General features: G+C 60.1%; 51 protein-coding genes (1 of these 51 only partly in view). 20 read left to right on the top strand and 31 right to left on the bottom strand.

Translation table 11 applies throughout. The annotated features are described in order from the left end of the window. The first annotated feature begins 78 nt into the window (after window positions 1–78). On the top strand, window positions 79–1,086 hold the full coding sequence (yejK, locus tag EGY12_RS22905; RefSeq protein ID WP_123895488.1) for a nucleoid-associated protein YejK: 1,008 nt from the start codon (window positions 79–81) through the stop codon (window positions 1,084–1,086). A gap of 84 nt (window positions 1,087–1,170) precedes the next feature. Here yejK and rplY read toward each other — a convergent pair whose 3' ends face one another. Both rplY and EGY12_RS22895 read right to left on the bottom strand, forming a co-directional pair. Beyond that, window positions 1,171–1,455 (bottom strand): 50S ribosomal protein L25, encoded by a 285-nt coding sequence (gene rplY, locus EGY12_RS22900; protein ID WP_004935776.1) that lies wholly within the window; start codon window positions 1,453–1,455, stop codon window positions 1,171–1,173. A gap of 162 nt (window positions 1,456–1,617) precedes the next feature. After that, the gene (locus EGY12_RS22895) at window positions 1,618–3,375 is read right to left on the bottom strand and encodes a DEAD/DEAH box helicase (RefSeq protein ID WP_123895669.1); all 1,758 of its coding nucleotides are present in this window, start codon (window positions 3,373–3,375) and stop codon (window positions 1,618–1,620) included. 316 nt (window positions 3,376–3,691) lie between these two features. On the opposite strand from EGY12_RS22895, the gene rsuA reads away from it, so the two are divergent. From rsuA to EGY12_RS22880, 3 genes are all read left to right on the top strand, one after another. Beyond that, window positions 3,692–4,405: a 16S rRNA pseudouridine(516) synthase RsuA gene (gene rsuA, locus EGY12_RS22890; protein WP_033648013.1), complete on the top strand. Its 714-nt coding sequence runs from the start codon at window positions 3,692–3,694 to the stop codon at window positions 4,403–4,405. A 41-nt stretch (window positions 4,406–4,446) separates the two neighbouring features. After that, window positions 4,447–5,643 (top strand): Bcr/CflA family multidrug efflux MFS transporter, encoded by a 1,197-nt coding sequence (locus EGY12_RS22885; RefSeq protein WP_123895487.1) that lies wholly within the window; start codon window positions 4,447–4,449, stop codon window positions 5,641–5,643. 593 nt (window positions 5,644–6,236) lie between these two features. Continuing rightward, window positions 6,237–6,581 (top strand): YejG family protein, encoded by a 345-nt coding sequence (locus EGY12_RS22880; RefSeq protein ID WP_123895486.1) that lies wholly within the window; start codon window positions 6,237–6,239, stop codon window positions 6,579–6,581. A gap of 8 nt (window positions 6,582–6,589) precedes the next feature. On the opposite strand, the gene yejF is transcribed toward EGY12_RS22880, so the two are convergent. The 9 genes from yejF to EGY12_RS22835 all read right to left on the bottom strand — a co-directional run bounded on the left by yejF (window position 6,590) and on the right by EGY12_RS22835 (window position 16,976). After that, complete coding sequence (yejF, locus tag EGY12_RS22875; protein ID WP_123895485.1) at window positions 6,590–8,200, bottom strand: microcin C ABC transporter ATP-binding protein YejF; 1,611 nt, start codon at window positions 8,198–8,200, stop codon at window positions 6,590–6,592. A 1-nt stretch (window position 8,201) separates the two neighbouring features. After that, window positions 8,202–9,227: an ABC transporter permease gene (locus EGY12_RS22870; RefSeq protein WP_123895484.1), complete on the bottom strand. Its 1,026-nt coding sequence runs from the start codon at window positions 9,225–9,227 to the stop codon at window positions 8,202–8,204. Next, on the bottom strand, window positions 9,224–10,318 hold the full coding sequence (locus tag EGY12_RS22865) for a microcin C ABC transporter permease YejB (protein ID WP_049199348.1): 1,095 nt from the start codon (window positions 10,316–10,318) through the stop codon (window positions 9,224–9,226). The genes EGY12_RS22870 and EGY12_RS22865 overlap by 4 nt, the downstream gene beginning before the upstream one ends. Before the next feature lie 9 nt (window positions 10,319–10,327). Further along, entirely contained in the window at window positions 10,328–12,139 is a 1,812-nt protein-coding gene (locus tag EGY12_RS22860) for an extracellular solute-binding protein (protein WP_123895483.1), read from the bottom strand. A 92-nt stretch (window positions 12,140–12,231) separates the two neighbouring features. Next, entirely contained in the window at window positions 12,232–13,815 is a 1,584-nt protein-coding gene (locus EGY12_RS22855; RefSeq protein ID WP_123895482.1) for a cyclic di-GMP phosphodiesterase, read from the bottom strand. A gap of 73 nt (window positions 13,816–13,888) precedes the next feature. Then, window positions 13,889–14,065 (bottom strand): hypothetical protein, encoded by a 177-nt coding sequence (locus EGY12_RS23420; protein ID WP_172962950.1) that lies wholly within the window; start codon window positions 14,063–14,065, stop codon window positions 13,889–13,891. A 161-nt stretch (window positions 14,066–14,226) separates the two neighbouring features. Further along, the gene (mepS, locus tag EGY12_RS22850; RefSeq protein WP_038876300.1) at window positions 14,227–14,802 is read right to left on the bottom strand and encodes a bifunctional murein DD-endopeptidase/murein LD-carboxypeptidase; all 576 of its coding nucleotides are present in this window, start codon (window positions 14,800–14,802) and stop codon (window positions 14,227–14,229) included. 410 nt (window positions 14,803–15,212) lie between these two features. Continuing rightward, window positions 15,213–15,923: a phosphatase PAP2 family protein gene (locus EGY12_RS22840; protein WP_123895481.1), complete on the bottom strand. Its 711-nt coding sequence runs from the start codon at window positions 15,921–15,923 to the stop codon at window positions 15,213–15,215. Between the two features lie 78 nt (window positions 15,924–16,001). Continuing rightward, the gene (locus tag EGY12_RS22835; protein WP_123895480.1) at window positions 16,002–16,976 is read right to left on the bottom strand and encodes a GTP-binding protein; all 975 of its coding nucleotides are present in this window, start codon (window positions 16,974–16,976) and stop codon (window positions 16,002–16,004) included. A gap of 318 nt (window positions 16,977–17,294) precedes the next feature. On the opposite strand from EGY12_RS22835, the gene EGY12_RS22830 reads away from it, so the two are divergent. Next, the gene (locus EGY12_RS22830) at window positions 17,295–17,603 is read left to right on the top strand and encodes a type 1 fimbrial protein (RefSeq protein ID WP_033639838.1); all 309 of its coding nucleotides are present in this window, start codon (window positions 17,295–17,297) and stop codon (window positions 17,601–17,603) included. Between the two features lie 62 nt (window positions 17,604–17,665). Here the strand turns inward: EGY12_RS22830 and EGY12_RS22825 are convergent, their stop codons facing one another. Beyond that, window positions 17,666–19,138 carry a mannitol dehydrogenase family protein gene (locus EGY12_RS22825; RefSeq protein WP_123895479.1) on the bottom strand — a complete coding sequence of 491 codons (1,473 nt, stop codon included), beginning with the start codon at window positions 19,136–19,138 and terminating at the stop codon, window positions 17,666–17,668. 293 nt (window positions 19,139–19,431) lie between these two features. On the opposite strand from EGY12_RS22825, the gene uxuA reads away from it, so the two are divergent. Further along, window positions 19,432–20,622: a mannonate dehydratase gene (uxuA, locus tag EGY12_RS22820; RefSeq protein WP_123895478.1), complete on the top strand. Its 1,191-nt coding sequence runs from the start codon at window positions 19,432–19,434 to the stop codon at window positions 20,620–20,622. A 43-nt stretch (window positions 20,623–20,665) separates the two neighbouring features. Here uxuA and yeiP read toward each other — a convergent pair whose 3' ends face one another. Further along, complete coding sequence (gene yeiP / locus EGY12_RS22815; protein WP_004935725.1) at window positions 20,666–21,238, bottom strand: elongation factor P-like protein YeiP; 573 nt, start codon at window positions 21,236–21,238, stop codon at window positions 20,666–20,668. Between the two features lie 126 nt (window positions 21,239–21,364). After that, complete coding sequence (gene mtr / locus EGY12_RS22810; RefSeq protein ID WP_123895477.1) at window positions 21,365–22,609, bottom strand: tryptophan permease; 1,245 nt, start codon at window positions 22,607–22,609, stop codon at window positions 21,365–21,367. 259 nt (window positions 22,610–22,868) lie between these two features. Between mtr and EGY12_RS22805 the strand changes: the two genes are divergently transcribed. Next, window positions 22,869–23,123: a YkgJ family cysteine cluster protein gene (locus EGY12_RS22805; protein WP_015378527.1), complete on the top strand. Its 255-nt coding sequence runs from the start codon at window positions 22,869–22,871 to the stop codon at window positions 23,121–23,123. Here the strand turns inward: EGY12_RS22805 and EGY12_RS22800 are convergent. From EGY12_RS22800 to EGY12_RS22785, 4 genes are all read right to left on the bottom strand, one after another. Further along, complete coding sequence (locus tag EGY12_RS22800) at window positions 23,120–24,295, bottom strand: sugar efflux transporter (RefSeq protein WP_123895476.1); 1,176 nt, start codon at window positions 24,293–24,295, stop codon at window positions 23,120–23,122. The two genes, EGY12_RS22805 and EGY12_RS22800, sit on opposite strands and share 4 nt — an antisense overlap. Before the next feature lie 155 nt (window positions 24,296–24,450). Next, entirely contained in the window at window positions 24,451–26,925 is a 2,475-nt protein-coding gene (gene torA, locus EGY12_RS22795; protein WP_123895475.1) for a trimethylamine-N-oxide reductase TorA, read from the bottom strand. 13 nt (window positions 26,926–26,938) lie between these two features. Next, on the bottom strand, window positions 26,939–28,099 hold the full coding sequence (locus EGY12_RS22790) for a NapC/NirT family cytochrome c (protein ID WP_123895474.1): 1,161 nt from the start codon (window positions 28,097–28,099) through the stop codon (window positions 26,939–26,941). 233 nt (window positions 28,100–28,332) lie between these two features. Next, the gene (locus EGY12_RS22785; RefSeq protein WP_123895473.1) at window positions 28,333–28,755 is read right to left on the bottom strand and encodes an NUDIX hydrolase; all 423 of its coding nucleotides are present in this window, start codon (window positions 28,753–28,755) and stop codon (window positions 28,333–28,335) included. Window positions 28,756–29,002: 247 nt separating this feature from the next. Here EGY12_RS22785 and fruB point away from each other — a divergent pair, with 247 nt between their 5' ends. From fruB to fruA, 3 genes are read left to right on the top strand one after another with little or no spacing between them, the layout of a single operon-like run. Next, window positions 29,003–30,136, top strand: coding sequence for a fused PTS fructose transporter subunit IIA/HPr protein (gene fruB, locus EGY12_RS22775; RefSeq protein WP_123895471.1), 1,134 nt, complete (start codon window positions 29,003–29,005; stop codon window positions 30,134–30,136). Beyond that, the gene (fruK, locus tag EGY12_RS22770) at window positions 30,133–31,074 is read left to right on the top strand and encodes a 1-phosphofructokinase (protein WP_015378523.1); all 942 of its coding nucleotides are present in this window, start codon (window positions 30,133–30,135) and stop codon (window positions 31,072–31,074) included. The genes fruB and fruK overlap by 4 nt, the downstream gene beginning before the upstream one ends. Window positions 31,075–31,085: 11 nt before the next feature. Then, the gene (gene fruA / locus EGY12_RS22765; protein ID WP_123895470.1) at window positions 31,086–32,768 is read left to right on the top strand and encodes a PTS fructose transporter subunit IIBC; all 1,683 of its coding nucleotides are present in this window, start codon (window positions 31,086–31,088) and stop codon (window positions 32,766–32,768) included. A gap of 61 nt (window positions 32,769–32,829) precedes the next feature. Here the strand turns inward: fruA and nfo are convergent, their stop codons facing one another. After that, window positions 32,830–33,669, bottom strand: a complete 840-nt coding sequence (nfo, locus tag EGY12_RS22760; RefSeq protein WP_123895469.1) for a deoxyribonuclease IV — start codon at window positions 33,667–33,669, stop codon at window positions 32,830–32,832. 90 nt (window positions 33,670–33,759) lie between these two features. After that, the gene (locus EGY12_RS22755; protein WP_123895468.1) at window positions 33,760–34,833 is read right to left on the bottom strand and encodes a YeiH family putative sulfate export transporter; all 1,074 of its coding nucleotides are present in this window, start codon (window positions 34,831–34,833) and stop codon (window positions 33,760–33,762) included. 193 nt (window positions 34,834–35,026) lie between these two features. On the opposite strand from EGY12_RS22755, the gene EGY12_RS22750 reads away from it, so the two are divergent. From EGY12_RS22750 to EGY12_RS22740, 3 genes are all read left to right on the top strand, one after another. Next, the gene (locus tag EGY12_RS22750; RefSeq protein ID WP_123895467.1) at window positions 35,027–35,224 is read left to right on the top strand and encodes a hypothetical protein; all 198 of its coding nucleotides are present in this window, start codon (window positions 35,027–35,029) and stop codon (window positions 35,222–35,224) included. 93 nt (window positions 35,225–35,317) lie between these two features. Then, the gene (yieE, locus tag EGY12_RS22745) at window positions 35,318–36,184 is read left to right on the top strand and encodes a DNA-binding transcriptional regulator YeiE (protein WP_123895466.1); all 867 of its coding nucleotides are present in this window, start codon (window positions 35,318–35,320) and stop codon (window positions 36,182–36,184) included. Window positions 36,185–36,401: 217 nt separating this feature from the next. Continuing rightward, a complete protein-coding gene (locus EGY12_RS22740) occupies window positions 36,402–37,880 on the top strand; it encodes an amino acid permease (protein WP_025160186.1) in 1,479 nt (492 codons plus the stop codon). Between the two features lie 44 nt (window positions 37,881–37,924). Here the strand turns inward: EGY12_RS22740 and EGY12_RS22735 are convergent, their stop codons facing one another. Then, window positions 37,925–39,025: a GGDEF domain-containing protein gene (locus tag EGY12_RS22735; RefSeq protein WP_123895465.1), complete on the bottom strand. Its 1,101-nt coding sequence runs from the start codon at window positions 39,023–39,025 to the stop codon at window positions 37,925–37,927. A gap of 362 nt (window positions 39,026–39,387) precedes the next feature. Here EGY12_RS22735 and EGY12_RS22730 point away from each other — a divergent pair, with 362 nt between their 5' ends. Beyond that, window positions 39,388–40,470, top strand: coding sequence for an iron ABC transporter permease (locus EGY12_RS22730; protein ID WP_123895464.1), 1,083 nt, complete (start codon window positions 39,388–39,390; stop codon window positions 40,468–40,470). Continuing rightward, on the top strand, window positions 40,467–41,255 hold the full coding sequence (locus tag EGY12_RS22725; protein ID WP_123895463.1) for an ABC transporter ATP-binding protein: 789 nt from the start codon (window positions 40,467–40,469) through the stop codon (window positions 41,253–41,255). The genes EGY12_RS22730 and EGY12_RS22725 overlap by 4 nt, the downstream gene beginning before the upstream one ends. Window positions 41,256–41,288: 33 nt before the next feature. Here the strand turns inward: EGY12_RS22725 and EGY12_RS22720 are convergent, their stop codons facing one another. The 6 genes from EGY12_RS22720 to EGY12_RS23415 all read right to left on the bottom strand — a co-directional run bounded on the left by EGY12_RS22720 (window position 41,289) and on the right by EGY12_RS23415 (window position 48,224). After that, on the bottom strand, window positions 41,289–42,236 hold the full coding sequence (locus tag EGY12_RS22720) for a siderophore ABC transporter substrate-binding protein (RefSeq protein ID WP_123895462.1): 948 nt from the start codon (window positions 42,234–42,236) through the stop codon (window positions 41,289–41,291). Between the two features lie 54 nt (window positions 42,237–42,290). Next, window positions 42,291–44,279 carry a ligand-gated channel protein gene (locus EGY12_RS22715; RefSeq protein ID WP_123895461.1) on the bottom strand — a complete coding sequence of 663 codons (1,989 nt, stop codon included), beginning with the start codon at window positions 44,277–44,279 and terminating at the stop codon, window positions 42,291–42,293. Between the two features lie 244 nt (window positions 44,280–44,523). Next, entirely contained in the window at window positions 44,524–45,519 is a 996-nt protein-coding gene (locus EGY12_RS22710; RefSeq protein ID WP_033648150.1) for an ABC transporter permease, read from the bottom strand. Beyond that, window positions 45,516–47,027 carry a sugar ABC transporter ATP-binding protein gene (locus EGY12_RS22705; protein WP_123895460.1) on the bottom strand — a complete coding sequence of 504 codons (1,512 nt, stop codon included), beginning with the start codon at window positions 47,025–47,027 and terminating at the stop codon, window positions 45,516–45,518. The genes EGY12_RS22710 and EGY12_RS22705 overlap by 4 nt, the downstream gene beginning before the upstream one ends. A 157-nt stretch (window positions 47,028–47,184) precedes the next feature. Further along, window positions 47,185–47,742, bottom strand: a complete 558-nt coding sequence (gene puuR, locus EGY12_RS22700) for an HTH-type transcriptional regulator PuuR (RefSeq protein WP_038877865.1) — start codon at window positions 47,740–47,742, stop codon at window positions 47,185–47,187. A gap of 197 nt (window positions 47,743–47,939) precedes the next feature. Next, entirely contained in the window at window positions 47,940–48,224 is a 285-nt protein-coding gene (locus EGY12_RS23415) for a hypothetical protein (protein WP_172962887.1), read from the bottom strand. On the opposite strand from EGY12_RS23415, the gene EGY12_RS22695 reads away from it, so the two are divergent. Both EGY12_RS22695 and EGY12_RS22685 read left to right on the top strand, forming a co-directional pair. Beyond that, a complete protein-coding gene (locus EGY12_RS22695; protein ID WP_123895459.1) occupies window positions 48,138–49,556 on the top strand; it encodes a glutamine synthetase family protein in 1,419 nt (472 codons plus the stop codon). The genes EGY12_RS23415 and EGY12_RS22695 overlap by 87 nt on opposite strands. Before the next feature lie 535 nt (window positions 49,557–50,091). After that, the gene (locus tag EGY12_RS22685) at window positions 50,092–51,459 is read left to right on the top strand and encodes an APC family permease (protein WP_049200519.1); all 1,368 of its coding nucleotides are present in this window, start codon (window positions 50,092–50,094) and stop codon (window positions 51,457–51,459) included. Window positions 51,460–51,527: 68 nt separating this feature from the next. Here the strand turns inward: EGY12_RS22685 and sbcB are convergent, their stop codons facing one another. The 3 genes from sbcB to EGY12_RS22670 form a co-directional block, all read right to left on the bottom strand. After that, on the bottom strand, window positions 51,528–52,955 hold the full coding sequence (sbcB, locus tag EGY12_RS22680; RefSeq protein ID WP_033635248.1) for an exodeoxyribonuclease I: 1,428 nt from the start codon (window positions 52,953–52,955) through the stop codon (window positions 51,528–51,530). Between the two features lie 90 nt (window positions 52,956–53,045). After that, window positions 53,046–53,234, bottom strand: a complete 189-nt coding sequence (locus tag EGY12_RS22675) for a DNA polymerase III subunit theta (RefSeq protein ID WP_049200522.1) — start codon at window positions 53,232–53,234, stop codon at window positions 53,046–53,048. A gap of 54 nt (window positions 53,235–53,288) precedes the next feature. After that, on the bottom strand, window positions 53,289–53,495 hold the full coding sequence (locus EGY12_RS22670) for a hypothetical protein (RefSeq protein WP_123895458.1): 207 nt from the start codon (window positions 53,493–53,495) through the stop codon (window positions 53,289–53,291). 258 nt (window positions 53,496–53,753) lie between these two features. Between EGY12_RS22670 and EGY12_RS22665 the strand changes: the two genes are divergently transcribed. Then, entirely contained in the window at window positions 53,754–54,863 is a 1,110-nt protein-coding gene (locus EGY12_RS22665; RefSeq protein ID WP_123895457.1) for an SDR family oxidoreductase, read from the top strand. Window positions 54,864–54,899: 36 nt separating this feature from the next. On the opposite strand, the gene EGY12_RS22660 is transcribed toward EGY12_RS22665, so the two are convergent. Next, on the bottom strand, window positions 54,900–55,646 hold the full coding sequence (locus tag EGY12_RS22660; protein WP_019453597.1) for a helix-turn-helix transcriptional regulator: 747 nt from the start codon (window positions 55,644–55,646) through the stop codon (window positions 54,900–54,902). A 176-nt stretch (window positions 55,647–55,822) separates the two neighbouring features. On the opposite strand from EGY12_RS22660, the gene EGY12_RS22655 reads away from it, so the two are divergent. After that, entirely contained in the window at window positions 55,823–56,590 is a 768-nt protein-coding gene (locus EGY12_RS22655) for an N-acetylmuramoyl-L-alanine amidase (protein WP_123895456.1), read from the top strand. A gap of 93 nt (window positions 56,591–56,683) precedes the next feature. Further along, window positions 56,684–57,440: the 5' portion of an FUSC family protein gene (locus EGY12_RS22650; protein ID WP_123895667.1), read on the top strand. It continues 311 nt past the right edge of the window; the window shows 757 of its 1,068 coding nt (coding positions 1–757); it begins with the start codon at window positions 56,684–56,686; its stop codon lies off the right edge, out of view.

Raw genomic sequence — 57,440 nt, 5'->3', positions numbered from 1 at the left:
GTTTGCCGCGGTTTTTTAGTATTGCAGGGCGGGGCCTTCAGTGTTTGAATACGCGCCTAAAGAACAGGAGGATTTACCATGAGTCTGGATATCGACCAGATCGCTCTGCATCAGTTGGTGAAACGCGACGAGCAAACGCTGGACGTGGTGCTGCGCGATTCCTTGCTTCCCACCAACGCGGCGGTGGAAGAAATGATGGCGGAACTGCATCGCGTCTACAGCGCCAAGAGCAAGGCTTTAGGCCTGTTCAACGAAGGCAGCGAACTGGCGGAAGCGCTGCGCACTTGCCGCAAGGACGATAAAGACTTTCTGGCCTTCAGCCGCGCGGCGACCGGCCGCCTGCGCGACGAACTGGCGAAGTATCCGTTCGCCGAGGGCGGCGTGGTGCTGTTCGGCCAATACCGTTATCTGGCGGTGGAATACCTGCTGATCGCGGTGTTGAACAGCCGTAACAGCATGCGCGTCAACGAAGAGCTGGATATCAACACCACGCACTATCTGGACATCAACAACGCCGATATCGTTGCGCGTATCGATCTGACCGAATGGGAAACCAACCCGGAATCGACCCGTTACCTGACTTTCCTGCGCGGGCGTGTGGGCCGCAAGGTCGCCGACTTCTTCATGGACTTCCTGGCGGCGTCCGAAGGGTTGGACACCAAGGCGCAAAACCGCGGGTTGCTGCAGGCGGTAGATGACTATTGCGCCGATGCGCAGCTGGACAAGAACGAGCGCCAGTCGGTGCGCCAGCAGGTGTACAGCTACTGCAACGAACAGCTGCAGGCGGGCGAAGAGATTGAACTGCAGGCGCTGTCGCAGGAGCTGTCGCCGGTTGGCGAGAAAAACTTCATGCAGTTCTCCAGCGAGCAAGGGTATGAGCTGGAAGAGAGTTTCCCGGCGGATCGCGGCACGCTGCGTCAGCTGACCAAATTCGCCGGCAGCGGTGGCGGCATCAGCCTGAACTTCGATGCCATGCTGCTTGGCGAGCGCATTTTCTGGGATGCGGCCACCGACACGCTGACTATCAAAGGCACGCCGCCCAACCTGCGCGATCAGCTGCAGCGCCGGACCGGCAGCGGCAAGTAAGCTTGCCGAATCGCAGACAATAAAAAACGCCGCAATTGCGGCGTTCTTTATTTCGGCGTCCCGAAAGGTTCGAAAACGTAGCGATTAAACGCGAACGAAGTCGATGTGAGCCAGTTTTGGCTTGAACGGGTGACGCTGTACAGCCTGAACCTTAACTTTGGTTTCTTTACCGTCGATAACCAGAGTTACTGCTTCGCTGTAGAATTCTGGTTTAGCTTCCATGTTCTTGACAGAATCATGATCCAATTCGATGGAAACTGCAGCTTCTTTGCCACCGTAAACGATAGCTGGGAATTTGTTTGCTGCACGCAGGCGGCGGCTCGCACCTTTACCCTGGTCTTTACGTACTTCTGCATTGATAGTGAACATTGTTTTTTCTCTTAAAAGAAAATTTACCCTGCTACAGGCGACCCAAGTAGCAAGTTCGGAATTCCGCTTTAACGCTGGGCAGGCCCAGGTAAAGCGCGCGGCATTTTAACGGAAAGCCGCCCGCAGGGCAACGAAAACCTGCCTAGATTGAGGGCCGTTCGCTCAGGCCAACTGATTGGCACGGCGGAAACGGCCTTGATAATCGAACACTTTCTCACGCACCTGCCAAAACTGCCCGCGTTTGCGCGCCACCACGAAATCCGGATGGCGCAGCGCCTGCTGTTGCGCCAGCACGTCGGCGGCGGTGTGCCAGGTGAAAGGTACACCCGGCGCGCGCTGATGCGGACGCAGGAACAGCATCTCGAACGCTTTGCGCTGCGCCGGCGTCTGCAGGCGGAAGCGCTCGCTGGTGCTGGTGCCGTCCTCGTCGTAATAGGTGGCCTTCAGCCATTCGCCCTTGTCGTCGCGGCCGCTTTGCAGCTCCATGCCGCCGCAGCGCAGCACCAGCGCGTCTTTCAGCTTCAGCGCCGCCTTCAGCATGTCGTCGGGATCAACCAGCACTTCCTGGCACTGGTGGCAGCGGCGCGCGGCGATGTCGTTCTCCGCGCCGCAGTGCGGGCAGCTCTTGAACCGAAAGCGGTAATCGCACTGCTCGCGGTGGCCGTCGTCGTCCTCCAACCAGCCCTGACAGCGGCGGCCGTAGTGCTCGATGATGTCGCCGTTTTCGGTGCACTTGCCCCAGAACAGGTTGGCGAAGCCGCAGGCCGGGCAGAATACCTGTACCGGTTGGCTGTCGCCGTGCGGCTTGCTGACGCCGACCTCCGGCGTGAACAAGTCGTGCGGGTTGCCGGCGTAGTCGAGGATCAGGCAGTCCTCCTTGCCGGGTGCCAGCCGCAGCCCGCGGCCGACGATCTGCTGATACAGGCTGACGGACTCGGTCGGGCGCAGGATAGCGATCAGATCGACGTGTGGCGCGTCGAAGCCGGTGGTCAACACCGCCACGTTGACCAGATAGCGCAGTCGCTGCTGTTTGAACGCCTCGATCAGCGCATCGCGCTCGGCAGGTGGCGTCTCGGCGCTGACCAGCGCGGCCTCGCCGTTCGGCAGCAGGCCGTGGATCTCGCGGGCGTGCTCGACGGTAGCGGCGAAGATCATCACACCCTTGCGATCCTCGGCGTACTCCACGATCTGGCTGATGATGTGCGGCGTGACGCGGTTTTGCCGCTTCAGCTCGCGGTTCAGATCCGCTTCGCTGAACAGGCCGTTGCTTCTGGCCTCCAGTCGGCTGAAATCGTACTGCACGATCGGCATGTCCAGCCGCTCAGGCGGCACCAGGAAGCCGTTCTTAATCATATAGCGCAGCGGCAGCTCGTAGATGCAGTCGCGAAACAGGCTGGCGCCGTCGCCGCGGGTGAAACCGTGGTAATGGTACTGGTAGATCCAGCCCTTGCCCAGGCGATAAGGTGTGGCGGTCAGCCCCAGCAGCCGCAGCTGCGGGTTGGTTTTCTGCAAATGCTGGATGATTTGCTGGTACTGGCTGTCGTCGTCGTCGCTGATGCGGTGGCATTCATCGACGATCAGCAGAGAAAAGGCGCCGTCGAACAGCGGCAGGTTGCGCGCCACCGACTGCACGCTGCCGAACACCACCTTGCCGGCGCTCTCTTTTTGCTGCAGACCGGCGGCGAAGATGTCCGCCTCCAGGCCGTAGGCGCAGTATTTGGCGTGGTTTTGTGCCACCAGTTCCTTGACGTGCGCCAACACCAGCACCCGCCCGCGGGCGCGCTTCGCCAGCTCGGCGATCACCAGGCTTTTGCCGGCGCCGGTCGGCAGCACGATCAGCGCCGGTTCGGGATGCCGACGGAAATGATTGATGGTGGCTTCGACCGCTTCCAGTTGGTAAGGGCGTAGGGTAAAGGCCATAAATGAACGCCGTGGGTTGAGATGGCCGTCGGGAGGCGGTTTTGTCACCGTTGTTTCCACAGAAACCGTGACGTTTTACTCCCCGGCAGCCGAAAAATTTCTATTATTATGCCTTCTGAGCGCGTGCGGTGCGAGGAGCGTGAAAATTACCTCTGTCGGGCAACGCGTTGTGCCGCTATACTCGTGTGACAGCAATCGCTGTTCCCCCACGCGATTTCCCCCCTGAACCTGCCATTTGCACCCGGTGCAACGGCGGGCGTCATATTTTGGCAATACGATCAATGCGATCATAACAACGACAGGCAAAGCAGATCCCATGCGATTGGACAAGTTTTTATCTCAGCAGTTAGGCATTAGCCGTGCGCTGGTGGCGCGCGAACTTCGGGCAAAACGCGTCACCGTGGACGGTGAGGTGGTGAAGAGCGGGGCGATCAAACTGACCCCGGAGCAGGAAGTGGCGTTCGACGGCAATCCGCTGCAGCAGCAGAACGGCCCGCGCTATTTCATGCTCAACAAACCGCAGGGTTACGTCTGCTCCACCGACGATCCCGATCATCCCACGGTGCTGTATTTCCTCGATGAGCCGGTTGCGTACAAACTGCACGCCGCCGGGCGGCTGGATATCGACACCACCGGGCTGGTGTTGATGACCGACGACGGCCAGTGGTCGCACCGCGTCACGTCACCGCGCCACCACTGCGAAAAAACCTATCTGGTGACGCTGGAGCACCCGCTGGCGGAAGACACCGCGCAGCGTTTCGCCGAAGGGGTGCAACTGCACAACGAGAAAGATCTGACGCGGCCGGCGACGCTGGAGCAGGTTGACGAGCGCGTGGTACGCCTGACCATCAGCGAAGGGCGCTACCACCAGGTGAAGCGGATGTTCGCTGCCGTCGGCAACCGGGTGATCGAGTTGCACCGTGAGCGCATCGGCGCCATCGTGCTGGATGACGATCTGGCGCCGGGCGAATACCGCCCACTGACCGAAGAAGAGATCGCCAGCGTGGGCGCGCCGCACCTGCAGGACTGAAAACCTATCATCGATTGCGGCCGATTAAGGAGTCGTGGAACGTGCAACAGAACCGAACCTCTCATCTCGGTTTGATTTTCATTTTGGGCCTGTTGTCCATGTTGATGCCGTTGGCCATCGACATGTACCTGCCCAGTATGCCGGTGATCGCCGCCCAGTTTGGCGTCGAGTCTGGCAGCGTGCAGATGACGCTCAGCGCCTATATGCTCGGCTTTGCCTTCGGGCAGCTGTTTTATGGGCCGATGTCGGACAGCCTCGGCCGCAAGCCGGTGATCCTGTGGGGAACGCTGATCTTCGCCATTGCCGGCTGTGCCTGCGCCATGGCGCAGTCGATCGACCAACTGATCGGACTGCGTTTCCTGCACGGCCTGGCTGCCGCCGCCGCCAGCGTGGTGATCAACGCCCTGATGCGCGACATGTTCACCAAGGACGAGTTCTCGCGCATGATGTCGTTCGTCATTCTGGTGATGACCATTGCGCCGCTGCTGGCACCGATGATCGGCGGCGCGCTGCTGCTGTGGTTCAGCTGGCACGCCATCTTCTGGACCATGGGCGCCGCGGCGCTGATCGGTTCACTGCTGGTGGCCTTGTATATCAAGGAGACGCTACCGAAAGAGCGGCGACAGCGGTTCCACCTGCGCACCACGCTGGGCAACTTCGGTTCGCTGTTCCGCCACAAGCGAGTGCTGAGCTACATGTTGGCCAGCGCCTTCTCGTTTGCGGGTATGTTTTCTTTCCTCAGCGCCGGGCCGTTCGTCTACATCGAGCTGAACCACGTTTCGCCGCAGCACTTCGGCTATTATTTTGCGTTGAACATCGTCTTCCTGTTCCTGACAACGTTGATCAATAGCCGCAACGTGCGGCGGTTCGGCGCGGTCAAAATGTTCAAACTGGGGCTGCTGGTGCAGTTGGCGATGGGGCTGTGGCTGGTGGCGGTGAGCGCCGTCGGCCTCGGCTTCTGGGCGCTGGTGATCGGCGTTGCGGTCTATCTGGGGTGCATCGCGATGATCTCTTCCAACGCCATGGCGGTGATCCTGGATGATTTCCCCCATATGGCGGGCACCGCCTCTTCCCTGGCCGGCACGCTGCGTTTCAGCATCGGCGCGCTGGTGGGGGCGGTGCTGTCGATGGCGCCGGGCAAGAGCGCCTGGCCCATGGTCACCTCGATGGCGCTGTGCAGCATCGTGGCGGTGCTGTTCTATCTTTACGCCAGCCGGCCGCGCGATCGCGCGGCCTGAGGTTCTCCCGATTCGGGGCGTATTGCCCTGAATCGTCACGGGTTGCGCCCTGCCATTTCAGGGGGCAACTGGCAATGAAAAATTTGTTGCTAAATATATGCCTGCTAATTAATTGGTCGTTTTCTCACCTGTGTGCTTTTTGTTAAAAAATCCCACTCTCACACCGCCCAATATTTCTCGCGAGGCGAAGCGTTATGCCGGCTGAGCGGTACGGGGGGTTTGTATTAGGATTGATGTAAATCAAGGTATTAGCTGGTGATGCTGCGCTAACGCGGTGGGGCAAATGTTTCTTCATTGTAAAAATATGGCGACGGAAAAGTAGTCGCATTGCAAGAAAAAAGAGTTGAGATCGCTGCGGGAAAGGGTTACATATAACGCAAAAATGCGAGCTGAGTCGCAAAATGCCGTGAAATAACACCGCACGGCGCGCCAAAAAATGGCACGACATCGGCAAGCACGGGGTCTGGTTAATGGCTTGCGGCAAAATTTACATTTAAATAACATTTGTGCGCGGCAGAGTCGGGAGTCAACGGCTATAACTTAGTAACCCTGTCAGGTAAAAGTGTTTCACCTTTTCAATCTAGGGATTTCATGTGGAGAGTATCCAACTTTCGGTAGTGCATCGCTTGCCGCAAAGTTATCGTTGGCTATCCGGTTTTACCGGCGTGAAGGTAGAACCGCTTCCGTTTAACGGAGTAGACGAGGATAACAACCTGATTGGGCTGAAGTTACTCAGCCATGAAGGGGCCGAGGCCTGGCAGGTTATGCAACAGCTCAATCTGTCGCTGCAGGAGATTCAGGTCGACTGCGCGATCGTCGAATGGGAAGGGGAGCCTTGCCTGTTCGTGCAGCGCAGCGACGAGAGCGCCACCATGTGCCGCCTGAAAAACGTCGGCGCCGCGATTGCTGAACCGCTCAGCGCGCAATACCCTTTCTGAATTCGCCGCTAATCCGCCAACTTCAGCAGTTGACGGGTATAGTCGGCGGCGGGCGCCGCGAAAATCGCCCGGCAGTCTCCTTGTTCAACCACTTCCCCCTGTCGCAGCACGATAACCTGGTGACATAGCGAACGCACCACCTGTAAGTCATGGCTGATGAACAGATAAGCCAGCCGGTGGCGTTGCTGCAGCGATTTCAGCAGCGTCAGGATCTGCGCCTGCACCGATTTATCCAGCGAAGAGGTCGGTTCGTCGAGGATCAGCAGCTGTGGTTGCAGGATCAGCGCGCGCGCGATGGCGATACGCTGACGCTGGCCGCCGGAAAACTCGGTGGGATAGCGATGGCGCAGCTGCGGATCCAGGCCGACCTCCTGCAATACCTCGATCACGCGCTGTTCCCGCTGCTCGGCGCTAAGCCGCTGGTGCACTTCCAGCCCTTCGGCGATGATTTGCTGCACGTTCAGGCGTGGGTTCAGGGCGGAGTAGGGATCTTGGAAGACGATTTGCATCCGGCTGCGGTAGGGCAGCATCTGCTTCATCGTGAGCGGGTGCAGCGGTTCGCCGTCGAACCAGATGGCGCCCCGGGAGGCCAACAGGCGCAGCAGCGCCAGCCCGGTGGTGCTTTTACCCGAGCCGGATTCCCCCACCAGCCCCACGCTTTCCCCGGCGTGCAGCTCGAAACTCAATGATTTCAATGCATAGTGATAATCCACCGTGCGGCGCAGCAGGCCGCGTCGGATGGGGAAGCGCACCTGCAGATCTTCCACCTTGAGCAGCGGCCGCTCGTCGCCGGCGCGCCCGTTGGCTGCGGCAGGCAGCGGCAGCGGCTCACCGACGTCCTCGGCGGCCAGCAGCTGCTGCGTGTAGGGATGCTGCGGCCGGCTGAACAGCTGCGCACGGCCGTTTTGCTCCACGCAGCGGCCCTGGCGCATCACCGCCACGTTGTCCGCCAGGCGGCGCACGATATTCAGGTTGTGGGTGATGAACAGCAGCCCCATGCCCATCTCCTGCTTAAGCTCTTGCAGCAGTGTCAGGATCTGCGCCTGGATAGTGACGTCGAGCGCAGTAGTGGGTTCGTCGGCGATCAGCAGTTTCGGGCGGGTCAACACCGCCATAGCGATCATTACCCGCTGGCGTTCACCGCCGGAGAGCTGATGCGGATAGTCCTGCAGCCGGCTTTTGGCCTGGCGGATGCCAACGCGCTCCAGGCATTCGACGATCTCTGCGCGCGCGGCTTCGCGCCGCAGGCCGCGGTGCAGCATCAGCACTTCCGCCAGCTGTTTCTCGACGGTGTGCAGTGGGTTAAGCGACACCATCGGTTCCTGAAAGATCATCGCGATCTGATTGCCGCGCACCTTGCGCAGCGCCGCTTCCGGCGCATTCAGCAACGAGTCGCCGTTGAACAGGATATCGCCGGTAGGGTAAACCACCGGCGGCGCGGGCAGCAGGCGCAGTATAGACAGAGCGGTGACGCTTTTGCCGGAGCCGGATTCCCCCACCAGCGCCAGCGTTTCCGCCGGCGCTATTTGCAGCGAGAGTTCGTTGACCACCGGCGTGACGGTGTCGCCCTGGCGAAAGGCGATGCTGAGATCCTGAATAGCGAGCAAAGGAGTGGCCATATCAATGCGCCTTGCTGGGGTCAAAGGCGTCGCGCACCGCTTCGCCGATAAAGATTAATAACGACAGCAGCACCGCCAATACCAGGAAGGCGGTGATGCCAAGCCACGGCGCCTGCAGATTGTTTTTGCCTTGCAGCAACAATTCACCGAGCGACGGCGAACCGATCGGCAGACCGAAACCGAGGAAGTCGAGCGACGTCAGGGTAGTGATTGAGCCGCAGAGGATAAACGGCAGGAAGGTCAGCGTCGCCACCATGGCGTTGGGCAGCATATGGCGGGACATGATCACCCGATCCGGCACGCCCATGGCGCGCGCGGCGCGGATGTAATCAAAATTGCGCGTGCGCAGGAATTCGGCGCGCACCACGCCCACCAGGCTCATCCAGCCGAACAGGATGGTGATGCCGAGCAGCCACCAGAAATTGGGCTGGACGATGCTCGACAGCAGAATGATCAGAAACAGCGTCGGCATGCCCGACCATACTTCGATAAAGCGTTGCCCCCACAGATCGAAACGCCCGCCGTAATAGCCCTGAGTGGCGCCGACGCACACGCCGATCAGGCTGGAAAACAGCGTCAGCGCCAGGCCGAACAGCATTGAGATGCGAAAGCCGTACAGCACTCGGGCCAGCACGTCGCTGCCGTTGCTGTCGGTGCCCAGCAGGTTGTGGCGCGAAGGTGGTGAGGGGAAGGGCACCTCGGTAGCGAAGTTGATGGTGTCGTAACTGAAGCGGATTGGTGCCCAGACCGCCCAACCGTGGCGTTCAATCTGCCGCTGAACGAACGGATCCTGATAGTCGGCTTCGGTGTTCAGTTCGCCGCCGAAGGCGGTTTCGCTGTAGTTAATCATAAACGGCAGGTACAACCGGCCTTCATAACGCACCAACAGCGGTTTGTCGTTGGCGATCAGATCGGCGGCCAGGCTCAGGGTGAACAGCACCAAGAAGATCCACAGCGACCAGTAGCCGCGGCGGTTGCGGCGAAAACGCGCCCAGCGCGCCTGGTTGCTCGGGCTAAGGTGGCTCATTGGCGGGCCTCGAAATCAATGCGCGGATCGACCAGGGTGTAGGTGATATCGCTGAGGATATTCAACAGCAGGCCGATCAGGGTGAAGATATACAGCGTGCCGAACATCACCGGGTAGTCGCGCTGCAGCGTGGCGTCGTAGCCCAGCAGCCCCAGGCCGTTGAGCGAGAACATGACTTCTATCAGCAGCGAGCCGGTGAAGAACATGCTGATAAAGGTGGCCGGAAAACCGGCGATCACCAGCAGCATGGCGTTGCGGAACACGTGGCGGTACAGGATCTTTTTCTCATCCAGTCCTTTGGCGCGGGCGGTGGTGACGTACTGCTTGCGGATCTCGTCGAGGAACGCGTTTTTGGTCAGTATGGTCAGGGTGGCGAAGCCGCCGATCACCGTCGCCAGCACCGGCAGGGTGATGTGCCACAGGTAGTCGGCGATCTTTGCCGGCCACGAGAGGGTATCGAAGTTGCTGGAGACCAGACCGCGCAGCGGGAACCAGTCCAGGTAGCTGCCGCCGGCGAACAGCACAATCATCAGGATGGCGAACAGGAAAGCCGGAATGGCGTAGCCGATGATGATCAGCGTGCTGCTCCAGGTGTCGAACGCGCTGCCGTTGTGGACGGCTTTGCGGATGCCGAGCGGGATCGACACCAGGTAGATGATCAGCGTGCTCCAAAGGCCCAGCGTGATGGAGACCGGCAGGCTCTGGCCGATCAGCTGCATCACCGAGGCGCCGCGAAACAGGCTGTCGCCGAAGTCGAAGCGCATATAGTTCCACAGCATGGTGAAGTAGCGTTCGTGCAGCGGTTTGTCGAAGCCGTAGCGTTTTGTGATCTCGGCGATCACCTCCGGATCCAGGCCGCGCGAACCGCGATACTGTCCTTCGGTTGCGGCGGGAACGCCGGCTCGAACATGGCCCAGGCCTTCGCCGACACCGCCGCTGCCAAAACCGCTGCCATGCCCCAGCTCAATGGCGGCGATGGCCTGATCGACCGGGCCGCCGGGTGCAATTTGCACGATAAAGAAGTTGATGGTGATGATCGCCCATAGGGTGGGGATCACCAGCAACAGTCTGCGTATCAGATAGGCCGCCATTCCGACTCCTTATTGCCGTTGAGCCGGTAAACGCGCCGCCTTGTTGACGTCGTACCACCAGTTGTCGAAGCCGATCGCATAGGCCGGACGGATCGGCGGCGTGGAGAACTTGTCCCAATAGGCATAGCGATCGTGGTTGGAGTACCACATCGGCAGCATGTAGTTGTTCCAGGTCAGCACCCGGTCCAGCGCGCGGCCGAGCGGCAGCAGGGCTTTTTCGTCGCCCTGATGGGCGGCGATTTGGTTGACCAGGCTATCGACCGCCGGATCTTTGACGCCGGGGGTGTTGTAACTGGAGTTGACGTACTCCGAACCCCAAATGATTTGCAAGTTGGTGGTGGGGAACGCCATCGCTTGATAGACCGTCGGCATCATGTCGAAATCGCGTTCGCGCAGACGGCGCGTGTACTGTGAGGCGTCGACCTCGCGAATTTGCATATCGATGCCCAGCCGCTGCAGGTTATGGCGGAATGGCAATACGTACTGAAAGTTGCTGCCGCTCAGCAGCATCAGCTCGAAGGTGAACGGCTGGCCGGTTTTGGCGTTGACCAGCTTTTGATTTTTGACCACCCAACCGGCTTCTTTCAGTAGTTGGGTCGCCTTCAGCAGGTTTTGCCGATCGCTGCCGCTGCCGTCGGAAGCGGGTGGCTGGTAGATGCTGGTAAACACCTCAGGCGGCACCTGGCCTTTGAGCGGCGCCAGCAAGGCCAGCTCGGCGGCGTCCGGGTAGCCGCGGGCGGCGTAGGCGGTGTTTTGGAAATAGCTGTCGGCGCGCTGATAGGCGTTGTAATACAGCGCCTTGTTCATCCAGTTGAAGTCGAAAGCCAGGCCGATCGCTTCCCGCACCCGCCGATCGGCGAACTGCGGTTTTTGGATGTTGAATGCCAACCAGCGGGTATTCTGGGCAGCCTGATTGATCTCGTCTTGCTTGATGATGTAGTTACGCGCGAAGTTGCCGCCCTGGTACTGGGTGGCCCAGCTTTTGGGCGACGGCTCGATGCGGAAATCGTAAGCGCCGGCCTTGAAGGCTTCCAGCGCTACTTTATCGTCCAGGTAATAATCGTAGCGAATGCTGTCGAAGTTATAGCGGCCGCGGTTTACCGGCAGGTTGGCGGCCCAGTAATCGCGCACTCGCTGGTAGGTGATGTACTGGCCGAGACGGTAATCGCCGATTTTATACGGGCCGCTGGCGAGCGGCGGGATGTTGAGCGGCTCATTGAGCTTATGCCCTTGCCAAAAAGCAGCCGGGAGGATCGGCAGACTGCCGAATAGCGACAGCATCGCCTCTTTGTTCGGCTGTGGAAACTCCATACGCACCGTCAAACGCGAGATAGCCTTGACCGTGACGCCTTTGTAATAAGAGCGAAACTGCGGCACGCCTTCGGTCATGAACTTGTTGAAGGTAAAGGCCACGTCGGCGGCGGTGATCGGGGTGCCGTCCTGGAAGCGGGCGCGGGCGTTGATGTCCACTTCGACCCAGCGCAGATCGCTGGGGTAACGGGCCGATTCGGCAATCAGCGGATAAAAGCTGCCGGGTTCGTCGTCGGACGTCGCGAACAGGGTATCGTAAAGTTGGTCGGTACGGGCACCGGGCACGCCGCGGGTGGCGAAGCGGTTGAAGTTGTCGTAGGTGCCGATGGCCGCCAGCCGCACGTCGCCGCCTTTGGGCGCCGCCGGATTGACGTAGTCGAAATGGCTGAAGTCGGTGGCGTATTTCGGTTCACCGAGAAGGGCGAAAGCGTAGCTTTCGTTGAGGGCTTCGGCCTGCAGACCGAAGCTCAGTGCCGAGAGCACCAGAGCAGCGAAAATGCGCACGGACATCGGACGGTAAGCTCCTGCTGTGGAATAAAGTACAACTGCGCCCAGCATAACATTCTTCGGGCAGGCACAGGGTAAAGATGCTTAAAGATTAACTATTTTTTTGCCTGATAATCAAAGACCTGATGAGCATTGCAGTAAGCAACGAAATTGTCGATGCTTAACGGTTTGCTAAAATAGTAGCCCTGCATAAAGTTGACGCCGTGCTCCTGCAGGAACTGCATCTGCTCGGCAGTTTCCACGCCCTCGGCCACCGTCAGCATTTTCAGCTTTTTCGCCAGGGAGATCACCGCATCCAGCACCGGCGCGGTGACCGTGTCCTGGCCGATGGTGTTGACGAAGCCACGGTCGATCTTCAGGTAATCCATAGTGAAACGTTCAAGGTAGATCAACGCGCTGTGGCCGGTGCCAAAATCGTCCACCGCGATCTCAATGCCCTGTTTGTGCAGCCAGTCGAACTCTGCCAGCGCGCTTGCTTCTTCCACCATGCCGCGCTCGGTGATTTCAAACACCAGCGTAAAATAATTGCCCGGCAGCTGCGCCAACAGTTCATACACGTCCTGGTGGAACGACGGTGCGCTGAGGTGGGTAGGGGAGATGTTGAGGCCGACTTTGCCTCCCTGTGGCAACGCTTTAGCGAGCTGCGGCGCATCTTCGGCGATTAGCCGGAACAGGTGGCGGGTAAGCGGCACGATCAACCCGTTATTTTCGGCGTAGGGGATAAAGACATCGGGTGGGATACGGCCCTCGATCGGATGCTGCCAGCGGATCAACGCTTCCAGCCCGCCGATGCTGTTGCTGCTGGTATGGAACACCGGCTGGTATTCGATAAAGAACTCGTTGCGCTTGATGCCGCGCAGCAGCGCGCGTTCGGGGCTTTGCCGCAGCAGCAGCATATAGTAGCAGAGTACGCCGATCATTAATGACAGCACCAGGCTGCCCAGCAGCGTCAGGCGAATGTCGTTGGGTGTCAGCTTCTCGTTGTAGAACATGATGGTCAACGGAAGATTGGGCAGCGTCAGGTTATCGGCTTTACCTTTCGGCAGCTGATCGACCGGCATCAGATTCGGGCTGAAGGTGGTCAGCGCGCGGTTGCCCATCACTATGGCGATGCCCGGCGCCTGTTCATCGTGTGAGGTGAACAGCAGATAGGGCATCAGATCGATGTCCAGCGTAGCGAGGATGCCGGTCGCCCGCTCGCCGGGATGCCGCAGCCAAACCGCAACCGCTGGCTTATTTGGCACGATCGGCGTGCCCTGCTGCAGCTTCAGATCCAGGGGCAGATCCCAGTCGATGTCCTGATAGAGGTTTTTCATCGGCAACATCATGTCGCCGGTAGCGGAGGAGCAATAGGCGTAACCGTCCTTCACCAACAGGAAAGTGCGCACGCCGCTGGTAAAGGCCGCCTGGTAGGTAATGTCTGATTGGCTGGAGAGGCAAGGCTTGTCCAGCAGCGGCATCATTTGCTGCATCACGGCCATCAGGTGCGAGATATAGCCCTGCGTGAATTTTTGCGTACGCGCTTCGACCTTGTGTTGATATTGCGTACGCTGGTGGTTGATCAAAGAAAGCGTGACCGCGGTGAATAGCGTAAAAAATACCAGGGCGGCGACACAGCTTTTAGCCAGGCTGCGCTGTCGGTGCGACACGCTGCGGGCGAAAGCTCTTTTCAACCCCATAGTCGAGCCCTCTGCAACTGGGCATCAGGAGTGTCGCTCAGCCATTTAATGGATTGTGCCAACGGCTTTTTTTTCATTTTTGCTGTTTATCCCGTACCCAACCGGCGGCGCTGTTTAAATACGCGGCGTCACCGATAAAAATATAATGCGCATATTTTAAGCGGAAACGTTTTAAATAACGCCGGGGCGCCGTTGCCGTCATCTGACGATAATAGGCGAGTTTTGCTTCGGCGGCGCGATTTCCAGCCAACAGTTTATCAAAATAATGGTGTGCGGTGACGTTAAGCGGGGAAAGGTGACGATAAGGCAGGAATCAATTTCGATGATACCTGTTCGACAGCCAAAAAAACGCCGCCCGTAGGCGGCGCTTATCGCTCGTTTGGTCTTCAGGATCTTCAGGGCATTACACCGTCAGCCGCTGGTCAGCACCCGACGCGCTTCTCGATAACGTTTATCCCAGTAGTTATCGGTCAGCTTGGAAATCATGACGCCACTGCTGGTGGAAGCGTGAACGAATTGATCGTTGCCTAAATAGATGCCGACATGGCGCCCGGTAGAACCGGCGCGGAACAGCACTAAATCACCGGCGCGCAGCTTGGTGCGCTGGATTTTCTTGCCGAGATCTTCCTGTTCATAGGTAGAACGCGGTAAATCCATACCGAACTGTTCGCGGAAGGTGCGCTGGACAAACGCCGAGCAATCGATGCCGCGCTTGGTGTCACCGCCTAAGCGGTAGCGAACGCCTTTCCAGTCCGCGTACTGATCCATAATCTTTGACTTGACGTCAACGTTGCGGACCATCGCTTCGAATTCATCCTGAGAGGCTTGCAGTAAAAGACCGTCTTTGTCATTAACTGCACGCATCTCAGTTTGTGCGTTATTCAAGTTCGAAGTGTGAGTCGAGCTGCACGCTGACAGCATAACCGCAGCGGCAATTGCAGGGACTACCCGCAAAAAATATCTCAGAAACGGTTGAGATTTGACCATTGTTGTTGTTTTCCCTTGAAGTCCTTAACGACGAAAGTCGCTACCTGAAAAATGCCAAACGGAACGAGCCTAGTCCGCACCTGTTGCATCGACAACCAGTTACCGCTGAAAACGTGCGAGAACGCACATTTTTATCGGATTCCATACTGATTCGACTTAAACCAGGCACAAACGCATCTGAGATTACCGGAACAAATAGGGGATTGCGAGTCTTTTTCCCGTCTTTTTTATATGAATTTGTGATGTAACATAATGTAAAACTTCATATAAAAAACGCCAATTGTCCGATGTATGAATTTGGCGTGAAATCAGGTTGCAAAAGCGTTAACGGTCGGCGGCGAAATTCTGCGTTCAGCGAAGGGATAAAGGGCGGGAGGCGGGCGCCTCCCGGTATGAGTCATAGCCGCACGTTATGGCTGGCCGGGGCGGTGGCTACCGGGCAACAGGCGGTTTAAACGCTCGACAATCCAATCGCTGCAAGGTGTCATCAGCACCCAACTGGCGCCAACCAGCACTACGGACAGCGAGCCGACGGCGATATCGGTAAACCAGTGAGCGCCAATCATCACGCGTGGCAATGAAAAGACCAGCGTAATCAGGAGGGCGACGGCGAAGGCGCCGCGGCCGAAATAGCGCAGCATAAAGCAGGAAAAAATAATCAGCATCATGCCGTGGTCGCCGGGGAAGCTGTCGCCGGAAGCGTCCTTGGTGGGAATGCCGGTCAGCTCGCTGACGCGATTGATATTGTCGAAGGTCAGGGTGGGGCTCGGATGTTTCACCGGCAGCAGGTGACCAAGCTGATTCAGCACCACGGCGGTCAGCAGCATCACCACGCCGGTGATCACCAGGCGGCGGCGGCCGGCCGCGTCCTGCTTCAGGTAGAAGAACAGATACAGCAAACCCATGGCGAGCAGCGAGATAACGTCGAACGCGCGGTTGTTGGTGATGGCGACCAGGTGCAAAAATGCCGGGTCGGTGGCCAGATGGCGGTTAAAGAAGAAGAAAATCGCCGAATCCAGGGTAAACCAGCCGCCGTGATTGGCCGGCAGGAACCAGGACAGAAACAGCGCAATGCCCAGTAAGTTGAAGAAGAGAATGAAGGGTAAATTGCGGCGTGTCATGACATAACCTGTTGAAAAAATGAAAACGAAACAAAACCCGGCCGCCCTGCGACAACCGGGGGGGCAACGGTACGGGGTTTAACTTAAACGAATCTTAAACAAGGCGGATTGCAGGGCGTTCCAGTCGGCATTTTCGCTGTGGATCAGTTCAATCCGGCTGTCGAGCGGCGCGATCGGGCGGGTTTCGATGCTGAGATCCTGTCCCTGGCGATTGATCAGCAACGTACCTTCGGGGATGCGCACCACGCCTTTGGCGCGTTCGACCGGGGCCAGTCGCACCCACTCCATAAAGCTGACGGTGTCGAACTGGGTGTCGCCGTCAAAAATCCAGCCACAGCTGGTGAAGCCTTGCCCCTCGTTCAGCGCTCGACGCCAGCGGGCGTGCTCCGGCAACCGCAACGCCGCCAGCCCCTGCGTTTTCGCCTGACCATGATGATGCTGCGCGTCCGGTAATTCTGTACGATTCGTGCGCGGAAGTGACAACAGCGCGGTATCCGCCTCGCCTTGCGCGATGGTATAGCAGGGCCGCTGCAGCGGATCTTGCGCCCTCCAGGTTTCCAGCGCCAGCCGATCTTCCGGCTGATAGGTATCGCTTTTGCTGGCCAAAATGATGTCGGCCGCGGCTAACTGATCGCGGAAATTTTCGTTATCGCGATAGCGGGGCTGGCTGAGGTGACGGGCATCCAGCAGGCACAGCGTGGCCTGCAGATCGATCCAGCCGGCATAGCTCTCTTGGGTCAGCAGCGACAGGATTTGTTTCGGATGTCCAAGTCCGGTCGGCTCGATCAGCAGCCGGTCCGGTTTGGCCTGCTGCAACAGCATATTCAAGCCCACCTGCATCGGCAGGCCGTTGACGCAGCACATGCAGCCGCCGGGGATCTCTTTGAGCACCGCGCCGGTGTCCGCCAGCAGCGCGCCGTCGATGCCGATCTCGCCGAATTCATTGACCAATACCGCCCAGCGTTCATGTTCGGGCTTATGAGCCAGCAAATGGCGGATGGTGGTGGTTTTACCGCTGCCGAGGAAGCCGGTAATGAGATTGGTTTTAGTCATTAATAATTCCCGGTGCAAAAATTAACCTGCTTAATAAATGAGTTACGCTGCCTTATCGGTGAAGCGGCGGCGATTTAATTTGTGCTCTATCTCGCAAATTTTGCACGTCACCCTGCGTTTTTCAACCGGTAAAATCCACGGTTCATGACAAGAAAATTCTTAGATAAAACCCTGTATTAGATACGGTTAACTTTTGTTAGTAGCTTGTTTTTACATTGTTAATGACGCGATTAACGATCAAATCTCGTCCCTTTCCTTGCGATTATTCCTAACAAGATCCTCTATGGTTAAATTGGCTTAACTAAAAATGAGGTTGCCATGAATGCCTTTCGGTTATTTTTGATCGTAGGAATGTTGTTTTCATGGACGGCAGTGAGTCATGCAGGAGTGGCCGGCGGAGTCATTCGCTTCGTCGGTTCTATCGTTGAAAGTCCTTGCACGGTCAATATTGCAGATTCTAAGGCGAATACGCAGTGTTACCGCAACGGCCAGCGTTATCAGGCCCAGCAAGCGTTGTCAGGTTTTGATACTACACGCAAAGAACTTCCGCTAAATCTAGGCACAACCGAAATGAAGTGGGTAGACCAACAGAAGAAACTCGCTGTTATGACGGTCGTTTATCGTTAAGTCGTTCCGCCATGCCGGCGTAACGTTACGCCGGCATGGTTATTCTCGGCCTTGCAGGCTACTCACCGCATCACCCACTCCCTCACCGTTTCACGCGCTCCGCGATCGCGCAGCGACAAATAGGCTTGCGTCACGGCGTCTGTAAACGCCGCATGTGTCGCCAGCGTTTCACCGAACACCGATTTCAGCGCCAGCAGCCCCTTAACGCGCCGCCGATCGTCCGGCGTTGCGGCGATCGTCTGTTGCAGCACGTCTGCCAGCGGATCGCGAATGTCGATCCGCTGACCGGCATCATCGACGCCGCCAACGTAACGCATCCAGCCCGCCACGCCCAGCGCCAGCCCGCTATAGTCGCCGCCGTGCCGCAGATGCCAGCGCACCGTGTCCAGCAGGCGCTGCGGCAGCTTCTGTGAACCGTCCATGGCGATCTGCCAGGTAAGGTGTTGCAGCGCCGGATTGCTGAAGCGCGCGATAAGCTGTGCGGCGTAGTCGGGCAGACTGATGCCGGTGACGCTTAGCGTCGGGGCCTGTTCGTCCAGCATCAGCCGCAGGGCGGCGCGGCGATAGTGCTCATCTGCCATGCACTCGTTGATGTAGCGGTAGCCGCCCAGGTAGCCCAGATAAGCCAGGAACGAGTGGCTGCCGTTCAGCATGCGCAGCTTCATGTGCTCAAACGGCAGCACATCGCTGACCAACTGGGCACCGGCCAGCTCCCACGCCGGGCGTCCGGCGGTGAAGTTGTCTTCCACTACCCATTGAATAAAGGGCTCACAGGCGATGGCGCATTCGTCGCGCACGCCGCCCAGCGCGGCGGCGATCTCATCCAGCGTGGCCGGCGTGGCGGCCGGCACGATGCGATCTACCATGGTGCAGGGGAAGGTGGCGGCGGTGGCGATCCAATCGGCGAGCGCCGGATCCCGCGCCTGCGCCAGATCGAGGACCGCCCGACGCAGCACGTGGCCGTTCTCCGGAATATTGTCGCAGGAGAGCAGGGAGAAGGCGGGCAGGCCGCGTTCGCGCCGCAGCCGCAGCGCCTCCACCAAAATGCCGGGCACGGTCTGCGGCTGATGCGGCGCCGCCAGATCGGCGACGATCCCCGAATGCTGCCGATCCAGCCGCCCACTGCCGGGCTCGATGCAGTAACCTTTTTCGGTGATGGTCATCGAGACGATCGCCACCTGCGGCTCGGCCAGCTTCTCCAGCACCGCGGTGATGCCCTCCAGTTTGCGATGCAGGCTCTCATGCACCGCGCCGACTACGATGGCCTGATGGCTGTCCGCGCCTTTTTCCAGCACGCTGTACAGATGATCCTGTTGCCGCAGCGCCTCAAACAGCGGCACGCCGCCGGAAAGACTGATTTCGCAAATGCCCCAATCGCCGCCGTGGGCGTTCAGCACCCGATCGGTCAGCAACGCCTGATGCGCGCGGTGGAACGCGCCGAAGCCGAGGTGCACGATGCGGCTGCGCAGGGCCTGACGGTCATAGTCCGGCTGCCGGACGGCGCTCGGCAGCGGGGTGTTGGCGATCGTTTTCATCTCATCTCCAAAGCATGTAAGACATCTGGCGGGCCACTTGCCTCAAGTTAGCAGACCAGTTTTCTGCCGTACAGGCAGGGCGGCGCCGACGATAAAAAACTGCGCTCAGTGTAAGGTTGTCGGCCAGTTAAAGAAATTGGTCAGTCCAAAATAAGCCAGAATCGTGAAGTGGATCAACCAATGAGGGGTTCGGTTTTGACAGCACAGGGCGAAGGAGTAAGTTAAAGATAACTGACATCTAAATTAAACTGGTATAACAGCATCGCGGTGCGAAACAGGCATAAGGACAAAACATGGAACAAACATGGCGTTGGTATGGCCCGAACGATCCGGTCTCTTTAGACGACGTGCGTCAGGCTGGGGCGACCGGGGTGGTGACGGCGTTACATCATATCGCGAACGGTGAAGTCTGGCCGATCGACGAGATCCGCGCGCGCCAGGCGCTGTTGGCGGAAAAGGGGCTGGTGTGGTCGGTAGTTGAGAGCGTGCCGGTGCATGAGGAGATCAAAACCCACAGCGGCGACTGGCGGCGGTACATCGCCAATTACCAGCAGTCGCTGCGCAACCTGGCGGCCTGCGGCATCGACACCGTCTGCTACAACTTCATGCCGATCCTCGACTGGACGCGCACCGATCTGGCCTATCCGCTGCCGGACGGTTCCAAAGCGCTGCGTTTCGATCAGATAGCCTTTGCCGCGTTCGAGCTGCATATCCTGCAGCGTGCCGGCGCCGAGGCCGACTATACGCCGCAAGAGCGCAGCCAGGCGGCGGCCTGTTTCGCCGCCATGAGCGAGGAGGAAAAAAACCGGCTGACGGGTAACATCATCGCCGGGCTGCCGGGGGCGGAAGAGGGCTACACGCTGGAACAGTTCCGCCGCCGGTTGGCGGAATACGACGGCATCGACAAGGCGCGGCTGCGAGAAAACATGGCGGTCTTTCTGCGTGCCATCGTGCCGGTGGCGGAAGAGGTTGGTATCCGGCTGGCGGTGCACCCCGACGATCCGCCGCGGCCGATCCTCGGCCTGCCACGCATCGTCTCTACGATTGAGGACATGCAGTGGCTGAAGCAGACCGTCGACAGCATTTATAACGGTTTTACCATGTGCACCGGCTCCTACGGCGTGCGCGCCGACAACGATCTGGTGCGGATGATTGAAACCTTCGGCGATCGCATTCACTTTACCCACCTGCGTGCCACCTGCCGCGAGGAGAACCCGAAAAGCTTCCACGAAGGGGCGCACCTGCAGGGCGATGTGGACATGGTGGCGGTGATCGAAGCGATCTTGACCGAAGAGCTGCGTCGGCAGCGGGCGGGCGATCGGCGGCCGATCCCGATGCGTCCCGATCATGGGCATCAGATGCTGGACGATTTGAAAAAGAAAACCAATCCGGGCTATTCGGCCATCGGACGGTTGAAAGGGCTGGCGGAACTGCGCGGCGTCGAGCTGGCGCTCAAGCGGCGCTTTTTCCCGGAATTGCCGTAGCGCAAAACGAAACGGGGCCAAGTACCGGCCCCGTGGGCGCCGGCTAGTCGGCGCGGCTCATATAGCGGCGTTCGGCGATATGAATGCGAATTTTGTCGCCGGCGCTGAGGTATTCCGGCACGTGGATCACCAGACCGGTCGCCATGGTGGCCGGTTTGTTGCGGGCGCTGGCGGAAGCGCCTTTGATGCCCGGCGCGGTCTCGACGATTTCCATGTCCACGGTCTGCGGCAGCTCCAGAGCCAGCACCTGGCCGTCCAGCGTCAGCACCTGCATGCCCGGCAGGCCGCCTTCCGGAATGAACAGCAGCTCGTCTTCGATCTGGTCTTTCTTGAAGATGTACGGAGTGTAGTCTTCGTCATCCATGAACACGTATTCTTCGCCGTCGATATAGGAGAAGTTCACCTTGCGACGCGACAGGGAAATGGTGTCCAGGATATCGTCGCCCTTGAAGCGTTCTTCCACTTTCAGGCCGGTGCGCACGTCGGAGAAGCGCATTTTGTACAGGGTGCTGGCGCCGCGGGCGCTCGGGCTCTGCACGTCGATATCTTTTACCAGCAGCAGCTTGCCGTTGTAGCTGATCGCCATGCCGCGCTTAATTTCGTTAGCTCTTGCCATTTCAATTCATCCGCAATGAAGAGTATTAGAGAAGTTGCGACAAGGTACTCGCGCCGCCGATTTCAGGCAATAGCCCGGCGTAAAAACAGTGCGGGAAAGGGAGAGCGGGCGCCCTCCCTTCGAGGATCACTGGAAGACCGGCAGCAGGCCGAACAGCGACAGAATATGCGCGGCGGCGTTGATCAGCCCGAACAGGATGACGAACAGGATCACGCCGTTGCCGCCCGGTGCGCGGTAATCCGCCTGCGGATAGCGGCGGCGGCTGGCGCGCGCCATCAGCGCCGGCACGATCACTGCCCAAATGGTGGCCGCCAGCCCGGCGAAGCCGATGGCGTACAGGAAACCGTTCGGGAACAGCAGCGCGGCCAGGGTCGGCGGCACAAAGGTCACCAGTGCGGTCTTGCTGCGTCCGACGGCGTCGTCCTTGAACTTGCAGAAGTCCGCCAGGTAGTCGAACAGGCCCAGCGACACGCCGAGGAACGAGCTGGCCAGCGCCATATAGGAGAAGGCGTTCAGCAACTGGCTGACGGTCTGGCTGCTGGAGACGTTGCCCATTTGCTTGAGCAGGCTGCCGATATTGCCGCCCTCGGCGATCACCTGCTTAAAGGCATCGCGCGCGATATTGCCCTGAATCACATACTGCCACAGGATGTAGATCGCCAATGCCAGCAGGGTGCCGTACACCAGGCTGCGCACTACGGAGCCGCTGTCCTTGTGGTAGTACTTCACCAACCCGGGAATGTTGCCGTGGTAGCCGAATGAGGTCAGCAGGTAAGGCAACGCCGCCAGGGCGTAGGGCAGATAGCTGGCCTGGTCATCGCCGGTGTTGAACAGCACCGCAGGCTGCACGTGGGTGAACATGTCGCCCACCGACATCACGAAGGTGATCACCATACCGCCGATCAGAATGGTGCTCAGGCGATCGACCGCGCGGGTGGAGAGCCAGACGATAAACGCCACGACCAGCGCGAACACCAGGCCGGCGGTGGTCTGGCCGACGCCGACGATGCCCTCCAGCGTGTGGGCGATGATCGAGCCGCCGGCGGAGATATAGGCGTAAGTCAGGATATACAGCACGAACGCCACCGACAGGCCGTTCACGGCGTTCCAGCCTTTACCCAGCAGATCCTTGACCATGGTGTTGAAACTGGCGCCGCTCGGGTAGTGCAGCGTGGCTTCGAGGATCATCAGGCCGGAAAGCAACATGCAGGCCCAGGTATACACCAGCAGCGCGACGGAGCCGCTGAACCAGACGCCGGAAGTGACGATCGGAATGGAAAACATGCCGGCGCCAACGGCGGTACCGGCAATGATCATCGCGCCGCCGAGAACGGAAGGGCGGGCCAGCTTCTGGATGGTGTCCGTAGACATGAGGGCTCCTGGGATGGGTTCTTTTGTACTAGCTCAATGGTACATGGGCGCATGACGCATGTAAAGCGGGGGAATTGCACGTTTCACGCGTTTTTTCCTTTAAATCAAGGTTTGTTGGGCGTTTATTCGCCATAGGTGAAACCGGTGGCGCAGGGCGATGAGTGTAAAGATCGCAAGGGGGCAGGGATTCTGCTGGCGGCCACCGCACGCGGCTGCTATTGTCGCGCTTCTTTTCCCCAGCCCACCAGGAGTAGCGCTGATGGACTGTCGCAGCGACTGCGGCGCCTGCTGTATCGCGCCGTCAATATCCAGCCCGATCCCTGGCATGCCGAACGGCAAGCCCGCCAATACCCGCTGCATTCACCTGGATGAACGGCTGCGCTGCGGCCTGTTTCATTCGCCGCTGCGGCCGAAAGTGTGCGGCAGCCTGCAGCCGAGCCGCGACATGTGCCACGATCACCGCGATCAGGCGCTGATTTATCTCGCCAGGCTGGAAGCGGACACCGCGCCCTAAGCGTCTTTCAACCGCCACAGGCACAGCGTGGCCCCCACCGTCATCGCCAGCGCGGCGTAAAACACCGCATGGTAGTTCCAGATTTCCGCCACCGCGCCGGCGATCGAGCCGGCGATGATCCAGCCCACCCGGGTGGTGTTGGTGAACAGCGTGGTGGCCACGCCGGCCTGGCCGGGCATCAAATCCTGAAAATAGAGCATGCCGATCCCCGCCAGCACGCCGATAAACGCCGCATTCAGCAGCTGCAGGGCGATGAGCGGCCAGCTGCCGGTGATAAACAGCAGGCCGCAGTAGAACAGCACGCCGGCGACCACCGCCCCGCGCATCAGGCGGCGTTTGCCGCAGCGCTTCGCCGCCAGGCCGGCGAGCAGCATGACCGGGATCTCCAGCCCGGCGGCGGCGCCCATCAATATCCCGGCCAGCCGCTCCGGCAGCCGCAGCTCGTGCACCACGTACAGCGGCATGTTGATCAGATACATGCTGTTGGCGGTCCACATCAGGGTGCAGGCGACGAACAACAGCAGCGAATCGCGGCGGTGCTGCCGCGGTGCGGCCAGGGGCGCGTTCGTCGCCGCGGTTTTCGGCATTGAGGGCAGCCGTTTCCACACCAGCAGGCCGCACAGCACAAAGGCCGCCGCGCCCGCCAGATACATGGCCTTGAAGCCGAAGCCCAGCGCCAGCGCGAAGGCGATCGGCGGGCCAATGACCCAGGCCAGGGAGACCTGGGCGCGCATGATGGAGGTGAACATCACCGCCTCGCGGCCGGTACGGTCGGCATGCTCACGCGCCAGCGCAAACATCTGCGGGTTGGCGGTGGAGCCGAAGCTGGTAAGCACCACGCCGACGATCAGCAGCAGGTAATAGTCGCGGTTCCAGGCGAACAGCGTGAACCCCAGCGCACCCAGCATGCAGCAGAGGAAAATAAGTGACTTGCGGTCGCCTTGTTTATCCGAACGGCCGGCGAGAAACTGACTGACCAGAATGCCGATCACCGCGCTGCCGGTAAAGAACAGCCCGACCAGCGCCGGCCGTACCTTGACCTCGGTTTCCAGAAACAGACTCAGCGTCGGGGTTTGCAGGGCGCCGGCGATGCCGGTAAGAAACGCCACCGCCAAAAAGGCCAGCGAAGTGAGATCGGGCGCGCGTCGCGTTACTGCGGATGAAGTCGGCATGGTGGTTGAGAATTCGTCGAAAAAGGAAGGTCGCGCGCATCATACGCCCGTTGAAATGAAACGCAAACCGCTCCCTTGCGGCGAAGGGTAAACGGATATGTCGCGCGGCGACGAGAAAAAAGGGGCGCGTTGCGCCCCCCTTGCTTGCCGATAAATCAGGCGCCTTGCGGCACCGCGTGCGCGGTATTTTTCAATACCGGCCCCCGATACTTCTCGATCTGCAGCTGCGCCATCTGCCCGCAGTTGCCCTGCGCCAGGCTGGAAGAGCCGATGTCGAAGGTCAGGCAGTTGACGTTGCCGTTCTTGCACAGCGAGCCGGGTTGCGCCGGATCGGCCGGATCGAACCAGGCGCCTTCGCTGATGCGCACCACGCCCGGTCGCACGTCTTCGCTGACCACCGCGCCCACCAGGATCTGACCGCGATCGTTGAACGCCCGCACCAGATCGCCGATGCTGATGCCGCGCGGCTGCGCGTCTTGCGGGTGGATCAGGATCGCTTCACGATCCGCTACTGCGTATTTCTCGCGCAGCGGCGTATTGTCGAGCTGAGAGTGCAGCCGGTTGGTCGGGTGCGCGGTATTGAGCGACAGCGGGTATTTAGCCGCTTCCGGGCCGCGATACCACTCGTGCGGCGGCATCCAGGTCGGGATGCCGGGGCAATCCTCGTAGTGCATTTTGGCGATAGCATCGGAGTAGATCTCGATCTTGCCCGACGGCGTGCCCAGCGGGTTCAGCAACGGGTTGTCGCGATAGTCGGCGAAGCGCACCCACTGCTTGTTGGCCTCCGGCACCGGGAAGCGCACGTAGTTGTTGGACTGCCAGAACATGTCGAACGGCGGCAACGCCACCCGGGCGGCGCGGGCCTGGTTCTTCATGTCGTCGTACATGCCTTTCAGCCACTGGGTTTCGTCCTTGCCCTCGGTAAAGGCTTCCTGCACGCCCAGTTTGGCCGCCATCGCCGAGAAGATATCGAAGTCGCTGCGCGACTCGTGCTGCGGCGGCACGCATTGATGCATCGGGAACACATAGAGCTGCGAATAGTCGCCGCCCATCTCCAGATCGTTGCGTTCGTAGCTGGTGGTGGCCGGTAGCACGATGTCGGCATGCTTGGCAGTGGCGGTCCAGTAAGGCTCGTTGACCACGATGGTGTCCGGCCGCTGCCAGGCTTTGACCAGGTTATTGGTGTCCTGATGCTGGTGGAAGGTGTTGCCGCCCGCCACATACACCATTTTCACCTCGGGATAGGTGACCTTGGCACCGTTGAAGTCGATGGTTTTGCCCGGGTTGCTCAGGCATTCGGCGATGCGCGCCACCGGGATCGGCGCCGGCGAGTTCTTCGGCGCATTGCCGGCGGAGATGCCGGCGATGATGCCGCCTTTGGCGGTTGGGCTGCCGCCGGAGGAATAGTGGTAGCTGAAGCCGAAGCCGCCGCCCGGCAGGCCGATCTGGCCGAGCATCGCCGCCACCGTCACCAGCAGCCAGTGTTGCTGTTCGCCGTGGTGCTGGCGTTGAATGCCCCAGCCGCCCATGATCATGGTGCGATGCTTCGCCATCTCGCGAGCCAGCCCGCGCAGCGTGTCGGCATCGACGCCGCTGATGTCGGCCGCCCATTCGGCGGTTTTAGCGACACCGTCGCTCTCGCCCAGCAGGTAGGCCTGGAACTTGTCGAAGCCGACGGTGTAGGTTTTCAGGAAGTCCGGGTTATGCAGCTTCTCGGTCAGCAGCGTGTGGGCGATGCCGATCAGCATGGCGCCATCGGTATAAGGACGCGGGGCGATCCACTGCGCATTGACGAACTTGGCGCTGTCGTTATGTACCGGATCGATGCTGATCACCCGGGTGCCTTTCTTCTTCAGCGCCTCGAAGCCGGTCTGGCCAACGTGATCCGGCACGTTCCAGCTGTTTTTCAGCGTGACCATCGGGTTGCAGCCCCACAGGATCACCAGCTCGCTGTTCTCGATCACGTTCGGCCAGGCGGTCTGTTGTTCGTAGACCTCCATCGAACCGACCACGTGCGACATGATCACCTGCGCCGCGCCGGTAGAGTAGTCGCCGGCGTAGCCGAGGAAACCGCCGGTCAGGTTCATCAGGCGCTGCAGCAGCGTGCGGCTGTTGTGCAGCATGCCGACGCTTTTCCAGCCGTAGGAACCGGCGTAGATCGACTGCGGCCCGTGATCTCTTTGCAGGCGAGTGATCTCATTGCACACCAGCTCGGTCGCTTTGTCCCAGCTGACGCGCACCCACTCGTCACGGCCACGCAGCTCGGTGCGGCTGCCGGGGCCGCCCTCCAGCCAGCTTTTACGCACCATCGGGTATTTGATGCGGTTCTTGGCGTGCACCTGATAAGGCGCCATGGTGATCAGCTCATTCGGATACGGATCGTCCTGCACCGGCTGCACGCCGACCATCTTGCCGTCTTGCACGATGGCCTCGAACGCGCCCCAGTGGGCGCCGGTCAGAATCCCTTTTTGCGCCTGACGCAAGACGATGAACTGCGGCAGCGCTTCGCTGATGGCCTGCGCCAGCGCCGCTTTGGGCCATAAGCCTGCCAGCAGCGGGGCGGCGGTCAGCGCGGCGGCGCCGGTCAGGAAGCGGCGGCGGCTCATTTTTAACGGTTGTTGGTTGCTCATTGCGCTTCTCCCTTTAAAGCTTGGCCGGTGCGGCAGGTGGCATGTCGCTGGCGTGTTTTTGTACGTATTGCGTCAGCACGCGCAGCTGTTCCTGCGTCAGCGAGGTGCGCGGCGCCATGCCTTTGATGACGCCGATCCATTGGTTGGCGTTGAAGCGATCGAGCGCGGTCAGCCCGTGGCAGCCGGTGCAGTTGGCCGACATCATGTCCGCAGCGTAGCGCCAGATTTTTTGCTGATCGTCGATCAACTGTTTGCGCGGCAGCCACACCTGCAGAGAAACCTGGTGCCAGACCAGGCCGGTTTCCGCGTCGGTCTGGGTGGAGGCGGTCTTCAGCTGTTTGCGTGCGTCTTCGCCCAGCAGCACGCTGAGGATGCGTTTGCCCTGCGCGGCGTAGAACACTTCGCTGACGCCGTCCTGCTGCCAGCCGCTCACGGTGGCCAACACTTTGTCGCCATCCTGCTTCACCACCTGCACTTCGGTGGACGGCATCAGGTTGCCGGCGTTATGGCTGTCGTCCGCACTGAGGAAGAACGGTTCGGTCGCGATGGTGTAGAGGGTGGTGGCGTCCGGTGCGGTCAGCGCCGCAGCCTTCGCCAACTCGGCGGCGCCGGCCTGGGTTTCGCCGCTCATATCCGGCAGGATGTGGGCCACGCCCTTATGGCAATCGATGCAGGTCTCGCCCTGTTTGATTGCCACCGGGTGCTGCAGGCGCGCTTCAGGGCGCTGGGCGGTGATGTCCATGGCGTCGTAGCTGTGGCAAGATCGGCAAGTGGCCGAGTCGTTCTCTTTTAGCGTTTTCCAGACTGATTGCGCCATCGCCAGCTTGTGCGCTTCGTATTTTTCCGGCGTATCAATGGTGCCGACCATCTCGCCATAAATGTCTTTCACCGCGCGGATCTTGGTCCACAGGTAATCGATCGGCTGGTGCGGCACGTGGCAGTCGGCGCACTCGGCGCGGATGCCCTTGGTGTTTTGGAAGTGGACGCTGCCCTGATATTCGGCCAGCGGCTGTTGCATGGTGTGGCAGGAAACGCAGAAGGCGGTATCGCTGGTTTTATGGAAGACGGTGGCGGTCCCGGCCAACAGCGCTGCGCCGAGGATAATCCCCAGCAGCAAAAGCCATAGCCATCCCCACCGGCGCTTTTTTTCAAAGCCAGTCAGTTTTTTGCTCATGGTAAACCCGCTTATAATTATGAATTTAAAATAAAATCTTGCCAAAAGGCCGCCGACCGGAGGTCAGAATGCCACGTCGATTGCAGGGATAATAATAGAAGAGGGTTAACCCCATAGGGTTATCCGTAGTCAAAAAAATGGCATATATCGCAAAAAATAGCGTTATATTCTGATGTATATAGCGGTGGGGCGGTACGGCAGGGGAAGCGAGCGCAACATGCGCTCGCGATGGATCAGACCGTGGGCACATAGGCCTGGCCGCTCAGCCACAGGCGGATGGCGGTGCGGCTGGCTTCGAAATGCGGCTCCGGTAGGGCATCTGGCGCGCACCAGCGCCACTCGGCGCATTTCTCGGGTTCTCTCAGCTCGGCGTCTCCACCGGGATGATCTACCTGCAGGCAGATAGACACCGTGTGTTTGCCTTCGGCGCGCCAGGTTTGCAGATTGTTGCTGACGCCCACGAAGCGAGGCGGATCGATGAGCAGCCCGGTCTCTTCGGCGATTTCGCGTTGGGCGCACTGCTCGAAGGTTTCACCGGCCTCCAGGTGTCCGCCAGGGATCGACCAAAAGGGCGCGTGGGAGCCGCAGCGTTTACCCAACAAAATCTCGCCTTGCGGGTTGACGATGATCACCCCGATGCCCGTCACTACGTTCATGCTTTTCTCCGTCAGCAAAGTTTCAGCACAGTATGTCATTTCGCCCCGGCGCTGACCAATGTGCCGGCGAAAGTGTGCGTAAGCTCAAAAATCTGCAATGGCGAAAGTGAGAAAGCTTGCTTTCGTCTTGCGCTGCTCACACACTCCTTGAAACGTTTCAGCGTTATCCGGCCGCTTGTGGCGAGCGGATAGCGCTCCTTTTTCTCAATGAAGCTGAAACGATTCAATTCAGCAGGAGAGGAGAATCATGTTCCAGTTGTCACCGCAAGACATTCATCTGGGTGCCGTTGCCGACGGTAAACAGGAAGCCATTCGCCAGGTGGCCGCCGCCCTGACCGAAGCCGGCTGCGTCAGCGCCGGCTACGTGGACGGCATGCTGCAGCGCGAACTGCAGACGTCCACCTACCTGGGCAACGGCATCGCCATTCCGCACGGCACCACCGATACCCGCGATCTGGTGCTGAAAACCGGCGTGCAGGTGTTCCAGTTCCCGCAGGGCATTGCCTGGGGCGAAGGCCAGACCGCCTATGTGGCGATCGGCATCGCCGCCCGTTCCGATGAGCATTTGGCGCTGCTGCGCCAGCTTACTCACGTGCTGAGCGATGACAGCGTGGCGGAACGGCTGGCGAAAACCACCTCTGCGGAAGAACTGCGCAGCCTGCTGATGGGCGAGCAGCAGAGCGCCGAATTCCAGTTCGACGTTTCGCTGATTGCGCTCGACGTCGCGGCTGACAGCCTGATGACGCTGCAGGCGCTGAACGCCGGCCGGCTGCAAAAGATTGGTGCGGTCAACGCGCAGTTCGTCAGCGATGCCATCACCCGCAAGCCGCTGAACCTGGGGCAGGGCATCTGGCTGAGCGACAGCGTCGAAGGCAACCTGGCCAGCGCGGCCACCGTCAGCCGCCCGGCGCAGGCTTTCGTTGAAGACGGCGAGCCAGTGGCGCTGCTGCTGACGGTGTCGGTCGCCGATGCACAGCCGCTGGCGGTGCTCAACTACCTCGGCGATCTGCTGCTGGTCAACAAAGCTGAACGCTTGCTGAAGGCGGATGCCGCCGGAGTGCTGGCGCTACTGACCAGCGAAGTGGCTGAGGAAAGCAGCGTGTTGAGCGCCGAGTTCGTGATCCGCAACGAGCATGGCCTACACGCACGGCCGGGTACGGCGTTGGTCAACGTGATCAAAAGTTTCAACAGTGATATCACCGTCACCAACCTGGACGGCAGCGGTAAGCCGGCCAACGGGCGCAGCCTGATGAAGGTGGTGGCGCTGGGCGTGAAGAAAGGGCATCACCTGCGCTTTACCGCCAATGGAGAAGATGCTGAAGCCGCGCTGAAGGCGATCGGCGAAGCGATTAATGAAGGACTGGGCGAGGGCGCAGCATGAGCAGAAGAGTAGCAACAATCACCCTGAACCCGGCGTACGATCTGGTGGGTTTCTGCCCGCAGATCGAGCGCGGGGAAGTCAACCGGGTAAAAACCGCCGGCTTGCACGCCGCCGGTAAGGGCATCAACGTCGCCAAAGTGTTGAAGGATTTGGGCATCGACGTCACCGTCGGCGGTTTTCTGGGCAAAGACAATCAGGACGGTTTCCAGCTGCTGTTCAGCGATCTGGGGATCGCCAACCGCTTCCAGGTGGTGCCGGGCCGCACCCGCATTAACGTCAAGCTGACGGAAAAAGACGGCGAAGTCACCGACTTCAACTTCTCCGGTTTTGAAGTCACGCCGCAGGACTGGGATCGCTTCGTCAGCGACTCGCTGAGCTGGCTGGGCCAGTTCGACATGGTAGCGGTAAGCGGCAGCCTGCCGGCCGGCGTCGATCCCGATGCCTTTACCGACTGGATGACCCAGCTGCGCGCCAAGTGCCCGTGCATCATTTTCGACAGCAGCCGCGAAGCGCTGGTCGCCGGGCTGAAGGCCTCACCGTGGCTGGTGAAGCCGAACCGCCGCGAGCTGGAAATCTGGGCCGGCCGCCCGCTGCCGACGCTGGCGGACGTGGTCGAGGCCGCGCATGCGCTGCGCGAACAGGGCATCGCCCACGTGGTGATCTCTCTCGGCGCGGAAGGCGCGCTGTGGGTTAACGCTTCCGGCGCCTGGATCGCCAAACCGCCGTCCTGTGAGGTGGTCAGCACCGTGGGCGCCGGCGATTCGATGGTTGGGGGCCTGATTTATGGCCTGCTGATGCGCGAATCCAGCGAACACACCCTGCGTCTGGCCACGGCGGTAGCGGCGCTGGCGGTCAGCCAGAGCAACGTCGGCGTGACCGATCGTCCCCAGTTGGCCGCGATGATGGCGCGCGTCGATCTGAAACCTTTCAATCAATAGCAGGAGGCAGAATGAAAACGCTGCTGATGGTAGACAGTTCGCTGGGGCAGGCTCGTGGCCACCTGGCGAAACGCATGCTGGAGGCCGCCGCGGCCAAAGCCGGCCTGACGCTGGTCGAGACACTGCAGGACGCCGAACTGGTGGCGGTGGCGGGGCAGTCTGCCCCTGCTGACGCCGAGCTGAACGGCAAATTGGTGTATGTGGGCGACGTGGAACAGGCGGTGCGTGAACCGGACGCGTTTCTGGCGCGCGCCAAGACTCAAGCTGAAACCTATCAGGCGCCGCAGGCGGCGCCGGTGAAAGTCGCTGGACAAAAACGCATTGTGGCGATCACCGCTTGCCCAACCGGCGTGGCGCACACCTTTATGGCGGCCGAAGCCATTGAAAGTGAAGCGAAGAAACGCGGCTGGTGGGTGAAGGTGGAAACGCGCGGCTCCGTCGGCGCCGGCAATGCCATCACCCCGGAAGAGGTGGCGGCGGCGGATCTGGTGATCGTCGCGGCGGATATCGAGGTGGATCTGGATAAGTTTGCCGGTAAGCCGATGTACCGCACTTCCACCGGCCTGGCGCTGAAGAAAACTGCCCAGGAACTGGATAGGGCGCTGACCGCGGCCGAGGTATTCCAGCCGCAGCAGCGCGGCAACGCGGCGCCGGCGGGTAAGAAGAAAGAGGGCAACGGCCCGTATCGCCACCTGCTGACCGGCGTGTCTTACATGTTGCCGATGGTGGTGGCCGGCGGTCTGTGCATCGCGCTGTCGTTCGTGTTCGGCATCAAGGCGTTTGAAGTCAAAGGCACGCTGGCTGCGGCGCTGATGCAGATCGGCGGCGGCTCCGCCTTTGCGCTGATGGTGCCGGTATTGGCCGGTTTCATCGCCTTTTCCATCGCGGATCGTCCGGGCCTGACGCCGGGCCTGATCGGCGGCATGCTGGCGGTGAGCACCGGCGCCGGGTTCCTCGGCGGCATCATCGCCGGTTTCCTGGCGGGGTACGTCGCCAAAGCGATCAGCAGCAAGCTGCGCCTGCCGCAGAGCATGGAAGCGCTGAAGCCGATCCTGATCATCCCGCTGGTGGCCAGCCTGATTACCGGTCTTATCATGATTTACGTGGTCGGCACGCCGGTGGCGAAAATCATGGAAGGCCTGACCCATTGGCTGCAGTCGCTGGGCACTGCCAACGCGGTGCTGATGGGAGCGATCCTTGGCGCGATGATGTGTACCGACATGGGCGGCCCGGTGAACAAAGCGGCCTACGCTTTTGGCGTGGCGCTGCTCAGCTCCTCGGTGTATGCGCCAATGGCGGCCATCATGGCTGCCGGTATGGTGCCACCGCTGGCGATGGGGCTGGCGACGCTGCTGGCACGCCACAAGTTCGAGAAATCCGAACGCGAAGGCGGCAAAGCGGCGTTGGTGCTGGGCCTGTGCTTTATCTCTGAAGGGGCGATCCCGTTTGCCGCCCGCGATCCGATGCGCGTGCTGCCGTGCTGCATCGCCGGCGGTGCGCTGACCGGTGCGCTGTCGATGGCGTTCGGTGCCAAACTGATGGCACCGCACGGTGGATTGTTTGTGCTGCTGATCCCGGGCGCGATCACGCCGGTGTTGCTGTACCTGGCGGCGATCGCCGCCGGGACCCTGCTGGCTGGCGTGGCTTACGCCCTGCTGAAGCGTGCTGAAGTGCCGGCGGCCAGCGTGGCGTAACGGCGATTCAGCCATAAAAAAACCGGAGCCCAGGCTCCGGTTTTGTCGTTTTGGCGCGGCGTTACTGTTGCGCTTTCAGCCAGGCGATCTCTTCCGCCCAGATATCCGGGTTTACCGTTTCCAGAATCAGCGGGATATTGTCGAAACGCGGATCGCGCATGATGTAGCTGAACACCGTTTTGCCGATGTTGCCTTCCCCCAGGCTGTGGTGGCGATCGACGCGGCTGTTGAACTCGCTCTTGGCGTCGTTCAGGTGCATGCCGCACAGGTAGTTGAAACCGACGATGTCGCCAAGCTGCTTAAAAGTGCGCTCGCATTCTTCTTCAGTACGCAGATCGTAACCGGCGGCGAAGGCGTGGCAGGTATCGATGCAGACGCCGACGCGGCTCTTGTCTTCCACGCCGTCGATGATCGCCGCCAGATGTTCGAATTTGAAGCCCAGGTTGCTGCCCTGGCCGGCGGTGTTTTCGATCACCGCCGTCACGCCGGCGGTTTTATCCAACGCGATGTTGATCGATTCGGCGATACGCGCCAGGCACTTGTCTTCATCGATTTGCAGCAGATGGCTGCCCGGGTGGAAGTTCAGCAGCGTCAGCCCCAGCTGTTCGCAGCGTTGCAGTTCGTCAATGAACGCCTCGCGCGATTTTTCCAACGCGTCGGCCACCGGATGACCCAGGTTGATCAGGTAGCTGTCGTGCGGCAGGATTTGGCCCGGCCCGAAACCGTACTGCGCGCAGGCGCTCTTGAACTTATCGATCACGTCGGCGGCCAGCGGTGCGGCCTTCCATTGACGCTGATTTTTGGTGAACAGGGCGAACGCGGTCGCCTCCAATTCGTGCGCGCGGATAACCGCCTGATCCACGCCGCCTGACGCGCTGACATGTGCACCGACAAACTTCATCTTCATTCTCCTGTGTTATCGGTGACATTATGGCATTGATGGCGGGTGGAATAAATGCGGCCCGCCGAAGCGGGCCGCAGAAGGGAATGATTAGAGCCAGTGTTGCACCAGTTGGTTTATCGCACCGCCGCCGACCAGCAGCCAGGCGAACAGCAGCGTGGCTAACAGAATCGGTTTCACCCCGGCCTGACGCACGGCGCTGATGTGGGTGGTCAACCCCAGCGCCGCCATCGCCATCGCCAGCATCCAGGTGTCGGCGGTGATCAGGTGACGCACCAGCGTGGCCGGCAGCAGGTTGAAGGAGTTCAGCCCGGCGACGGCGATAAACAGCACGGCAAACCACGGAATGGTGATGGCGGATTTTTCCGCCTTGCCTGCGCTGCCACGGCTGATGTAGCCCGACAACAGCAACAGGAACGGCGCCAGCATCATCACGCGGATCATCTTGGCGATCACCGCCGCATTTTCGGCGTCCGGCCCGATGGCGTGCCCAGCAGCGACCACCTGAGCCACTTCGTGGATGGTGGAGCCGGCGTAGATGCCGAAGGTTTCCTGGCTGAACGGCAGCCACTGGAAGTGTTCGTTCAACTGATACAGCCACGGGTAAGCGAAGATCGCCAGGGTGCCGAATACCACCACGGTCGAAACCGCCACCGCCACTTTGCTGGAGTCGGCCTTCAGCACCGGCTCGGTGGCCATCACCGCCGCCGCGCCGCAAATGCTGCTGCCGGCGCCGATCAGCATTGCGGTCTGGCTGTCGATGCCAAACACTTTCTTGCCGAGCCAGCAGGCCAGCAGGAAAGTGGTGGTCAGGGTCAGCGCATCGATGATGATGCCGCTGGCGCCCACGTCGGCGATTTGCTGAAAGGTCAGCCGGAAGCCGTAAAGGATAATGCCCAGACGCAGCAGGCGCTGCTTGGCCAACTGCACGCCGCCGTGACAAACGGTTTGCAACTGAGGATACAGCGTGTTGCCCACCAGAATGCCGAGCAGGATCGCCAGCGTCAGCGCGCCCAGGCCCAGCTCCGCCACCCAGGGAATGTCGCCGGCCCAGACGGCCAGCGCGGTGAGCGCGCCGGTCAGTACCAGCCCCGGAACCAGCCGCGGCAGGCCGAACAGCGGGAAGCGTCGCTCGGGATAAGTGTGAGTGGTATCAGTCGCCATAAAAGTCAGTCCTTCAGTCTGTTTCTTGCTGCCAAGAGTACGTTTGGGCTGAATAAAAGAGAAATTGATTATATATTTATAACCTATCTGAATAAGTGGTATTGAGTCAGGCATTGGCATAAAGCCGCATTGCGGCTAGGGTGAGGAAGAGCGGCGAACTGCCGACAACTTTCCAACGGTACAGGAGCAGGCGATGGATACCGACGATCAACGCAGAGAACAGATAGACCAGGAAGTGGGGCGTGCGGTGCGGCGTTTGATTGAAGAAAACAAGGTGGTCGATCGCGACCACCTGGTGGCGATGTTGAACTTAATACAGCGGGACGAAACCGGCACGCCGCGCGAAGCGGCGCTGGCCGCGGCGGCGCAGCTGGTCGCCTTGGGCAAGTAGCGCCGAATTGGCCGCATACCGGGTAGCCTCGCTGGGCTACCCACATCATTTTGCGATTCTCTTGCAGAATCCTTTTTCAATACCGGGACGGCTATGCATATCACGTTGCGTCAACTGGAAGTCTTCACCGAAGTGCTAAAAAGCGGTTCGACCACTCAGGCCTCGGTGGTGCTGGCGCTGTCGCAATCGGCGGTCAGCGCGGCACTGGCCGATCTGGAGGGGCAGCTGGGCGTGCAGTTGTTCGATCGCGTCGGCAAACGGCTGGTGATCAACGAGCACGGCCGGTTGTTGTATCCCAAGGCGCTGGCGCTGCTGGAGCAGGCGGGGGAGATCGAGCAGCTGTTTCGCCATGACGGCGGGGCGCTGCGCATCGCCGCCAGCAGCACCATCGGCAACTACATGCTGCCGGAGATGATCGCCCGTTACCGCCGGGACTTTCCGGCCACACCGCTGGAGCTGAACGTCGGCAACAGCCAGGACGTGATCGTGGCGGTGGCGGATTTCCGCGTCGATCTGGGGCTGATCGAAGGGCCTTGCCATATGCCTGAGCTGGTGACTCAGCCGTGGCTGGAAGACGAGCTGGTGGTGTTCGCCGCGCCGGACAACCCGCTGACCCGTCAGCCGCCGACGCTGGAGGCGTTGGCTAACGCACAGTGGATCCTGCGCGAACGCGGTTCGGGCACCCGCGAGGTGCTGGATCATCTGCTGCTGTCGCATCTGCCGCACTTCCAACTGGTGATGGAGCTGGGCAACTCGGAAGCGATCAAGCACGCAGTGCGGCACGGCATTGGCATCAGCTGCCTGTCGCGGCGGGTGGTGGCGGAACAGCTGGCCAGCGGTGCGCTGGTGGAGCTGCCGGTGCCGCTGCCGCCGCTGCGGCGCACCCTGTACCTGATCCGCCATCGGCAAAAGCACATTTCCAACGCATTACAGCGTTTTCTCAGCTATTGCGCGCTGTAATTGGCAGCGCGTCACGTCCTCTGCTGCCGCGCAGGCCGGAAAAAGCATAAAAACCTGCGCGCGCTCACATTAATGAGAGTAAGTAAGGCCATAAGGGCCGTGGCTAATAATTGCCACTGAATTATGAAGCTATCTTATATCAGTGCAATGTTGCTAGTTCACCGGCGGGTATTTGTTACAATCCGCCCTCATTTTTCAAAGAGCAGATAGGGTACGAATGGCTCAGCAGGATATAAAAACATCGGGGCAGCAAGCACCCGGATTGCGTCGTGAGCTGAAAGCCCGGCATTTGACCATGATCGCCATCGGCGGCTCCATCGGCACCGGCCTGTTCGTCGCCTCGGGCGCCACGGTTTCTCAGGCAGGCCCCGGCGGGGCGCTGTTGTCTTACGCTCTGATCGGTTTGATGGTGTACTTCCTGATGACCAGTTTGGGCGAACTGGCGGCCTTTATGCCGGTCTCCGGTTCATTCTCCACCTACGGCGCCAAATACGTAGAAGAAGGCTTCGGCTTCGCGCTGGGCTGGAACTACTGGTACAACTGGGCGGTGACCATCGCCGTTGACTTGGTGGCTTCGCAATTGGTGATGAGCTACTGGTTCCCGGACACCCCCGGCTGGATATGGAGCGCACTGTTCCTCGGCCTGATGTTCCTGCTGAACTACATTTCGGTGAAAGGGTTCGGCGAGGCGGAATACTGGTTTGCGCTGATCAAGGTCAGCACCGTGATTATCTTCATTGCCGTCGGCGTGCTGATGATCGTCGGCATTTTGAAAGGCGGCGAGCATGCCGGCTGGCAGAACTGGACGATAGGGGACGCGCCGTTCGCCGGTGGCTTCTCGGCGATGATCGGCGTGGCCATGATCGTCGGCTTCTCGTTCCAGGGCACCGAGCTTATCGGCATCGCGGCCGGCGAATCGGAAAACCCGGGTAAAAACATCCCGCGCGCGGTGCGTCAGGTGTTCTGGCGTATCCTGCTGTTCTACATCTTCGCCATTCTGATCATCAGCCTGATCATTCCGTATACCGATCCGAGCCTGCTGCGCAACGACGTGAAGGACATCAGCGTCAGCCCGTTCACCCTGGTGTTCCAGCATGCCGGCTTGCTGTCGGCGGCGGCGGTGATGAACGCGGTGATCCTGACGGCGGTGCTGTCGGCCGGTAACTCGGGCATGTACGCGTCTACCCGCATGCTGTTCACCCTGGCGTCGGAAGGCAAGGCGCCGCGCATCTTCGCCAAGCTGTCGAAAGGCGGCGTGCCGCGCAACGCGCTGTACGCGACCTGCGTGGTGGCCGGGTTGTGCTTCCTGACCTCGATGTTCGGCAACCAGTCGGTTTACCTGTGGCTGCTGAACACCTCGGGCATGACCGGTTTCATCGCCTGGTTGGGCATCGCCATCAGCCACTATCGTTTCCGTCGCGGTTACATGCTGCAAGGGCGCGATCTGAATGATTTGCCGTACCGTTCCGGGTTCTTCCCACTGGGGCCGATCTTCGCCTTCGTGCTGTGCCTGATCATTACCCTGGGCCAGAACTACCAGGCGTTTCTGCAAGACAAGATCGACTGGTACGGCGTGACAGCAACCTACATCGGTATTCCGTTGTTCCTGCTGATCTGGTTCGGTTACAAGCTGTCGCGCGGCACCCGCGTCGTGAAGTACAGCGAAATGGAATTCCCGAAGATGGACGTGAAATAATTTTCGGTGAGTGATACGCGGCGGGGGTTCCCGCCGCGTATGGTTTACTTTTTCCCGCCTTTGGCTTCCGCCAGCGCCTGCTGCGCTGAGCTCATCAAGTCGTCCACCGTCGCATAATCCTGCGTCAGCGCCAAAATGCCGGCGCTAAGCTGCATGTTCACCTCGCCGAATGCGCCAAAATCATAGGGCGTCTCCAGCGGCGGCATGATGCGCGCCAGGAACTCGCTTTCCGCGCCGTAAGGCAGATCGTGCACCAGAATCAAAAACAGACCGCCGGTGTAGCGGCAGACAAAATCGCTGGGGCGGATCAGCGTCTTGAGACGTTCGCCGACGGTGCGCAGCACGTCATCGCCAATCTGTACGCCGTGGCTTTGGTAGAGCGCCGCCAGTGGGCCGAATTCAAGAATGAACAGATGAGAGATCGACTGCGTCGCTCCAGGGCGGCAGATGCTGCGCATCACCGCCTCGCCACCGGCGCGGTTGAGGAAACCGGTCAGGCGATCGCGGTGGGACGCCAGTTGCTTTTCCCACGCCAGCATGACGCGTTGCACCAGCTGGCGGTGATAGCGAGCGATCATGCCATGGGCCAGCACCAGCCACAGCGGCGCGAGGTCCGCCAGGACAAACAGGTTTTGCACGCGTGACAGCGGGGCCGCCAGCAGGTAGGGCAGCGTCAGCGCGATCACTTCAAGCAGTGCAAAACGCGGCGCGGCCGCATGGCGCTGCATCAGCCAGCAGGCCAACGCAGTGATCGTCAGACCGGCGAACAGGATCAGCACGAAACGGCCCGACAGCATCGCCAGCGCGGCGCTGGCGCCGACCAGCAGCATCCACAGCAACACCGTCACCAGCATGGCGTTCGGCCAAGCCGGTTGGCGCCGCTGCGCCAGCCAGGCGCGCCCGGCGGTCAACAGCAGTAGCAATAGAAGCAAACCGATGCCGACCAGACGCTGGTTCAGCCAGGCGTACCCCACCAGCAGCGCCGCCGGCCCTACGGCATTCAGCCAGGGAGTCAGCGGGGAGGGCGTCAGCGTGAGCCGCAACTGGCGTTGAAACGGCTCGTCGTCGGCGTGCAGCGGACTGTGCAACAGCCAGTTCAGCAGCGCCGGGCGTTTGGGCGTTATCGCCGGAGATGGACTTCTCATTACAGCCTCGTTAATAAGGCCGCTCTTGCGGCGGCCTGAAAGTTTTTGCACGCGCGGTGCCGTGGTTTTGGATTCTATGTGGTTTTGGCGTTATTTGTCAGAGTCTGGTCGGATCAGGAATAATTTTCAGAATAATGAACCTAATGGCCTTGGCAGAGGTGAATCTGAAGGACTAAAAAATGGCGAGGAAAAACAAATTATTACATTTCGGCAATGCTGTTTTTACCGATAGATATGATTGATAAGTATTATCGTTTGCTTTATTGTTGACGGCTGCGCGCAGGCTGTCGCCGCGCACTTCCCGGTCTACGGCGGTCGCTTTCGCGCCGCTGTCATGATGGTTGTAACAGGTATCTTAACTAATGAGCATATCCACCGATCCCATGACTGAAGCCAAGGGGCAACCCGACGCCGGCGTGATGGGGCGTTATCAGCATATTCTTCGCCATCGCCTGTTGATGATGGGCGCGTTGGCACTGGCGATCCTGGGCTCGCTGCTGCTGGATTTCACCATGGGGCCATCCGGCCTGTCGCTGTCATCCTTATGGCAAACGCTGCTCGACCCCGCCGCAGCCGATGCCGGCACGCGGGTGATCGTCTGGGACATCCGCTTGCCTTACGCGCTGATGGCGGTGGTGGTGGGCTTTGCGCTCGGCCTGGCCGGGGCGGAAATGCAGACCATCCTGAATAACCCGCTGGCCAGCCCCTTTACCCTCGGCGTGTCTTCCGCCGCGGCCTTCGGCGCCGCGCTGGCGATCGTGCTCGGCATCGGCATTCCCGGCATTCCCGATCAGTGGTTTATCTCCGCCAACGCCTTTATCTTTGCGCTGTTCGCCGCACTGATGCTCGACGGCATCACGCGCTGGACGCGGGTCGCCACTTCCGGCGTGGTGCTGTTCGGCATCGCGCTGGTGTTTACCTTCAACGCGCTGGTATCGATGATGCAGTTCATCGCCAGCGAGGACACGCTGCAGGGGCTGGTGTTCTGGACCATGGGGAGCCTGGCGCGTGCCTCATGGGACAAGTTGGGCATCCTGTTTGGCGTATTCGCCGTGCTGCTGCCGCTGTCGATGATGAGCTCGTGGAAACTGACCGCGTTGCGTCTGGGTGAAGACCGGGCGGTGAGCTTCGGCATAGATGTGCGCCGTCTGCGGCTGGCCACGTTGCTGCGCATCAGCATTCTCTCGGCGCTGGCGGTGGCGTTCGTCGGGCCGATCGGCTTTATCGGTCTGGTGGCACCGCATATCGCCCGCATGATCTTCGGCGAAGATCACCGTTTCTATCTGCCGGCCAGTGCGCTGATTGGCGCGCTGGTACTGTCGATGGCCTCGGTGGCGTCGAAAAATCTGGTGCCTGGCGTGATCATTCCGGTGGGCATCGTTACCTCGCTGGTCGGGGTGCCGTTCTTCCTGAGTATTATTCTGCGCCACCGGGGGAACGTATGAGCCAGGGCTTGCGGATAGAAAACTTCTCGGCGGGTTACCCGAAACGTCCGGTGATTGTCGATCTCTCGGTGCCGCTGCTGCCGCGTGGGAAAATCACCGTGCTGCTGGGGCCGAACGGCAGCGGCAAATCGACGCTGCTGCGCTCGCTGGCCGGGTTGAACCCGGCACAGGGCAAGCTGTGGCTGGACGACGTCGATCTGATGCAGATGCCGTTCGCCCGTCGGGCGGAGAACGTAGTGTATCTGCCGCAGTCGTTGCCCGCCGGGGTGCATCTGCACGTGCTGGAGTCGATCATCGTGGCGCAACGCGCCTCGGGCGGCCGCAGCAACGCCGGCAGCGAAGCGGAAGTGATGGCCCTGCTGGAGCAGCTGGGCATCGCGCACCTGGCGCTGAGTTACCTCGATCAACTGTCCGGCGGCCAGAAACAGCTGGTGGGATTGGCGCAGTCGCTGATCCGTCAGCCCTCGCTGCTGTTGCTGGATGAGCCGCTGAGCGCGCTCGATCTCAACTATCAGTTCCACGTGATGGATTTGGTGCGCCGCGAAACCCGCAAGCGCAATATCGTGACGGTGGTGGTGGTGCACGACATCAACATCGCGCTGCGCCACGGCGACCACGTGCTGATGCTGCAGGATGGCGATCTGATCGCCGACGGCGCGCCGGATCAGGTGATTACGCCGCAGAGCCTGGCGCGGGTCTACGGCGTGCGCGGGCGCATCGAACGCTGCTCGCAGGGCACGCCGCAGGTGCTGATAGACGGCCTGGTAAACCAGCCGACGATTTAACCCAAGAAAAAGCCCGGCATTGCCGGGCTTTCTTTATCGTGCAGTGTGGTTCAGGGCCTCGCTCACGCGTTCGACGACGAGCTGGGCGGTGACGATGCCGCCGGACAGATAAACCTCGGCCGCCGGCAGGTAAACCACCTGGCCTTTTTTCACCGCCGTGGTTTTCTTCAGCGCGGTGCCGGTAAGGATTTTCTGCGGTGCTACCGCGTTCGGCCGTCCGGTTGCGGTGTCTCTGTCGATAACGAACAGCCAGTCCGGATTCAGTTTGGCCACCTGCTCAGGCGTCAACTTGTTGCCGCGCACGTCTTTTTCGTCGGACTGCAGCGCAGACGAGAAGCCGAGGGCGTCATAGACGAAGCTGAAACGGCTCTTGGGGGCGTAGGCGCTGATCTTGCCCCCGGAGAACAGCACCACCAGCCCGCGCCCGGCCTGGGCGGCCTGCGGTTTGACCGCCGCGATCTGCGCATCCAGCTTATCGACCGCCGCCTGCGCCTGCTGCCGCTTATCGAACAGCTCGCCCAGCTGCAGCGTGCGCTGTTTCAGGCTGCCCAACTGATCCTGCGGATCGACGGACATGTTCAGCGTCGGCGCCAGCGCGTTCAGCTCGTCATAGGCTTTGGACGCCCGGCCGGCGATCAGGATCAGATCCGGCTTGGCGGCGCGCAGCACGGCCATATCCGGCTCGAACAGGGTGCCGGCATTGAGGTATTTGTCATCCTGATAGCGCTTCAGGTTATCCGGCAAGTTCTGGCGGTTGCCGGGCAGCGCCAGCGGCTCGACGCCCAGCAGCTGCAGCGTTTCAAGCGAGGCGTAATCCAGCACCACGATGCGCTGCGGGTGCTTTTTCACCTCGGTGCTGCCGTTCAGGTGCTGGACGTTGACGGTGGCCGGAGCTACCGGCGCGTCGGTTTTGCTGTGACAACCCGCCAGCGCCATCGTGGCCAGCAGGGCGATCATCAGGGGGGAGCGACGTAATCTCATGGAGCTTCCTCATGGTGATGGAATGAGAAGGGCGCGCAGCGCGCGCCCGGGGCATCAGAAGTTGTAGGTCATACCGACGGTGTAACGGCGGCCGTCCAGCGTGGTGCGGTAGTGATCGTAATCCACGGTTTTGTCGAGGATGTTGTAAACCCCGCCGGTCAGTTGCAGGTTTTTCGCCGCCTGATAGCTCAGGCCCGCATCGACGAAGGTGTAGGACGGCGTGCTGGTTTCCATCGATGTACGGCTCAGGTAGTCTGAGGTGCGGCTGCGGAAGTTAACGCGCGACCACAGGCTGAGGTCCTGCGTGGCCTGCCAGTCCAGCACGGTGTTGAGCATGTGCTTCGGCATCTGGTTGAGCGCTTTACCCTGGAAGTCGCCGCTCTTCTGCTCGGAAGCGGTGTAGGTGTAGTTGGTGTTCCACTTCCAGTCTTTGTTGATCTGCCAGCCGAAGGTGGCTTCTACGCCGCGCATATTGGCTTTGTCGACGTTGACGCGATCGCTGATAAAGTCATAGACATCGTTGCCGATCTTGCAGTCCGGCGTGTCTTCGCAGCGGCGTACTTCGGTGATCTTGTTTTTGAAGTCGGTGTTGAAGACCGTCACGCCGGCGTTGACGCCTTTCAGGCTATCCCACATCAGGCCGATCTCTTCGCTCAGGCTCTTCTCTGGCTGCAGATCCGGGTTGCCGACGATGATGCCGTTACGCACGCCGCCGCCGGTGGCCTGGCCCCAGCTGGCGGAGGATTGGCGCAGATCCGGCGAACGGTAGCCGGCGGAGACGCCGCCTTTCATCGTCCACTGCTCGGTCAGGTGCCAGACGCCGTACATGCGCGGCGACCAATGGCTGCCGAAGTTCTGATCGCGGTCCATACGGATGCCGCTGGTCAGGCTGAAGTCGTTGGTCAGCGCCCATTCGTCTTCGGCGAACAGTGCCCAGCTCCAGCGCGTCAGCTGGTTGACGTCTTTCGCCGAGCTCAGCTGGTTGCCGCTGTCACCCAGTTTCTCATAGCGGTATTGGCCGCCGAGGTTCAGCATATGGGAGCCCAGCTCGAACTGGTTCTGGGTGTTGAAGATGGTGTTGTACATCTTCATCTTGCGGCCCGGGTTATTGGTTTCTTCCCGCTGAACGTAACTGGTGGAGTTACCGAAGTCGTAATAACCGTTGTGGGTCAGCGAGTAGTTGGTGCGCGTATAGAGGTTTTCACTGCGAGAGGTAGGTTTGCACTTGCCTTTGCTGCAGCGCTCCGCCACCACCGATTTGCCCGGCGTGCTGTTGCGATCCTGCAGCGAGCGGCCGATTTCGAAGTCGAATTCGTTTTTCTCGTCTGGCGTCAGGGTGAACACCGCAGTGCCGCTGCGCATGCGCTGCTCGTTGTAACCGTTGGCGATTTTATCTTCGGCACGACGCGACAGCAGGCCGTTGACCCGCACGCCGAGCAGGCCTTCAATCAGCGGGCCGGAGGCGTAGGCGTTGGTCTGGAACAGATCGCCGGAATCGCGGTTTTCCTGAAGGGTGGCGTCGCCGTGCAGCGAGCCTTTCCACTCGGTGCGGGAGGTCTTGCGGGTGATGACGTTGATCACGCCGCCCATGGCGTCGGAACCGTACAGCGAAGACATCGGCCCGCGCACCACTTCGATGCGTTCGATGGCTTCCATCGGTGGCAGCCAGCCCTGTTCGATGCCGGCGTTGTCGCTGTTCGGACGGGTACCGCGGGTATCAACGCGCTTGCCGTCCACCAGGATCAGCGTGTACTTGGAAGACATGCCGCGGATGCTGATGTCGCTGCTGCTGGCGCCGCCGGTGACCACTACGCCCGGTACGTCTTTCAGCGCGTCGGTCACGTCGCGATAGGCCTTGTCTTCGATTTGCTGGCGCGGGATCACCGAGATGGAAGCGGCGGAGTCCTGAATTTTTTGCTGGAAGCCGGAGGCGGTGACGACCATGGTGTCCTGGGTATCGTCCTGCGGCGCGGCCAACGCGGCGGTGGCGCTGAGTGAGGCGACGACCAGAGCGGCGAGCTTGCTGTAACGTGGCGTTTCCATGAGGTAAACCTTTCCTGGATTGAAGTGAAAGTAATTAACCAATTGAATTTCTAATGAAATTATTCATCGTTCGCTGAGAAATCCGTCGCTTCGTCAGCGTTGCGTGAGGGTATTGTAAGGATTTTTTACTGAATGTAAACGCTAATGATAATTCATATCATTTGTATGATTGTTATTCTGACTGGGAAGGGTAACCGGATGAATTAAAGGGAAAAGCGGCGCAGCGAGCGTGCGCCGGGGAGAATCAGCGTTTCTGGATGTAGGTGATGGCCAGCGCCAGTGCCAGCACCAGGCCCTTGATAATGTCCATGGCGTAGTAGGGCACCGACAGCATCACCAGGCCGTTTTGCAGCACGCCGAGGATCACTGCGCCGATCAGGGTACCGAGCGCATTGGGTTTACCGGCCCCGGCCAGTGAGAAGCCGATATAGGCCGCCGCCACCGCATCCATCAGATAACCGCCGCCGGCGTTGACCTGCGAAGAGCCGATACGTGACGCCAGCAAGATGCCGCCAAGTGCCGCCAGCCAAGAGGAAATGACGTAAGCGGCAACCCTGTAACGCACGGTGCGGATGCCCGACAGGCGCGCCGCTTCGGGGTTGCCGCCGATGGCATACATGCGGCGGCCATGCTTGGTCAACGACAGGAACAGCTGCACCGCTACGGTGACCGCCAGCATGATCAGCACGATCACCGGGACCTGGCCGAGGGCGGAAAACACCTCCGGGATCAGGCCTTCCGCCATGTCACCATTCGGCAGCACCATGTTTTGGGTGATGGAGCCGCCGTAGCTGTAGGTCATCGCCACGCCCTGGATCACGAACAGGCTGGCCAGCGTCGCCAGCATATCGGGAATTCTGAACACCACGATCAGCAGGGCGTTGAACAGGCCGACCAGCGTGCACAGCAGCAGCGTTACCACGATGGCGCCGGTGGTGCCGAATCCGTGCCAGACGAACAGAGAAATCACCAGCGCGTTGGCCAACGAGGCGGTCGAGCCGACCGACAGATCGAAACCGCCGACCGACAGCGAGATAGAGACGCCGATAGCGATCACCGTCACGATGGCGATCGAACGCAGGATATTGATGATGTTGTTGGCATCGAGAAAGTTGTCCGACGCCAGGCCGAACAGGGCGATCAGCGCCGCTACGGTCAGCAACATGCCCCATTTGTAGAGGAAATCGAACAGCTGTTGGCGCCAGGGCAGCGCAGGCCGCAGGGCTAATTCTTTACTCACGCAGGGGTTCCTCCGGTGGAATAGAGCAATAAGGTTTCTTCGTCAATGTCGGCGGCGTTCAACTCCGCCACGATGCGGCCGTCCCACAGCACGCAGATGCGATCGCACAGGCCAACCAGCTCGGCGAACTCGCCGGAGGCGTAAATCACACCTTTGCCGGCGCGCGCCAGGCCGTCGATCAGGCCAAACAGCTCCTGCTTGGCCTTGATGTCCACGCCCTTGGTCGGCTCATCGAAGATCAGCACCTCGGCGTCGCCGCGCAGCCATTTGCCGATCGCCACTTTTTGTTGATTGCCGCCGGACAGGCGCGCCAGCCGCTGTTGCGGGCCCGAGGCGCGAATGTTCAGGCGCTGCATGATCTCGCGCGCCCAGCGCAGCTCTTGCCGTCGGCTGAACAGGCTCCAGCGCGAGAAGCTGTCGTCGGCGCTGACGCTCAGGTTCATCGGGATCGCCTCATCGATGAAAATGCCTTCTTTGCGGCGTTCCTCCGGCACCAGCGCCAGCCCCTGTTCGACCGAGAGATGCGGCGCGCGCGGCGCCCAGGGTTGCCCGCGCAGTTCGCCGCGCTCGAGCTGCACGGCGCTGGCGCCGAACAGCGCTTTGCACAGCTCGGTTTTGCCCGCTCCGGCCAGCCCGGCGATGCCCAGGATCTCGCCCTCATGCAGCCGCAGCGAAACGTCGCGCAGCTTGTGGCGATCGCGCAAGCCTTGCACCTGCAGCAGCGTTCGCTCGGCGCGCGGCGGGCGCGGCGGCGGGAAAATGTCGTCCAGCCGATGGCCGAGCATCTTCTCGACGATCTGCTCGCCGCTCAGCCCACGCATGGGGTCTTCACTGACGCGCCGGCCGTCGCGCAGCACCGTCAGCCGATCGCAAATGTCGCTCAGTTCGTGGATGCGGTGGGAAATAAACACGATGCCGATGCCTTCGGATTGCAGGCGGCGCACCACGTTAAACAGGCGCTCGCTCTCGGCGCGATCGAGCGGCGCGGTCGGTTCGTCGAGCACCAGAAAACGGCAGCGGTGCGACAGCGCGCGCGCCAGCAGCACCTGCTGTTTTTCCGCCAGCGTGCAGTCCGCCAGCCGCCTGCGCGGATTGAGCGGCAACGCCCATTGCTGCAGTAGCTGCGCGGCGCGGCGGTGCAGTTCCGCCCAGTTCAGCCAGTGGCCCGGCTCGTTCAGCCAGTCCAGCATGATGTTTTCCGCCACCGACAGCGTGGGGATCAGCGCGACGTCCACCTCTTGCTGCACCACGTGAATACCGTGGCGGCGTGCTTGCAGCGGGGAGTGAATCGCCACCGCCTGGCCATCGATCAGGATCTCGCCGCGATAATGATCGTGGGCGCCGGAAAGGATTGCCATCAGCGTCGACTTGCCCGCGCCGTTGGCACCGACCAGCGCATGGATTGAACCGCCCTGCAGTGTGAAGTCCACGTCCTGCAGCGCGTTGAAGCCGGAGAAGGCGATCGAGATATTGCGCATCTCGAGGCGTGAAGGCGTTGCGGTTGACATAGGTTAGTAAGGCCGTTTAGATGTTTAGATGGCTGTTTTGCTCTGTTGTAACACAGATTGCGCCGTTGGCAACCAACAAAATGGCATAACGGCGATGAAAAACGCGTTGGCGGGCAGGGGCGCAACCCGCGTCAGGCTGCGCCGGTGCGAGAAGCGGTCAGAAGGTGGTGGGGGTGTGTGCGCTGACGATGCGGCAGATGCGCGCCGACGTATTGCTGAAGCTGTGCGGGATGCCGGTGTTGATGGCGTAACTCTGACCGGCGGTCAGGCAGTAGCTCTGGCCGTTGATGGTCAGCACGATCTCGCCCTCCAGCAGGGTGCCGATCTCTTCGCCCTGGTGCTTGATCTTTTCGCCGGTGGTGGTGCCGGGCTGGTAGGTTTCCAGCATCATCGCCAGGTTGCGCGTCGGGCTGCCGTTGTGTACCAGCTTCATCGACACCCCCTGGCTGCCTATCTCAATCAGGTCCTCGGCATCGATCACCACGCGCGGCTCGTCGGCGGCTTCCGGTTCGGCAAAGAATTCAGACAGCGACAGGCCATACACCTTCAGCAGCTTTTGCAGCGTGCTGATGGCCGGGCTGACCTTGTCCTGTTCGATGGTGCTGATCGCACTGTGGGTTAACCCGGACAGTTCGGCGACCCGGCGCTGCGACAAACCCAATTGCTGACGGATCTGCGACAGGCGTTTGCCCGGTGCCAAGCTGGCTTCGCTCATAGCGGTACTTCCTTCTGGTAGGGGCGACAGGCAGACATGAATATCGCTATCGGGCGCCTGTCTGGGCGATAACGATGCTGCATGATATCGGTAGTTAGGGCAGATTTGGAAAATATATTGCCCATGTTCACTCTCGGTGCGTTGGACGAAATAGTTGACGTAAAAAGGACAGTAAGGCCTTTTCGGTCAATATTTTATCAATTTAGCAGCCGGTGGCGAATAATCAAACAGAATTGTAACATTTGCAAACCTATTCTGTTAAGGCTATGTTTCATATTGTGGATGTTATTTTGAGCGCCCAGCAGCGGCGCGGCCTGGCGAGAAATCCAATCATGTGTTGAATCTAACGGCGGACGGGCGCCAACGCGCCTTAAGAGCATAATGGCGGGTGACGTATGCAAACCAATAGCGCAGCAGTTGAACATTTTGCACAGCATCATGAAGAGAGGCGAAGTAGCGCGTTCCAAAATGAGGTTGCTCATTATTTGGAACGCCATCCCGCCACGCAGTATGTCGATATCCTTCTCACCGATCTCAATGGTTCCTTCCGCGGCAAACGCATACCCGTCTCAGGGTTGAAAAAACTGGAAAAAGGCAGCTACTTCCCCGCGTCGGTGTTCGCCATGGATATCCTCGGCAACGTGGTGGAGGAAACCGGTCTTGGGCAGGAGCTCGGCGAGCCGGACCGCATATGCCTGCCGGTGCCCGGCTCGCTGACGCCGTCGGCCGCTGATCCGGAGCATATCGGCCAGGTGCTGCTGACCATGCTGGATGAAGATGGCACTCCCTTTGACGTTGAACCCCGCAATGTGCTGAACCGCGTGTGGCAGGCGCTGCGACAGCGCGGCTTGTTCCCGGTGGCAGCGGTAGAGCTGGAGTTTTATCTCATCGATCGGCAGCGCGACGCGGAAGGCGATCTGCAGCCGCCGTGCGCGCCCGGCACCCAGGAGCGCAACACCCAAAGCCAGGTGTATTCCGTCGATAACCTGAACCATTTCGCCGAGGTGCTGAACGACATCGACGCGCTGGCGAAGCTGCAGGGGCTGCCGGCGGACGGCGCGGTGGCGGAGGCGTCGCCGGGGCAGTTCGAGGTCAACCTGCGTCATACCGACGATATCTTGCTGGCCTGCGACCACGCGCTGGCGCTGAAGCGGCTGGTGCGGCTGGTGGCCGAGAACCACGACATGCACGCCACCTTTATGGCTAAACCCTATGAGGATTACGCCGGCAGCGGCATGCACGTGCATGTCAGCATGCAGGATAGGGCGGGCAACAACCTGTTCGCCGATGCCGAAGGCGAGGATTCACCACTATTGAAGCAGGCGTTGGCCGGGATGATCACCCTGATGCCGGCGTCGATGGCGCTGCTGGCGCCGAACGTCAACGCCTACCGGCGCTTCCAGCCGGGGATGTATGTGCCGATCCAGGCCGCGTGGGGCCACAACAACCGCACCGTGGCGTTGCGGATTCCCTGCGGCGATCCGGAGAACCTCCGGGTGGAGTATCGCGTGGCCGGCGCCGACGCCAATCCGTATCTGGTGATGGCGGCGATCCTGGCCGGCATGCTGTACGGGCTGGACAACGCGCTGCCGCTGCCTGAGCCGGTGACCGGCAACGGGCTGGAGCAGGAGGGGCTGCCGCTGCCGATCCGCCAGAGCGACGCGCTGTACGAGTTTGAACATCAGCATGCGCTGACCCATTATCTGGGCGAGCGTTTTACTCAGGTTTATCACGCCTGCAAGACGGACGAACTGCTGCAGTTTGAACGGCGGGTGACGGAAACCGAGATCGACTGGATGTTGAAAAATGCCTGAATGGGCGTATAAAGTAAGAGGTATGTGCGGGCGACTGGCCTGCCGGTAGCGGATTAATTCGCCTGCCGGGCCGGTTTTCCGTCCGATCGACAAAAAGAATTTGTATTTGAGGGCTTCCGGATCTTGTCATCCGGAGGCATTCTGGTGCAAAATATCTCAAATGCAGATAGCCGACGTTTTGAAAGCGTCGGTTATTTTTTTTGCATTTAGCTTTACCAACGTAGCGTTTCATACACCAAGCGAGGCCGGACACCGATCCGGATAGATAAATAGTTTCGTGCACGATCAAACAAAACTTTATGGTCGTGACTCATGAGGATTAGAAAGATGGGGCAATTTTTCACTTTAGCACCGGTGCCCGCCGGTTTCCGCTGTGGCCGCAGCGACTATGGAGCAGCCGAGGTTTCCTCGACCCGTTATCCAGCTTACAATCCCCTTCTTTTAGAATTAAGTCGCTCGTTGCGAAGTTTCCCCGCAACCTTAAGTCTTGGCGTGTCCGCCATCCGCAAGGCTCAAGGTAAGGGGGGGCTGAACAATGTCCGATAACACCCTCAACGCCGCTCCGGCTCAGCGCACTCAGCTGCGTAAAACCCTGACTTTGGTTCCGGTAGTGATGATGGGCCTGGCTTATCTGCAGCCAATGACCATCTTCGATACCTTCGGCATCGTATCCGGCCTGACCGATGGTCACGTCGCGACCGCGTACGCCTTCGCTCTGCTGGCGATCCTGTTTACCGCCCTGAGCTACGGCAAGCTGGTGAAGAAGTTCCCTTCCGCCGGTTCTGCCTACACTTACGCCCAGAAAGCCATCAGCCCGCACGTCGGCTTTATGGTGGGCTGGTCATCGCTGTTGGACTACCTGTTCATGCCGATGATCAACATTTTGCTGGCCAAGATTTACCTTGAAGCGATCTTCCCGGGCGTCCCGTCCTGGATCTTCGTGGCGGTGCTGGTCGGGTTGATGACGATTTTCAACCTGCGCGGCATCAAGCTGGTGGCTAACCTGAACTCCATCATCGTGGTGGTGCAGGTGGCGATCATGATCGTGTTCCTCGGCCTGGTGATCAACGGCATTTACCACGGCGAAGGCGCCGGTACGCTGGTCAGCAGCCGCCCGTTCTGGTCCGATAACGCTCACGTGGTGCCGATGATTACCGGCGCGACCATCCTGTGCTTCTCGTTCCTGGGCTTCGACGGCATCAGCTCGCTGTCCGAAGAGACTAAAGACGCGGAGAAAGTGATCCCGAAAGCCATCTTCCTGACGGCGCTGATCGGCGGCATCATCTTTATCGTGGTGTCTTACTTCGTGCAGCTGTACTTCCCGGACATCTCACGCTTCAAGGATCCTGACGCGTCGCAGCCTGAAATCATGCTGTACGTGGCGGGCAAGTTCTTCCAGTCGGTGATCCTGGTGTTCTCCTGCGTGACGGTATTGGCGTCCGGCATGGCGGCGCATGCGGGCGTTTCGCGTCTGATGTACGTGATGGGCCGCGACGGCGTATTCCCGACTCGCTTCTTCGGCTATGTGCATCCGAAGTGGCGTACCCCGGCGCTGAACGTGCTGTTGGTTGGCGCCATCGCGCTGTCCGCGGTGTCGTTTGACCTGGTGACCGCGACCGCGCTGATCAACTTCGGTGCGCTGGTGGCCTTCACCTTCGTCAACCTGTCGGTGATCTCGCAGTTCTATATTCGCGACAAGATGAACCGCACCGTGAAGGACACGTTCAACTACCTGATCCTGCCGGTGATGGGCGCACTGACCGTCGGCGCGCTGTGGATCAACCTGGAAGCCAGCTCGATGACGCTGGGCCTGGTTTGGGCGACCATCGGTCTGATCTACCTGGCCGTCGTCACCCGCAGCTTCCGTCTGCCGGTGCCACAAGCGAGCGAAGACGCCGCCTAAGCGCGAGCCTCTCCTCAGCCACAAAAAAGGCCGCTTTCGCGGCCTTTTTCTTTCTGTTTGCTGCGGGTTTACCCCACCAACTCTTTGCCGTAATCGAACAGCGCTTTCAGCAGGGCGGTTTTCTCTTTATCGCCTTCGTGCAGGTTATACAGCGATTCGAGCTGCAGCAGGTAACTCTGCACGCGCTCCGCGCTCAACGCTTCCTGGCGGTGCTGCAGCCAGCGGCGCTGTTCGGCATCGTCCAGCGTATTCGGGTAGTTACGCGCGCGGAAGCGGAACAGCAGCTCTTTCATGCGGCCGTCGCTGAAGGCCAGATCCAGCGCTGGCAGGTTCTGCGGCTTGGTCTGCTGAATAATCCTCATCGCCGCCTTGTCGGCGTCGCTGAAGAAGCCGTCGTACAGCCGGGCGTCGACGTCGTCGGAACCTTTGAACGGCTCGGCTTCGGCGAACAGCGCCACCACTTTCTCGCGCACTTCCGGGTGCTGTTTCAGCAGCTGCAGGTTCTGCAGGCAAGCCTGACGATCGATGCCCAGCCGCTCGGCGTTCTCCGGCAGCAGGGTTTTGGCCGGTGCCAGCACCGGGCATTTGTTAATGTGCACCAGCTTGATTGGCACCGGCGCCTGATCCGGCGCCAGGTCGTCGCGGCGGGTATACAGGCGTTCACGCAGCTGCTCGGCGCTCAGCGTCAGCAGCGGCGTCATATCGCCGGCGAGATCGCACATGATCACCGCGTTCTTGTTGTCCGGGTGCCAGGCCAACGGCGACACCCAGCTGGTGTTGCCGCGTGCTGCACCGAACATGCCGGAGACATGCACCAGCGGCGTCATTTCGGCGACGTCGATCAGGGCGTTCAGCTTGTGTTTGTTGCGGTGTTGCAACAGGAAATCGAACAGCCGCGGCTGCGCCTGCTTGACCAGCTTGGCCATCGCGATGGTGGCGTAAACGTCCGACATCGCGTCGTGAGCCTGCGTGTGCTCGACGCCGTTGGCGCGCGTCAGGTGTTCGAGGCGGAAGCTGGGGAAGCCATCTTCGTTTTCCGGCCAGACGATGCCGTCCGGGCGCAGGGCGTAGCAGGCGCGCATCACATCCAGCAGATCCCAGCGCGAGTTGCCGTTTTGCCAGCTGTAAGCATAGGGATCGTAGAAGTTGCGATAGAAGATATTGCGGCTCACTTCGTCATCGAAGCGGATGTTGTTGTAACCGAGAATGCAGGTGCCGGCCACGCTGAAGGCCTGATGGATTTGGCGGGTGAACTCGGCCTCGTTAACGCCTTTGGCGCGCGCCACTTGCGGCGTGATGCCGGTGATCATCACCGCCTCGGGTTCCGGCAGGTAGTCGTCGGCCGGGGCGCAGTAGATGACCAGCGGTTCTTCGATAATGTTGAAATCCATATCGGTGCGCACGCCGGCGAACTGCGCCGGGCGATCCAGCGACGGGCTCTTGCCGAAGGTTTCGTAATCGTGAATATAAAATGTGGCCGTTGCCTTGCTGCTCAAAATCGCGTCTCTTCAGTGGCGGATACAATATGCCCCTATTGTAACGGCGTGGGGAGCGATGCCAAGCGGCGGTTAGCGAAATGCGCGCAATTACGCACGGCGATAATAATCCAGCCGTTGATGAAAGTAGGGGAGCAGGTGGTCGGGGATCTGTTGTTCCGTTTCCGCCTGGGTCGAGGCGATGCCGTAGCGCTCGTTGTAGATCACGCTGATGGCCAGCAAATCGGTTTCTATTTTTTCGCGTTGTGCCTGCGGTAAGCTATCCAGCTTTCGAGCCATCGTTATCTCCCTGTTAACCTTAGGGCATAATAGGATCGTTAGCGGGTCTTGTCCCTACCCATTCCGGGGGGCGATGGATGCCTGAGCGCCTTGCTGCGAGCAGGGGGCCAGGCTGTGGCGCACGGCGAACTCACTCTGTGGCTGGTGCGCATTGAGGTGATTCGCCCGGTTATACAGCGAACAGGCACCGTCGATCACCGCTACCCAAAACAGGGTGCACAGCAGCAAAACCCCCAACCAGGCTTTTTGGTTATAGGTCATAAGTCCTCCACGGACGAGAAGAGAAATAACATTGACCGTTAAATTAAATCAGGGGCTACATCAATGGTATTTAAACAGTAGGGAGTAATCGCAATGCGCGTCCGACTCTTTTGTTACGAAACCCATGATGGATGTTTCAAAAGATTCCTTAAGATAATATTAAGAAAATTGAGTTAGGGCGCCGTAATTCTATTTAATATTTGTTTAATTATCCGCAGATACAATCTTCCATATTCAATGCCAATGTGGGTGACAATTATGAAAACGCTACTGTTGACCGGCGCTACCGGCTTTCTCGGTGGTGCAGTTCTCGAAAAATTATTGATTGAAAATCAGGCTATTAATTATCTTTTGCTGGTGCGTGCCGATGATGCGCAGCAGGGGTTGGCCCGTATTCGCGCGAATATGGAAAAATTTAATATCGATGCGAACCTGCTGTCTAAAATTACGATAGAAAATATATTGTTGGGCGACCTTTCCGAACCGGCCGACTTTTTAACTGACGCACGTATTAACAATGTCACGCACGTTATTAATTGTGCAGCCGTTGCTTCATTTGGTAATAACCCGCTCATTTGGAAGGTAAACGTAGAAGGCACTCTGGCCTTTGCTGAAAGAATGGCGCAGGTGCCGGGATTAAAACGCTTCCTGCACGTCGGTACCGCCATGTCCTGTTCGCCGGAGCCGGGTTCGCTGGTGGCGGAGAGCGGCGAGTTTGAGGAAGACGCCGAGCACCTGGTGGAATATACGCGTTCCAAATCCACCATCGAACAGCTCATGCGCCAACGCTGCCCGCAAATGCCGCTGACCATCGCTCGTCCGTCGATCGTGGTGGGGCACACCCGCCTGGGCTGCCAGCCTTCCAGCAGCATTTTCTGGGTGTTCGGCATGGCGCTGATGCTGCGCAAGTTCATGTGCTCGCTGCAGGACAATATCGACGTGATCCCGGCGGATTACTGTGCGGATGCGCTGGTGATGCTGATGAACAGCGAAACGTTGGAGAACGACGTTTATCACATCTCCGCCGGCGTGGAGAGCAGTGTCAGCTTCGCCGAAATTGATAACGCCATGGCGGCCGCGCTGGAAAAAGCGCCGGTGGGCGATGAGTATGCGCAGGTGACGTATGACGCGCTGGTGAAAATGCGCCGCCAGCTGAAAGACATTTTCGGCCCGTGCAACGAGCGGCTGATGCTGAAGGCGATGCGCCTGTACGGATCGTTCGCCATGCTCAACGTGCGTTTCAGCAACGAGAAGATCCTCAAGCTGGGTATGCCGAAGCCGCCGCGCTTCACCGACTACATCGCCGGTTGCGTACAGTCGACCCGCGGGCTGTCTATCCAGCAGCAGATGGTGGTGGACTTCAAATAACCGCCGGGCGCAACGGGCGCCCGAGGTTGTTGTCCGTTACCAGGACGAAGAGGACCAGAAGACGCGGCCGAGCACTACCAGTTGCTCTTTGCGCTGCTGATAGCTGAGGTGCTCGTCCTGGTACTCTTCCCGGTTGAGGGAACGGATGATGACGCCACCGTCCGGTTGCTCGATCAGCACCTTCACCCGCAGCAAATTGCCGTGGCGGATGGCGTAGGTCTTGCCTTCCCGGATGCGCGTATCGTCGGTGTTGATGCCGACGACGTCGCCGTCCTGCAGGCGCGGTTCCATGCTGGAGCCGGAGATGCGGATGATGCGTGCGGCGTTGACCGCCACTCCCATCTTGTGCAGATAGTAACGGCGGAAGATCAGCGAAAACTCCTCGCGATCGACGATTTCATAGCAGCCGTCGCCGGCGGAAAAATCAATATCCAGCAGCGGGATCTCCACAAACTCTTCCTTGTCCTGTTCGGTATCTTCCCATACCACCGGTTTTAAACGGGCGGGCTGGAAGTCCGACTCCGCCGCCACGTTGTCAAACGGGCGCACCAGCTGCTTTTCATGAAATACGTCGAACCAGCCCTTGGGCAAATTCAGCCTGGCCTCGATCCGCCTGGCCAAATTGTCGCCAAGATTGCGGGAGGATTTTTCCCCGATGATTTGGCTCAGCGTTGGCGCGGAAGATTCAACCAGCGTGGCGAACTCATTCTGATTGACGCCTTGCCGGGCGTAGCGGGCCATCAATTCGCGCAGATTGTTGCGCCTGATTTCTTTAGTTTCCATCGTTCGATGATCGCACTCTTTAGCAAAAAGGTAAATAACGGTTTTGCTAAAAAACACTTGCGCATAATTTAGCAATTAGCTAAAACAAAAAGGGTGGGCCAAAGGTTCACCTGTGCGGGACGGCCTGTCATGATGAGAGGCCGCTCAGTGAAATCAAACGAGAGAGGGACTTTACGATGTACAAGATTGATTACAATAGCTACCGATCGGTCGCCAGCTTTGGCCACCGCGTGCGCTTTCTGGTGCTGCACTACACGGCGCAAAACTTCGCCGACTCGGTGAAGTCGTTGACCGGAAAATCGGTCAGCGCGCACTATCTGGTGCCGGATCCGACTGAAGCCAGCTATCAGGCCGCCGGCTTCAGCGGCGTGCGTATTTTCAACCTGGTGGACGAGAATGAGCGCGCCTGGCATGCCGGCACCAGCCAGTGGGGCACCCGCAGCAATATCAACGACACTTCGATCGGCATCGAGATCGTCAACCTGGCGAGCGGCGATGGTGAAAACATCACTTTCCCGCCGTTCAACCCGCAGCAGATCGAGGCGGTCACCCAGCTGGCGCAGAACATCCTGCAGCGTTATCCGGACATCTCGCCGGTGAACGTGGTGGCGCACTCCGATATCGCGCCGGGCCGCAAGAGCGATCCGGGCCCGCAGTTCCCGTGGCAGCAGCTGTATCAGGCCGGCGTCGGCGCCTGGTATGACGAAGCGACCAAGCAGCAACGCCAGCAGGAATACTGCCGCCAGGGGCTGCCTGCGCAGGCCGAGCTGTTGAAGCTGTTCACCCAATACGGCTACGACACCTCGGCGGCAAATACCGCAGAAGGCTATCGCCAACTGGTGCGCGCGTTCCAGCTGCACTTCCGTCAGCAGAAGTATGACGGCGTGATGGATGTCGAAACCGCCGCCGTTCTGCGCGCGCTGGTCGACAAGTACGCCGCCTGAGCCTGACCGCGAATGGGGGACGCCTCATTCGCCTTTTCCTCGCTGGGCTTCCTCCGTTAAAATAGCGGCCTGGTGGTCTTTATCGGAGGCATCGTGCGCCTCGATCGAAAAATCTCTTCCCTTGAATTGCTGACCTATCGCCACTATCGCATCGTCCACGGCGTGCGCATCGGGCTGGCGTTTATCCTGACCTTTCTGCTTATACGCTTGCTGGCGGTGCCCGAAGGCACCTGGCCGCTGATCACCCTGGTGGTGGTGATGGGGCCGATCTCGTTTTGGGGCAATGTGTTGCAGCGGGCGCTGCAACGCATTGCCGGCACGGTGTTCGGCGCCGCCTCCGGTCTGATCGCCTTATATCTGGAACTCTATTCGCTGCCGTTGATGCTGGTCTGGTGCGGCGTGGTGATGTTCGTCTGCGGTTACCTGACGCTCGGCAAACGGCCGTATATGGCGCTGCTGGTCGGGATCACGCTGGCGGTGGTGTGCGGCGCGGGTGCCGGCGACATGCATACCGCGTTGTGGCGCAGCGGCGATGTGATCTTCGGCTCGCTGCTGGCGCTGTTGTTCACCAGCATCTATCCACAGCGCGCCTATATTCTGTGGCGCATGCAAATGGCGGACTGCCTGCAAACCGCCGCTCGTATCTACGGCGCGTATTTTTCGCCGAACGTCATTGAGCGGCCGCGGCTGGAGCCTCAGCTCAAGGAGCTGTTGAATCAGGTAGTGAAGCTGCGCAGCCTGATCGTGCCCGCCAGTAAGGAAACCCGCATTCCCAAAGCGGTGTTCGAGGCGGTGCAAACCCTCAGCCGTAATTTGGTGTGTACGCTGGAGCTGATGGCCGACGCCTATT

Source organism: Serratia sp. FDAARGOS_506, assembly GCF_003812745.1.
GTDB lineage: Bacteria > Pseudomonadota > Gammaproteobacteria > Enterobacterales > Enterobacteriaceae > Serratia.
Note: the sequence above shows the minus strand (reverse complement) of the source record. Positions and strands in the feature narration are given on the sequence as shown.

Coding starts and splice junctions, on each gene's coding strand:
- yejK (WP_123895488.1), top strand. CDS start 79: ATGAGTCTGGATATCGACCAGATCGCTCTGCATCAGTTGGTGAAACGC.
- rplY (WP_004935776.1), bottom strand. CDS start 1,455: ATGTTCACTATCAATGCAGAAGTACGTAAAGACCAGGGTAAAGGTGCG.
- EGY12_RS22895 (WP_123895669.1), bottom strand. CDS start 3,375: ATGGCCTTTACCCTACGCCCTTACCAACTGGAAGCGGTCGAAGCCACC.
- rsuA (WP_033648013.1), top strand. CDS start 3,692: ATGCGATTGGACAAGTTTTTATCTCAGCAGTTAGGCATTAGCCGTGCG.
- yejF (WP_123895485.1), bottom strand. CDS start 8,200: ATGGCCACTCCTTTGCTCGCTATTCAGGATCTCAGCATCGCCTTTCGC.
- EGY12_RS22870 (WP_123895484.1), bottom strand. CDS start 9,227: ATGAGCCACCTTAGCCCGAGCAACCAGGCGCGCTGGGCGCGTTTTCGC.
- EGY12_RS22865 (WP_049199348.1), bottom strand. CDS start 10,318: ATGGCGGCCTATCTGATACGCAGACTGTTGCTGGTGATCCCCACCCTA.
- EGY12_RS22860 (WP_123895483.1), bottom strand. CDS start 12,139: ATGTCCGTGCGCATTTTCGCTGCTCTGGTGCTCTCGGCACTGAGCTTC.
- EGY12_RS22855 (WP_123895482.1), bottom strand. CDS start 13,815: ATGGGGTTGAAAAGAGCTTTCGCCCGCAGCGTGTCGCACCGACAGCGC.
- mepS (WP_038876300.1), bottom strand. CDS start 14,802: ATGGTCAAATCTCAACCGTTTCTGAGATATTTTTTGCGGGTAGTCCCT.
- EGY12_RS22840 (WP_123895481.1), bottom strand. CDS start 15,923: ATGACACGCCGCAATTTACCCTTCATTCTCTTCTTCAACTTACTGGGC.
- EGY12_RS22835 (WP_123895480.1), bottom strand. CDS start 16,976: ATGACTAAAACCAATCTCATTACCGGCTTCCTCGGCAGCGGTAAAACC.
- EGY12_RS22830 (WP_033639838.1), top strand. CDS start 17,295: ATGAATGCCTTTCGGTTATTTTTGATCGTAGGAATGTTGTTTTCATGG.
- EGY12_RS22825 (WP_123895479.1), bottom strand. CDS start 19,138: ATGAAAACGATCGCCAACACCCCGCTGCCGAGCGCCGTCCGGCAGCCG.
- uxuA (WP_123895478.1), top strand. CDS start 19,432: ATGGAACAAACATGGCGTTGGTATGGCCCGAACGATCCGGTCTCTTTA.
- yeiP (WP_004935725.1), bottom strand. CDS start 21,238: ATGGCAAGAGCTAACGAAATTAAGCGCGGCATGGCGATCAGCTACAAC.
- mtr (WP_123895477.1), bottom strand. CDS start 22,609: ATGTCTACGGACACCATCCAGAAGCTGGCCCGCCCTTCCGTTCTCGGC.
- EGY12_RS22805 (WP_015378527.1), top strand. CDS start 22,869: ATGGACTGTCGCAGCGACTGCGGCGCCTGCTGTATCGCGCCGTCAATA.
- EGY12_RS22800 (WP_123895476.1), bottom strand. CDS start 24,295: ATGCCGACTTCATCCGCAGTAACGCGACGCGCGCCCGATCTCACTTCG.
- torA (WP_123895475.1), bottom strand. CDS start 26,925: ATGAGCAACCAACAACCGTTAAAAATGAGCCGCCGCCGCTTCCTGACC.
- EGY12_RS22790 (WP_123895474.1), bottom strand. CDS start 28,099: ATGAGCAAAAAACTGACTGGCTTTGAAAAAAAGCGCCGGTGGGGATGG.
- EGY12_RS22785 (WP_123895473.1), bottom strand. CDS start 28,755: ATGAACGTAGTGACGGGCATCGGGGTGATCATCGTCAACCCGCAAGGC.
- fruB (WP_123895471.1), top strand. CDS start 29,003: ATGTTCCAGTTGTCACCGCAAGACATTCATCTGGGTGCCGTTGCCGAC.
- fruK (WP_015378523.1), top strand. CDS start 30,133: ATGAGCAGAAGAGTAGCAACAATCACCCTGAACCCGGCGTACGATCTG.
- fruA (WP_123895470.1), top strand. CDS start 31,086: ATGAAAACGCTGCTGATGGTAGACAGTTCGCTGGGGCAGGCTCGTGGC.
- nfo (WP_123895469.1), bottom strand. CDS start 33,669: ATGAAGTTTGTCGGTGCACATGTCAGCGCGTCAGGCGGCGTGGATCAG.
- EGY12_RS22755 (WP_123895468.1), bottom strand. CDS start 34,833: ATGGCGACTGATACCACTCACACTTATCCCGAGCGACGCTTCCCGCTG.
- EGY12_RS22750 (WP_123895467.1), top strand. CDS start 35,027: ATGGATACCGACGATCAACGCAGAGAACAGATAGACCAGGAAGTGGGG.
- yieE (WP_123895466.1), top strand. CDS start 35,318: ATGCATATCACGTTGCGTCAACTGGAAGTCTTCACCGAAGTGCTAAAA.
- EGY12_RS22740 (WP_025160186.1), top strand. CDS start 36,402: ATGGCTCAGCAGGATATAAAAACATCGGGGCAGCAAGCACCCGGATTG.
- EGY12_RS22735 (WP_123895465.1), bottom strand. CDS start 39,025: ATGAGAAGTCCATCTCCGGCGATAACGCCCAAACGCCCGGCGCTGCTG.
- EGY12_RS22730 (WP_123895464.1), top strand. CDS start 39,388: ATGAGCATATCCACCGATCCCATGACTGAAGCCAAGGGGCAACCCGAC.
- EGY12_RS22725 (WP_123895463.1), top strand. CDS start 40,467: ATGAGCCAGGGCTTGCGGATAGAAAACTTCTCGGCGGGTTACCCGAAA.
- EGY12_RS22720 (WP_123895462.1), bottom strand. CDS start 42,236: ATGAGATTACGTCGCTCCCCCCTGATGATCGCCCTGCTGGCCACGATG.
- EGY12_RS22715 (WP_123895461.1), bottom strand. CDS start 44,279: ATGGAAACGCCACGTTACAGCAAGCTCGCCGCTCTGGTCGTCGCCTCA.
- EGY12_RS22705 (WP_123895460.1), bottom strand. CDS start 47,027: ATGTCAACCGCAACGCCTTCACGCCTCGAGATGCGCAATATCTCGATC.
- puuR (WP_038877865.1), bottom strand. CDS start 47,742: ATGAGCGAAGCCAGCTTGGCACCGGGCAAACGCCTGTCGCAGATCCGT.
- EGY12_RS22695 (WP_123895459.1), top strand. CDS start 48,138: ATGCAAACCAATAGCGCAGCAGTTGAACATTTTGCACAGCATCATGAA.
- EGY12_RS23415 (WP_172962887.1), bottom strand. CDS start 48,224: ATGAGCAACCTCATTTTGGAACGCGCTACTTCGCCTCTCTTCATGATG.
- EGY12_RS22685 (WP_049200519.1), top strand. CDS start 50,092: ATGTCCGATAACACCCTCAACGCCGCTCCGGCTCAGCGCACTCAGCTG.
- EGY12_RS22675 (WP_049200522.1), bottom strand. CDS start 53,234: ATGGCTCGAAAGCTGGATAGCTTACCGCAGGCACAACGCGAAAAAATA.
- EGY12_RS22670 (WP_123895458.1), bottom strand. CDS start 53,495: ATGACCTATAACCAAAAAGCCTGGTTGGGGGTTTTGCTGCTGTGCACC.
- EGY12_RS22665 (WP_123895457.1), top strand. CDS start 53,754: ATGAAAACGCTACTGTTGACCGGCGCTACCGGCTTTCTCGGTGGTGCA.
- EGY12_RS22660 (WP_019453597.1), bottom strand. CDS start 55,646: ATGGAAACTAAAGAAATCAGGCGCAACAATCTGCGCGAATTGATGGCC.
- EGY12_RS22655 (WP_123895456.1), top strand. CDS start 55,823: ATGTACAAGATTGATTACAATAGCTACCGATCGGTCGCCAGCTTTGGC.